At 72.3% G+C, this 57066-nt stretch carries 46 protein-coding genes and 4 pseudogenes (1 of these 50 cut by a window edge); 26 read left to right on the forward strand and 24 right to left on the reverse strand.

Annotated features, from left to right (window positions below; genetic code table 11):
- Positions 1-144: 144 nt before the first annotated feature.
- Both ACZ7HT_RS06880 and ACZ7HT_RS06885 read right to left on the reverse strand, forming a co-directional pair.
- The gene (locus ACZ7HT_RS06880; protein WP_471160786.1) at positions 145-1026 is read right to left on the reverse strand and encodes an alkaline phosphatase family protein; all 882 of its coding nucleotides are present in this window, start codon (positions 1024-1026) and stop codon (positions 145-147) included.
- 287 nt (positions 1027-1313) lie between these two features.
- Complete coding sequence (locus ACZ7HT_RS06885) at positions 1314-1712, reverse strand: NTP pyrophosphohydrolase (protein WP_471160789.1); 399 nt, start codon at positions 1710-1712, stop codon at positions 1314-1316.
- A gap of 1075 nt (positions 1713-2787) precedes the next feature.
- Here ACZ7HT_RS06885 and ACZ7HT_RS06890 point away from each other — a divergent pair.
- Positions 2788-4701, forward strand: coding sequence for a ricin-type beta-trefoil lectin domain protein (locus tag ACZ7HT_RS06890; protein WP_471160791.1), 1914 nt, complete (start codon positions 2788-2790; stop codon positions 4699-4701).
- Positions 4702-4739: 38 nt separating this feature from the next.
- Positions 4740-7826 carry a glycoside hydrolase family 3 protein gene (locus ACZ7HT_RS06895; RefSeq protein ID WP_471160794.1) on the forward strand — a complete coding sequence of 1029 codons (3087 nt, stop codon included), beginning with the start codon at positions 4740-4742 and terminating at the stop codon, positions 7824-7826.
- A gap of 72 nt (positions 7827-7898) precedes the next feature.
- Here the strand turns inward: ACZ7HT_RS06895 and sigJ are convergent.
- Together sigJ and ACZ7HT_RS06905 are read right to left on the reverse strand one after the other, a co-directional pair.
- Positions 7899-8699, reverse strand: a pseudogene (sigJ, locus tag ACZ7HT_RS06900) (RNA polymerase sigma factor SigJ); the annotation flags it as partial.
- 143 nt (positions 8700-8842) lie between these two features.
- Complete coding sequence (locus ACZ7HT_RS06905; protein ID WP_471160797.1) at positions 8843-10021, reverse strand: NAD(P)/FAD-dependent oxidoreductase; 1179 nt, start codon at positions 10019-10021, stop codon at positions 8843-8845.
- A 267-nt stretch (positions 10022-10288) separates the two neighbouring features.
- Here ACZ7HT_RS06905 and ACZ7HT_RS06910 point away from each other — a divergent pair, with 267 nt between their 5' ends.
- Together ACZ7HT_RS06910 and ACZ7HT_RS06915 are read left to right on the forward strand one after the other, a co-directional pair.
- Positions 10289-11767, forward strand: coding sequence for a glutamate-cysteine ligase family protein (locus ACZ7HT_RS06910; protein ID WP_471160800.1), 1479 nt, complete (start codon positions 10289-10291; stop codon positions 11765-11767).
- A 239-nt stretch (positions 11768-12006) separates the two neighbouring features.
- Entirely contained in the window at positions 12007-13161 is a 1155-nt protein-coding gene (locus ACZ7HT_RS06915) for a DUF3103 family protein (RefSeq protein WP_471160803.1), read from the forward strand.
- A gap of 115 nt (positions 13162-13276) precedes the next feature.
- On the opposite strand, the pseudogene ACZ7HT_RS06920 reads toward ACZ7HT_RS06915, so the two are convergent.
- Positions 13277-13970: pseudogene (locus ACZ7HT_RS06920) on the reverse strand (SDR family NAD(P)-dependent oxidoreductase).
- Positions 13971-13985: 15 nt separating this feature from the next.
- Between ACZ7HT_RS06920 and ACZ7HT_RS06925 the strand changes: the two are divergent.
- Positions 13986-16379, forward strand: a complete 2394-nt coding sequence (locus ACZ7HT_RS06925) for a tetratricopeptide repeat protein (protein WP_471160806.1) — start codon at positions 13986-13988, stop codon at positions 16377-16379.
- A gap of 57 nt (positions 16380-16436) precedes the next feature.
- Here ACZ7HT_RS06925 and ACZ7HT_RS06930 read toward each other — a convergent pair whose 3' ends face one another.
- A complete protein-coding gene (locus tag ACZ7HT_RS06930) occupies positions 16437-17090 on the reverse strand; it encodes a LysE family translocator (RefSeq protein WP_471160809.1) in 654 nt (217 codons plus the stop codon).
- A 190-nt stretch (positions 17091-17280) separates the two neighbouring features.
- Here ACZ7HT_RS06930 and ACZ7HT_RS06935 point away from each other — a divergent pair, with 190 nt between their 5' ends.
- The 3 genes from ACZ7HT_RS06935 to ACZ7HT_RS06945 all read left to right on the forward strand — a co-directional run bounded on the left by ACZ7HT_RS06935 (position 17281) and on the right by ACZ7HT_RS06945 (position 20868).
- Positions 17281-18033: an ABC transporter ATP-binding protein gene (locus tag ACZ7HT_RS06935; protein WP_471160811.1), complete on the forward strand. Its 753-nt coding sequence runs from the start codon at positions 17281-17283 to the stop codon at positions 18031-18033.
- Between the two features lie 5 nt (positions 18034-18038).
- Positions 18039-19397, forward strand: coding sequence for an FtsX-like permease family protein (locus ACZ7HT_RS06940; RefSeq protein ID WP_471160814.1), 1359 nt, complete (start codon positions 18039-18041; stop codon positions 19395-19397).
- A 253-nt stretch (positions 19398-19650) separates the two neighbouring features.
- Positions 19651-20868: a sensor histidine kinase gene (locus ACZ7HT_RS06945; protein WP_471161120.1), complete on the forward strand. Its 1218-nt coding sequence runs from the start codon at positions 19651-19653 to the stop codon at positions 20866-20868.
- Between the two features lie 7 nt (positions 20869-20875).
- On the opposite strand, the pseudogene ACZ7HT_RS06950 reads toward ACZ7HT_RS06945, so the two are convergent.
- The 5 genes and pseudogenes from ACZ7HT_RS06950 to ACZ7HT_RS06970 all read right to left on the reverse strand — a co-directional run bounded on the left by ACZ7HT_RS06950 (position 20876) and on the right by ACZ7HT_RS06970 (position 27408).
- A pseudogene (locus tag ACZ7HT_RS06950) lies at positions 20876-21531 on the reverse strand (response regulator transcription factor).
- Positions 21532-21617: 86 nt separating this feature from the next.
- Positions 21618-21998 (reverse strand): FKBP-type peptidyl-prolyl cis-trans isomerase, encoded by a 381-nt coding sequence (locus tag ACZ7HT_RS06955; protein ID WP_471160816.1) that lies wholly within the window; start codon positions 21996-21998, stop codon positions 21618-21620.
- 147 nt (positions 21999-22145) lie between these two features.
- Positions 22146-23582 carry an extracellular catalytic domain type 1 short-chain-length polyhydroxyalkanoate depolymerase gene (locus ACZ7HT_RS06960; protein ID WP_471161123.1) on the reverse strand — a complete coding sequence of 479 codons (1437 nt, stop codon included), beginning with the start codon at positions 23580-23582 and terminating at the stop codon, positions 22146-22148.
- A 323-nt stretch (positions 23583-23905) separates the two neighbouring features.
- Positions 23906-26914 carry an aminotransferase gene (locus ACZ7HT_RS06965; protein ID WP_471160819.1) on the reverse strand — a complete coding sequence of 1003 codons (3009 nt, stop codon included), beginning with the start codon at positions 26912-26914 and terminating at the stop codon, positions 23906-23908.
- Between the two features lie 53 nt (positions 26915-26967).
- A complete protein-coding gene (locus ACZ7HT_RS06970) occupies positions 26968-27408 on the reverse strand; it encodes an Lrp/AsnC family transcriptional regulator (RefSeq protein WP_471160822.1) in 441 nt (146 codons plus the stop codon).
- 163 nt (positions 27409-27571) lie between these two features.
- Here ACZ7HT_RS06970 and ACZ7HT_RS06975 point away from each other — a divergent pair, with 163 nt between their 5' ends.
- Positions 27572-29203: a multicopper oxidase family protein gene (locus tag ACZ7HT_RS06975; protein WP_471160825.1), complete on the forward strand. Its 1632-nt coding sequence runs from the start codon at positions 27572-27574 to the stop codon at positions 29201-29203.
- A gap of 30 nt (positions 29204-29233) precedes the next feature.
- Here the strand turns inward: ACZ7HT_RS06975 and ACZ7HT_RS06980 are convergent, their stop codons facing one another.
- Positions 29234-30571 carry a D-arabinono-1,4-lactone oxidase gene (locus ACZ7HT_RS06980; RefSeq protein ID WP_471160828.1) on the reverse strand — a complete coding sequence of 446 codons (1338 nt, stop codon included), beginning with the start codon at positions 30569-30571 and terminating at the stop codon, positions 29234-29236.
- Between the two features lie 264 nt (positions 30572-30835).
- On the opposite strand from ACZ7HT_RS06980, the gene ACZ7HT_RS06985 reads away from it, so the two are divergent.
- Together ACZ7HT_RS06985 and ACZ7HT_RS06990 are read left to right on the forward strand one after the other, a co-directional pair.
- Positions 30836-32089: an amino acid deaminase/aldolase gene (locus ACZ7HT_RS06985; protein ID WP_471160831.1), complete on the forward strand. Its 1254-nt coding sequence runs from the start codon at positions 30836-30838 to the stop codon at positions 32087-32089.
- A 62-nt stretch (positions 32090-32151) separates the two neighbouring features.
- Positions 32152-32766: a TetR/AcrR family transcriptional regulator gene (locus tag ACZ7HT_RS06990; protein ID WP_471160834.1), complete on the forward strand. Its 615-nt coding sequence runs from the start codon at positions 32152-32154 to the stop codon at positions 32764-32766.
- A 34-nt stretch (positions 32767-32800) separates the two neighbouring features.
- Here the strand turns inward: ACZ7HT_RS06990 and ACZ7HT_RS06995 are convergent, their stop codons facing one another.
- Together ACZ7HT_RS06995 and ACZ7HT_RS07000 are read right to left on the reverse strand one after the other, a co-directional pair.
- A complete protein-coding gene (locus ACZ7HT_RS06995; RefSeq protein WP_471160837.1) occupies positions 32801-33412 on the reverse strand; it encodes a TetR/AcrR family transcriptional regulator in 612 nt (203 codons plus the stop codon).
- On the reverse strand, positions 33409-34905 hold the full coding sequence (locus tag ACZ7HT_RS07000) for an MFS transporter (RefSeq protein WP_471160839.1): 1497 nt from the start codon (positions 34903-34905) through the stop codon (positions 33409-33411). Before ACZ7HT_RS07000 ends, ACZ7HT_RS06995 begins: the two co-directional genes overlap by 4 nt.
- A gap of 207 nt (positions 34906-35112) precedes the next feature.
- Between ACZ7HT_RS07000 and ACZ7HT_RS07005 the strand changes: the two genes are divergently transcribed.
- The 3 genes from ACZ7HT_RS07005 (at position 35113) to ACZ7HT_RS07015 (ending at position 36518) form a co-directional block, all read left to right on the forward strand.
- Entirely contained in the window at positions 35113-35589 is a 477-nt protein-coding gene (locus ACZ7HT_RS07005) for an SRPBCC family protein (RefSeq protein WP_471160841.1), read from the forward strand.
- Positions 35590-35673: 84 nt separating this feature from the next.
- Complete coding sequence (locus ACZ7HT_RS07010; RefSeq protein WP_471160843.1) at positions 35674-36246, forward strand: DUF6434 domain-containing protein; 573 nt, start codon at positions 35674-35676, stop codon at positions 36244-36246.
- A complete protein-coding gene (locus ACZ7HT_RS07015; protein ID WP_471160846.1) occupies positions 36243-36518 on the forward strand; it encodes a hypothetical protein in 276 nt (91 codons plus the stop codon). The genes ACZ7HT_RS07010 and ACZ7HT_RS07015 overlap by 4 nt, the downstream gene beginning before the upstream one ends.
- Positions 36519-36522: 4 nt before the next feature.
- On the opposite strand, the gene ACZ7HT_RS07020 is transcribed toward ACZ7HT_RS07015, so the two are convergent.
- From ACZ7HT_RS07020 to ACZ7HT_RS07040, 5 genes are all read right to left on the reverse strand, one after another.
- Entirely contained in the window at positions 36523-39279 is a 2757-nt protein-coding gene (locus tag ACZ7HT_RS07020; RefSeq protein ID WP_471160848.1) for an AfsR/SARP family transcriptional regulator, read from the reverse strand.
- A gap of 150 nt (positions 39280-39429) precedes the next feature.
- A complete protein-coding gene (locus tag ACZ7HT_RS07025; RefSeq protein WP_471160850.1) occupies positions 39430-39552 on the reverse strand; it encodes a hypothetical protein in 123 nt (40 codons plus the stop codon).
- A gap of 107 nt (positions 39553-39659) precedes the next feature.
- A complete protein-coding gene (locus ACZ7HT_RS07030; RefSeq protein WP_471160853.1) occupies positions 39660-41123 on the reverse strand; it encodes an RICIN domain-containing protein in 1464 nt (487 codons plus the stop codon).
- A gap of 180 nt (positions 41124-41303) precedes the next feature.
- On the reverse strand, positions 41304-41744 hold the full coding sequence (locus tag ACZ7HT_RS07035) for a VOC family protein (RefSeq protein WP_471160855.1): 441 nt from the start codon (positions 41742-41744) through the stop codon (positions 41304-41306).
- 55 nt (positions 41745-41799) lie between these two features.
- Positions 41800-41955 carry a hypothetical protein gene (locus tag ACZ7HT_RS07040; protein WP_471160858.1) on the reverse strand — a complete coding sequence of 52 codons (156 nt, stop codon included), beginning with the start codon at positions 41953-41955 and terminating at the stop codon, positions 41800-41802.
- Positions 41956-42006: 51 nt separating this feature from the next.
- Here ACZ7HT_RS07040 and ACZ7HT_RS07045 point away from each other — a divergent pair, with 51 nt between their 5' ends.
- The 5 genes from ACZ7HT_RS07045 to ACZ7HT_RS07065 all read left to right on the forward strand — a co-directional run bounded on the left by ACZ7HT_RS07045 (position 42007) and on the right by ACZ7HT_RS07065 (position 46663).
- A complete protein-coding gene (locus ACZ7HT_RS07045) occupies positions 42007-42327 on the forward strand; it encodes a hypothetical protein (RefSeq protein ID WP_471160861.1) in 321 nt (106 codons plus the stop codon).
- A 204-nt stretch (positions 42328-42531) separates the two neighbouring features.
- On the forward strand, positions 42532-43248 hold the full coding sequence (cseB, locus tag ACZ7HT_RS07050; protein WP_471160864.1) for a two-component system response regulator CseB: 717 nt from the start codon (positions 42532-42534) through the stop codon (positions 43246-43248).
- A gap of 12 nt (positions 43249-43260) precedes the next feature.
- Positions 43261-44490, forward strand: coding sequence for an ATP-binding protein (locus ACZ7HT_RS07055; RefSeq protein WP_471160867.1), 1230 nt, complete (start codon positions 43261-43263; stop codon positions 44488-44490).
- 184 nt (positions 44491-44674) lie between these two features.
- Complete coding sequence (locus ACZ7HT_RS07060) at positions 44675-45646, forward strand: D-alanyl-D-alanine carboxypeptidase family protein (protein WP_471160870.1); 972 nt, start codon at positions 44675-44677, stop codon at positions 45644-45646.
- A 6-nt stretch (positions 45647-45652) separates the two neighbouring features.
- Positions 45653-46663, forward strand: coding sequence for an endonuclease/exonuclease/phosphatase family protein (locus ACZ7HT_RS07065; RefSeq protein WP_471160872.1), 1011 nt, complete (start codon positions 45653-45655; stop codon positions 46661-46663).
- 63 nt (positions 46664-46726) lie between these two features.
- Here the strand turns inward: ACZ7HT_RS07065 and ACZ7HT_RS07070 are convergent, their stop codons facing one another.
- A complete protein-coding gene (locus ACZ7HT_RS07070; protein ID WP_471160875.1) occupies positions 46727-48130 on the reverse strand; it encodes a DUF7507 domain-containing protein in 1404 nt (467 codons plus the stop codon).
- A gap of 455 nt (positions 48131-48585) precedes the next feature.
- A complete protein-coding gene (locus ACZ7HT_RS07075; RefSeq protein ID WP_471161140.1) occupies positions 48586-48951 on the reverse strand; it encodes a hypothetical protein in 366 nt (121 codons plus the stop codon).
- 52 nt (positions 48952-49003) lie between these two features.
- Between ACZ7HT_RS07075 and ACZ7HT_RS07080 the strand changes: the two genes are divergently transcribed.
- On the forward strand, positions 49004-49357 hold the full coding sequence (locus tag ACZ7HT_RS07080; protein ID WP_471161126.1) for a DUF4232 domain-containing protein: 354 nt from the start codon (positions 49004-49006) through the stop codon (positions 49355-49357).
- A gap of 24 nt (positions 49358-49381) precedes the next feature.
- On the opposite strand, the pseudogene ACZ7HT_RS07085 reads toward ACZ7HT_RS07080, so the two are convergent.
- Positions 49382-49729, reverse strand: a pseudogene (locus ACZ7HT_RS07085) (4-hydroxy-2-oxovalerate aldolase); the annotation flags it as partial.
- A 72-nt stretch (positions 49730-49801) separates the two neighbouring features.
- On the opposite strand from ACZ7HT_RS07085, the gene ACZ7HT_RS07090 reads away from it, so the two are divergent.
- The 5 genes from ACZ7HT_RS07090 (at position 49802) to ACZ7HT_RS07110 (ending at position 53914) form a co-directional block, all read left to right on the forward strand.
- Positions 49802-50131, forward strand: a complete 330-nt coding sequence (locus ACZ7HT_RS07090; RefSeq protein ID WP_471160877.1) for a hypothetical protein — start codon at positions 49802-49804, stop codon at positions 50129-50131.
- Between the two features lie 167 nt (positions 50132-50298).
- On the forward strand, positions 50299-51756 hold the full coding sequence (locus tag ACZ7HT_RS07095) for an RNB domain-containing ribonuclease (protein ID WP_471160880.1): 1458 nt from the start codon (positions 50299-50301) through the stop codon (positions 51754-51756).
- Between the two features lie 189 nt (positions 51757-51945).
- Positions 51946-53184 (forward strand): pyroglutamyl-peptidase I, encoded by a 1239-nt coding sequence (locus ACZ7HT_RS07100; RefSeq protein WP_471160882.1) that lies wholly within the window; start codon positions 51946-51948, stop codon positions 53182-53184.
- 113 nt (positions 53185-53297) lie between these two features.
- On the forward strand, positions 53298-53537 hold the full coding sequence (locus ACZ7HT_RS07105; RefSeq protein ID WP_471160885.1) for a hypothetical protein: 240 nt from the start codon (positions 53298-53300) through the stop codon (positions 53535-53537).
- Positions 53537-53914, forward strand: a complete 378-nt coding sequence (locus ACZ7HT_RS07110) for a fic family toxin-antitoxin system, toxin component (protein WP_471160888.1) — start codon at positions 53537-53539, stop codon at positions 53912-53914. The genes ACZ7HT_RS07105 and ACZ7HT_RS07110 overlap by 1 nt, the downstream gene beginning before the upstream one ends.
- 85 nt (positions 53915-53999) lie before the next feature.
- Here ACZ7HT_RS07110 and ACZ7HT_RS07115 read toward each other — a convergent pair whose 3' ends face one another.
- Positions 54000-55109 (reverse strand): DUF5954 family protein, encoded by a 1110-nt coding sequence (locus ACZ7HT_RS07115; protein ID WP_471160891.1) that lies wholly within the window; start codon positions 55107-55109, stop codon positions 54000-54002.
- Between the two features lie 148 nt (positions 55110-55257).
- Positions 55258-56190 (reverse strand): hypothetical protein, encoded by a 933-nt coding sequence (locus tag ACZ7HT_RS07120; protein ID WP_471160893.1) that lies wholly within the window; start codon positions 56188-56190, stop codon positions 55258-55260.
- Between the two features lie 347 nt (positions 56191-56537).
- Here ACZ7HT_RS07120 and ACZ7HT_RS07125 point away from each other — a divergent pair, with 347 nt between their 5' ends.
- Positions 56538-57066: the start of a M4 family metallopeptidase gene (locus ACZ7HT_RS07125; protein ID WP_471160896.1), read on the forward strand. It continues 1550 nt past the right edge of the window; 529 of the gene's 2079 nt are visible here — the first part of the coding sequence; its start codon is at positions 56538-56540; the stop codon falls past the right edge of the window.

The following is a 57066-nucleotide window of genomic DNA, read 5'->3' on the forward strand; positions in this document are numbered from 1 at the left end:
GGGCGCCTCCGGCCCGCGTTGATAGCTTGGGGCCCGCCGTCCCCATGCCTCGGGGGCGCCCGCCCCCCCCCCCCGGGACCGAGGTCCCGGGCGGCGGCCGTCGCGGCCGTCGCGGGGGTGCTGCGACTGTCCGCTACGTACACGTCACGGAGTCCAGATGCCGGTGATCGGGGTCGCGTTGGCGGCCTGGCCGGCGTGCGTGGTGCCGTACATGTCCTCGATCGTGCGGAGCAGGTTGTAGTGGTTGTACGTGGTCGAGGACGTGGAGCCCGGGACCACCTGCTGGCCGTAGAGGACGGTCGCGATCTTGTTGCCGGCGAGGCGGTTGTCCTCGTCGAAGGTGACGACGAGCAGGCTGTTGTGGGTCTTCGCCCAGGTCGCGTAGGCGCCCAGGTTGTTCTTCAGCCAGGTGTCACCGGTGCCGACGGAACAGTCGTGCATGTCGCTGCACAGGTTCGGGACGACGAACGACACCTGCGGGAGCGTGGTGTAGTCGGTCGGGAACTGCGCCATGGTGTACGCCGACGAGGTCGGGACGTTGTTGAAACCGAACCACGGGTTGTGCTTGCGAGCGTACTTGCCGCTGCTGCAGGTGGTCGAACCCTGGCTCGGCAGCGTCTCGTTGTAGCTCTTCCAGGTCTTGCCCGCGGCGATCAGCTCGGAGGCCAGGTTCGGCGCGGAGGAGAAGCCCGGCGTGTAGCAGGAGTCGTCCGTGATGCCCTGGGTGGAACCCGAGAACATCGCGAAGTAGTTGGGCTGGCTGGGGTGGGTCTCGGCGTACGACGCGGTGAGGTTGGCGCCGCCGGTCTTGAGCGAGTTGATGTACGGGGCGCTGGAGCTGCCGATGATCTGGTTGTAGGCGTGGTTCTCGAAGACGACGACGACCACGTGGTCGGGCGTGGGGACGGTCGCCGCGGCCTGGGCCTGCGACGTGCCGCCGAAGCCGGCCCACAGGCCGATCGACGTGGCCGCCAGGCCGAGGGCGGAAAGAAGAGCGGTGCGGCGATTCCTGGGCGCGCCGGACACGGCTACCTCCGGTTGAGGGTGGGGACTACGGAGCGGTGCAAGCGGCAGGCTAGGAGTGAGCATGTCAACCTGGAAGGTGTTCCGCGTGAAGACCCGGGAAACGTCTCGTGCCACCACCGGCAAGCCGCCCGGAAAGCCGCCCGGAAAGCCGCCCGGAAAGCACCCGAAAACCACCCGGAAACGCCCGCTCGCCTGCCCGATCGTCCCCCTTTCCCGTCCTGTACTCCTCTGTCCCCAGTGTCCTCCCGGCGGGCCTCGGCCGCGGCCGCGAGCAAGCGGCACAAGGCCTATGCGGACGACGGGAGAACGCTGCGCGGCCCAGTACAGCGGGCGCCTTCCCGCTCCACGCGCCGACGGAGCTCGCGGTCGGCCGTGACCACCAGGCAGGGGCGGCCGTGCGCGTCACGGGCCAGCTCGGCGATCAGGTCGTCGCCGCTGCCGGGAGCCTCCTCGACCCACACGCCGGGTACGGAGGCCACGCCCCGGGCGCGCCCCTCGACGACCAGGACGATCTCGTACGGGCCGGGGTACGGGCCGTCGGCCGGGCCGCCGGTCGCGGCGAGCCGGTCACGCAGCCGCTCGGCCGCTCCGCGCCGGTCGCGCCACCAGCCGTCCGGCACCGATCCCACGACGTTGGCGCCGTCCACGACCAGCAGGGGGCGAAGGGGCGGGTCCTCAGAAGTCACGGTTCCAGGATGTCAGGGAAACCGATCGGGAAACACGGTGACGACGACCGAGAGGACCCGGTAGTGTCGTGATCTTCGGTCGGCGGAAGCCGCCCGGAGTCCCCTTGAGGCTGCCGACGACCATGAACCCCGACGACACGTCCGCACGGCTCCGACTCGACCGTGCACTGGACCGCCTGGACGTCACCTTCCGCGGAATGACCGCCCGCAGTGACGAGGTCCAGTGCGACTGCCACTGGGGCAGCGAAGAAGAGCTCGCACGGCTGAAGGTTCCTGACGTGCTGCTCGATCCGGACCTCCTGCACCGCACCTGGGACGCCCCCGACTGGAGCGACCACGGCGCCGTGCTGCGCCGCATCCTGCCCCAATTCGCCAGGGCGCTGGTCAAGGGCGAGGTGGAGCCCATGTTCGGCATGTACAAGGTCGGGTGCTCCTTCGGGCGTGGGCGCTGGCGGCAGTGGCCGACGCACCAGAGCGCGGCGGTGTGGGAGTTCCTGCGCGCCTGGTGGGCCCACACCCTCGCCGAAGAGGATCCCGCCGTCCCCGCGTACGAGCTCCTGGCGCTGTGCGCCGAGGCGTCCGGCACACTCGGCCCGTGGCTCCGGACCTGGGAGACGCTCGACGAATCGCGTCGCCGGTCGGCACCTGGCCGACGCGGTCGACCGCTGGGAGTACGACCTGCTGGGCGATCTACTCCCGTGGAACGCCTGGGACGACGCGGACGCGCTGTGCGCCGAGCTAGCGGCCTGGCTGGTCCGCCACGCCCCCGCGCGGCTTCGAGCCCAGGGTGCTCCCGAGGAACTGCTGCACCGCGTACGGCTCATCGGACTCACCGGCCCCGCCCGCTGGGAGGACCCGCACTGGCCCGACTACCGCTACTGAGCCGGCGCCGCCGCGACTGAGCCCGAACTCGTGCCCCGCGTTCAAGAGTTGACTGCGGGAGGGGTTGACGGGGCGGTACTGCCTCCATAACTTCACACCTTGATAAAAGCCTTGCCGTCTCGCGGCACGCGCAGCGGTCCGGGTTCGCCGGTCCGCCGCGCGGCGTGCCGTCCCCCACCGAAGGGCCCATCAGGTGCATCACAGTTCTTGGTCGCTCGCGCGGCGCGGCCGGTCACGACCCCGCCGCCTCGCCGCCGCCCTCGTGACCGGCGCCCTCCTCGCGAGCGGCCTGGTCATGAGCGGTCCCGGCGTCGCGCAGGCCGCCGGCGAGCGGGTCGACGTCTGGCTGACCACCACCTCCGACGGCGGAGGCCGTACCGTCACCCGGGGACTCGCCCCGCAGGCACCGACGGCCTTCGGCCCGGCCGGCGGCAGCGCGAGCCACACGATCGCCGTCGACGAGTCCACCACCTACCAGCAGTTCGAGGGCGGCGGCGCGTCGATCACCGACACCACCGCCCATCTCCTGCGCGGCGGACCGATCAGCTCCGCGACCCGCGACGACGTGATGCGCAAGCTGTTCTCGCCGACCGACGGCATCGGACTCTCCTTCCTCCGCAACCCCATCGGCGCCTCCGACCTCTCCCGGCCCGGCAACGTCTCCCTCGACGACACCTGCTGCGACCTCGGCGACTTCGGGACCAACGGCTACGACACCAACGTGCGGCTGCTGACCGGCCAGGCCAAGCAGCTCAACCCCTCGCTCCGGGTGATGGCGGTGCCGTGGAGCGCCCCCGGCTGGATGAAGGACAACGGCCGCATGGACCAGATGGGCTGGCTGAAGTGGGAGTACTACCCGCTCTACGCCCAGTACCTGGCCAAGTACATCCAGAGCTACCAGGCGGCCGGGATCAAGGTCGACTACCTCTCCGTACAGAACGAGCCCAACTGCTGCCAGGCCGCCAACCCCACCGCCATGAACTACCCCGGCATGAGCTGGAACCCCTCAGGCCTGGCCGAGTTCACCAAGAACCACGTCTATCCGGCGTTCCGCGCGGCGGGGATCGACACCAAGGTCCTGGTGCACGACTGGAACTACGGCGACTACGCGAACTTCGGCTCCGGCGTCCTGGGCGACGCGGGCGTGCGGAACGACCCGCTGTTCGGCGGGATCGCCTGGCACGGCTACGCCGGTGACCCGGCCGTCGGCAGTCAGGTCCACGACCAGTACCCGTCGGTGCGCCAGTTCAGCACCGAGCACTCCGGGGGCACCTGGATCGGCAACCAGCACAACGAGGACATGAAGGACATCGTCGACTACGCCCGCAACTGGAGCAGCAGCCTGACGAAGTGGAGCCTGGCGCTCAACCAGGACATGGGCCCGCACAACGGCGGTTGCGGCACCTGTACGGGCCTGATCACCGTCCAGGAGGGCGGCGCGCGCGCCGGGCAGGTCGACTACACGATCGAGTACTACACGACCGGCCACCTCACCAAGTTCGTGCGGCCCGGCGCGTACCGGATCGCCTCGACGGCCGACTCCACCGTGCAGAACGTCGCCTGGCGCAATCCCGACGGCTCGAAGGCCCTCATCGCCCACAACGGCGGCGCCTCGGCCCAGTCCCTGCGCGTCGACTGGGGCGGCCAGTCCTTCACGTACACCCTGCCCGCCCGTACCACCGCCACCTTCACCTGGTCCGGTACGACGGCGAGCGCACCCACCGGGCCGATGACCGGCCTCGCCGGCAAGTGCCTCGACGTCGCCGGCGCGGCCACCGCCGACGGCACCCCCGTCCAGCTCTACACCTGCAACGGAACCGCGGCCCAGCGGTGGACGCTCGCCGCCGACGGCACGGTCCGGGCCCTCGGCAAGTGCCTCGACGTCACCGGAGCCGGCACCGCCGACGGCACCAAGGTGCAGCTCTACACCTGCAACGGGACCGGCGCCCAACACTGGTCGTACGACCCCGGAACCCATGACGTCGTCAACACGGCCGCCGACAAGTGTCTGGACGTCACTGGCAACACCCCGGCCGACGGCACTCGCACCCAGATCTGGACCTGCACGGGCGGCGCCAACCAGAAGTGGACCCACCAGCCGTCCTGAACCGGCCACCCCCCGTACCCCTCTCCCGAGGAGCCCGCATGCCGCACCCGCGCCACCGAAGAAGGGCGAGCGCCGCCGCGCTCGCCGCCACCGCCGTCCTCGCCGGACTGCTCGCCGCAGCCGTGCCCAGCGCCGCCGCCCCCGACGAAGACCCGGCGCCCCAGGCCGTCGACCGCTTCGAAGGGGAGGTCCCCTTCGCCGGACCGCCCGCCGAGGGCCTCTTCACCTGGGGCAGCGACACCGACGACCACCCCGCCCTCACCCTCGCCGAGCGCGCCGACGCCCCCGACGGCGGACACGTCCTCGAAGGCCGCTACGACATCAGCGGCTGGGGCGGATTCACCCACGACTTCGCCTTCGGCAAGCCCGCCCAGGACTGGACCGCGCACAAGGGCATCCGCTTCTGGTGGTACGGCCAGAACACCGCGCCCCTGCCGCCCGGCTCAGGAAAGCGGATCAACTTCGAGATCAAGGACGGCGGGGCGAACGGCGAGACGTCCGAACTGTGGACGACCTCCTTCACCGACGACTGGGAGGGCTGGCACCAGGTCGAGATCCCCTTCTCCGACTTCCAGTACCGCGCCGACTACCAGCCCGTCGGCGGCATCGACCAGGTCCTCGGCCTCGACCGGATGTGGGGGTACGCGCTCACCCTGCCGACCGGCGCCCCCGGCCGCTTCGCCCTCGACGGCGTCGAGCTGTACGGCAAGGCGGACCCCGCCCGCACCACCCGGGTCACCACCGGCTCCGTGGTCCACCCCGTCCACGAGGGAGACACCGCCCGGATCGACGTCACGGTCGCCACCACCGGCTCCGCGCCGACCGGCGAGCCCGTCACCGTCACGTACACGACCGACGACAGCGGCCCCGCCGAGCCGGGCGAGGACTACACCCCGGTGACCGGAAGCGTGGAGTTCCCGGCCGGGACGCCGTCCGGGACGACCCGCTCGATCACCGTGCCCACCCTCAAGGACGGGGCCGGCGAGGAGGCCGAGACGATCCCGGTGAAACTGACCGTCGACGGCGCCAAGGCACCCGCCGAGACACCGGTCGTCGTCATCGACGCCCACGGACTGCCCTACCTCGACAGGCGCCTGCCGGTGAAGAAGCGGGTCGCGGACCTCCTCTCCCGGATGACGCTCCGGGAGAAGGCCGGCCAAATGACCCAGGCCGAACGCAACGCCCTGCGCTCACCCGGAGACATCGCCGGCTACGGCCTCGGCTCCCTGCTCTCCGGCGGCGGCTCGGTCCCCAGCCCCAACACGCCGGAGGCGTGGGCCCGCATGGTCGACGCGTACCAGCTGCGCGCCCAGGCCACCCGCCTGCAGATCCCGCTGATCTACGGCGTGGACGCCGTGCACGGGCACAACAACGTCGTCGGCTCCACGATCATGCCGCACAACATCGGCATCGGCGCCGGACGCGACCCCGGCCTCGCCGCCCGGACCGGCGCCGTCACCGCGAAGGAGGTCCGGGCCACCGGCGTCCCCTGGGACTTCGCCCCCTGCCTGTGCGTGACCCGGGACGAACGCTGGGGCCGCTCCTACGAGTCCTTCGGCGAGGACCCGGCGCTCGTCACCGCGATGGAGACCGTGATCGACGGCATGCAGGGCGCGCCCGACGGCCGGGACCTCGACCGCGACGACAAGGTGCTGACCACCGCCAAGCACTTCGTCGGCGACGGCGGTACGGCCTTCGGCTCGTCGACGACCGGCTCGTACACGATCGACCAGGGCGTCACCCGCGTCACCCGGGAGGAGCTGGAGGCCGTCCACCTCGCGCCGTTCGCCGGGGCCGTGAAGCACGGCGTGGGCACGGTCATGCCCTCGTACTCCTCGCTCGACATCCTCGGCGACGACCAGGGCCCCGTGAAGATGCACGCGAACGCCGAGATGATCAACGGCGTCCTGAAGGGCCGGATGGGCTTCGAGGGCTTCGTCATCAGCGACTGGCAGGCCATCGACCAGATCCCCGGCGACTACCCGAGCGACGTGCGGACCTCCGTCAACGCCGGCCTGGACATGATCATGGTGCCGACGAACTACCAGGACTTCACCCGCACCCTGATCGCGGAGACGGAGGCCGGCCGCATCCCCACCGCACGGATCGACGACGCCGTCGCCCGCATCCTCACCCAGAAGTTCCGCCTCGGCCTCTTCGAGAAGCCGTACGCGGACACCACGAACCTGGCCACCGTCGGCTCGGCCGAGCACCGCGCGGTCGCGCGGGCGGCGGCGGCGGCCTCGCAGGTGCTGCTGAAGAACGAAGGCGGCGTCCTGCCGCTCAAGCCGACCCAGAACGTGTACGTCGCCGGCTCCAACGCCGACGACCTCGGCAACCAGGCCGGCGGCTGGACCGTCACCTGGCAGGGCGCCTCGGGCCGCACGACCACCGGCACCACGATCCTGGAGGCGCTGCGGAAGTCCGCCGACCCCGGCACCACGCTCACCTACTCCAAGGACGCCTCCGCGCCCACCGCCGGACACGACGTCGGTGTCGTGGTGGTCGGCGAGAAGCCCTACGCCGAGGGCATGGGCGACGTCGGCAACGGCCACGACCTGGAGCTGAGCGCGGCCGACAAGGCGGCCGTCGACCGGGTCTGCGCCGCGATGCCGTGCGCGGTCCTCGTCGTCTCCGGCCGCCCCCAGCTCATCGGCGACCGGCTGCCCGCGATCGACGCCCTGGTGGCCTCGTGGCTGCCCGGCACCGAGGGCGACGGCGTGGCGGACGTCCTCTACGGCCGTCGGCCCTTCACCGGGCAGCTCCCGGTGAGCTGGCCGAGGTCGGAGGACCAGCTGCCGCTGAACGTCGGCGACACGCGCTACGACCCGCAGTTCCCGTACGGCTGGGGCCTGACCACACTCCGCGGCACCCCGCAGGGAGGCGAACCGGCCCTGCGGGCGATCGGCCTCGCCGCCCGGGCCCTCCAGACGGCCGGACACGGGGACTCCGCCGCGGCCCGGCAGCTCGTCGCCCGGGCCCGGCTGATCGTCCAGAGCCGCATCGGGCAGAACATCACGGAGCCGGTGGCGAAACCGTTCGCCGAGGCGGACCACCTGCTGCTCGGCGGTGATCCGGTGGGCGCCGTGGCCAAGCTGACCGCGGCCTTCCGCGCGGCCGGCTGACCGACCCACCCGGCCCCGCCGCCCGCACGGGTGGCGGGGCCGTCGGCACGGGCACACGCCCTCAGGGAGCCTGTCGGGAGTCAGGCCGCCGAGCCTGTCGGGATTGGCCTGAAAGTGCAGGCGGTGGATGCGGCCGTCGGCGATGTCGAAGGAGAGCGCGCCGACCGTGTGTCCCTCGATGGCCGCGAGGACGCCGAGTTCGCCGTTGATGACGGCCGGCGCCATGGTCAGGGCGGCCAGCTCCGGCTTGGCAAGGAAGCCCAGCAGCCAGCGCGCGACGTGGTCGATGCCGTGCAGCGGACGACGGGCGGCGGTGACCTTGCCGCCGCCGTCGGACCAGGCGACCACGTCCGGGGCGAGCAGTTCCATCATGGAGTTCAGGTCGCCGCCCGCGCAGGCCGTCAGGAACCGGTCGGTGACCTGCCGCCGCATGCCCGGGTCCGCGTCGAAGCGGGGGCGGCGGGCCTGGACGTGCGCACGAGCGCGATGGGCGATCTGACGGACCGTCGCCTCCGGTCGCTCCAGGGTCTCGGCGATCTCCGCGTGGGAGTAGCCGAAGACCTCGCGCAGCAGGAAGACGGCGCGCTCGACGGGGCTGAGGGTCTCCAGGACCACCAGCATGGCGGTGGAGACCGAGTCGGCCGATTCGGCCTCCGAGGCGATGTCCGGGGACGTCAGCAGGGGTTCGGGCAGCCACGGGCCGACGTACGTCTCGCGGGTGGCCCGCGCCGAGGTCAGGCGGTTGAGCGAGAGGTTGGTGACCGTGCGCACCAGGTACGCCTTCGGATGCAGGACCTTGTCGCGGTCCGTGGTGCTCCACTTCAGCCAGGCGTCCTGCAGGACGTCCTCCGCGTCGGTGACGCTGCCCAGCATGCGGTACGCGGTGGCGAACAGCAGCCTGCGGTGCTCGAGGTACGGGTCCTGTCCGGTGCCGGTGGAGATCACCGGATCATGCTGCCGGCGGCGTGAACGCGGCGGCAAGGAACGGAGCGCGACGCCGGCAGCCGGCGTGCCGTTCATGCCGCGGGCTCGCGGGTGGCACGGCCACCCTTGGACACGATCGTGGAGACGTTCACGCGCTTGCTGTACCGGTACGTCATCAGCGGGCTCCCGCTGACGAACTCCTTGTACCAGACGGCGCCGCGCCCGGTCAGGCGCATGCCGACGGGGGTGAAGTCGGCCTTCGTGAACTGGATGACCGCGTCTCGCCGGCCGAGGCTGACGGGCTGGTGGAAGTAGCCGAAGCGGAACGGCTTCACGGACTTGCCGCGCACCAGCCGTGCGATCGTGTCGGCGGTGTACTGGGCGGTGGGCAGCCCGCTCTGGCAGGAGCCGTGGAGCCGGCCGTACGCGAGCCGGACGGCGGCGGCGTCACCGACCGCGTGGATCCGGGGGTGGGACACCGAGCGCAGCGTGGCGTCGGTCAGGATCAGGCCGCGCTCGTCGGTGGCGATCCCGGCGTCGGCGGCCAGCGACGGCACCTTGACCCCGGCGGTCCAGAGGCAGGCGTCGGAGCGGAGGGTCCGCCCGTCGGCGAGCTCCACCGCGTCGGGCAGCACCTTCGCCACCCGGACTCCGGTCACGAGCATGACGCCGAGGCGGTCGAGAGCGCGGTGCAAATACGCGCGGGCCTTGCCGCCCATCATGGAGCCGGGCTCTTCCGTGCTGATCAGGGTGACGTCGAGACCAGGGTGGGCCTCCGCGATCTCCGCGGCCGCCTCGATGCCGGTCAGGCCGCCGCCGCAGACGGTGACCGTGCCGCCGGCCGCGGCGATCTCGGCGAGGCGCGCGGCGAAATGCCCGGCGGCCTCCGGGCCGTTCAGCGTGAACGCGTGGGTGCCGGCGCCGGGGACCGTGCCGGTGTCGGTCGAGCTGCCCAGCGCGTACACGAGCGTGTCGTACGAGAGGGACGTGCCGTCGTCGACGGTGACGCGCCGGGCCTCGGGGTCGATGGCGGTGGCGGCGCCCCGTACGAACGTGACGCCCGTACCGTCGAGAAGATCGGTGATCCGGTGGTCGGGCAGCTCCTGACCGGCGGCGATCTGGTGCATCCGCAGCCGCTCGACGAACCAGCCCGACGGGTTGACCAGGGTGATCTCCACGCCGGTCCGGCGCGTGCGGTGAGCCAGCCGGATGGCGCTGAACATGCCCGTGTAGCCGGCGCCGAGAACGACGATGCGGTGGCTGCTGGTCATCTCGATCTCCCTGGATCGGGCACCGGCCTCGGTGCCGGTGACGCCCATGGGACAAGCGGCCCCCGCCGGACGTGACAGGCCGCCGGTGTGAACCAGGTCATAAGGGGAAGGTGCCGCGGTCCGCCCTACCCTCGGTCACTCCGGCCCACCCTGCGTACACGGCGCGCCCTGGTCAGGGGACAGGGACGGCCCGCGCCGGGCGGGGCCCGCCTGCTGGTGGCACGCTGAAAGAGAAGGATCCGCGCCGCAGAGCCCCGGGAGGATCCGATGGGTCGTGACGTCCCGGCACTGACGTTCACACGCGACGACCGTCGCCGTTTCCGCGACAGGACGCACGCCTCCCTCGACGTCCTCGCCCGCATGCTCCGCGAAGCCCGCTTCGACGTCGAGCGGCCACGGGTGGGCCTCGAGATCGAGCTGAACCTCGTCGACGAGACCTCCAGACCCGCCATGCGCAGCACCGAGGTCCTGGAGGCCATCGCCGATCCGGCCTGGTCGAGCGAGCTGGGCCGGTTCAACTTGGAGATCAACATCCCGCCCCGCCGTCTCACCGCGGGCGGCCCCGACACCTGGGAAGGAGAGATCCGCGACGCCCTGAACCACGCCGAGGAGAAGGCCACCGCCATCGGCGCGCACCTGGTGATGATCGGGACGCTCCCGACCCTCGAGCGCGACGACGTGAACCGCGAAGCGCTGTCCGAGAATCCGCGCTACCACCTCCTGAACGACCAGATCTTCGCGGCACGCGGCGAGGACCTCCTCATCGAGGTCGACGGAGTGGAACGCCTGCGCACGTACGCGGACACCATCACGCCCGAAGCGGCCTGTACGAGCACCCAGTTCCATCTCCAGGTCGCACCCGAGCAGTTCGCCGCGCACTGGAACGCCGCGCAGGCCGTCGCCGGCGTGCAGGTCGCGCTCGCCGCGAACTCGCCGTTCCTCTTCGGCAAGGAACTGTGGAGCGAGACCCGCATCCCGCTGTTCGAGCAGACCACGGACACCCGGCCGGACGAGATCAAGATCCAGGGGGTGCGGCCCCGCGTGTGGTTCGGCGAACGCTGGATCACCAGCGTCTTCGACCTCTTCGAGGAGAACACCCGCTACTTCCCGGCGCTCCTGCCGCTCTGCGACGACGAGGATCCCGTGGAGACCCTCGACCGCGGCGAGATCCCGCATCTGGCCGAACTCACCCTGCACAACGGCACGGTCTACCGCTGGAACCGACCCGTCTACGCGGTCGTCGACGGCGTCCCGCACCTCCGCGTCGAGAACCGGGTGCTGCCCGCAGGCCCGACCGTCGCGGACGTGATGTCGAACGGCGCCTTCTACTACGGCCTCGTCCGCGCCCTGGTCGACGAGGACCGACCGGTGTGGAGCCGGATGTCCTTCGCGGCCGCCGAGGACAACCTGCACGCGGCGGCACGCCGCGGCATCGACGCCGAACTCTACTGGCCGGGCACAGGACAGGTGCCCGCGACCGAACTGGTCCTGCGCCGCCTCCTGCCGCTCGCCCACCGGGGCCTGAACGCCCTGGGCCTGGACGCGCAGTGGCGTGAACCGCTGCTCGGCATCGTCGAACAGCGCTGCGTCTCCGCCCGCAACGGAGCGGTGTGGCAGGCCGAGATGTTCCACCACCTCCACGACGTCGCCCACCTCGACCGGCCCGCGGCACTGCGCCGGATGACCAGCCAGTACATCGATTTCATGCACCTCAACGCCCCGGCGCACACCTGGCCGGTGGAGTAGTCCGAGCCGTCCTGGGAGCCCTGCGGCGCATTCCCGCAAGAACATTTCCGGCAGTCCCTCCCCACCGCCCATGAATGGCCGAGAGGCCGTCTATCCGCGTAGACGGCCTCTCGGCCAGACTGTCGTCGCACTCGAACACGCACGCGCACGACCGTCATGCGACGACGCACGGCGGTATTCCGGCACGCCCGAACCGGGGAACCCGGGCACCTGGGCAACGCCATCGTCTGGAGGACACCTTGTTCGCAGGAAGACAGCTCCGCGCGGCACTCACCGGTCTCGCGCTGGGAGCCCTGACCCTGACCACCCTTCAGGGTACGGCCACGGCGGCGACCGGCACTCCCGCCGCGACGACCGCGCACGGCGCCAAGACCTCCCCGGTCGCCGCGATCGAAGCCAGGACGGCACGGGCGCTCGCCCGCTCGCTCGCCGAACCCGCATGGCAGCGCAAGATGGCCGAAGCGGCCCTGGCGGACAAGGACGTGGACCTGCTGGCGCTGACCGCGAAGTCCGGCGCCAAGCCGGTCAAGGACTTCCGGACGACTCTGGCCAAGGCGGAGGCGGACGTCGCCGCGGCGAAGGGGCTCGGCAAGGGCGCGCCGGCCCTGCTGCGGGTGAGCCTCGCCGGACGGAAGGTGAGCGAATCCGCCCTCGCCACGACCGCACCCCTGGTCGCCTCGGCGCCCACTGACGACGACGCCAGGACGATCGTCGCGTACGACAGCGCGGGCAAGGCGCACGAGCTGGACGCGGCGACCGCTCCGAACCGGCCGGTCTACCTGGTCGGCGTCGACGGGCAGAAGGCGCTCGCGGCCGGACTCAAGGTGATCGACAGGGAGCTTGCCGCGAAGGGGCTCCACACCCCGACCGCCGACAAGGTTAATTCACTGTCCGCCGCCGACTCGGGCTTCTGGACGACGCGGATCCAGTCCATCAGCGTGGCGGACGTCCAGGAACCCTGGTTCAAGGGCGACGCCGAGATCTTCACCCTCGTCACCGGCTTCGGCACGGACGGCAAGGTCCGCGTCGACACCGTCACGATGCCGTACCTCGACGACGAGAACACGACGTACTACCCGAACCAGATCCTGGTCAACTGGTCGAACTACAAGTACAACCTGGCCGACGCCGTCATGATGGAGGACGACGGCGACACGAACTACTCCTCGCTCGCCAAGGCCCTCGCGGCGGTCCTTCTGACGATTACCGACCAGGGTGCGTACATCCCGCTCGTCGGCGCGATCATCGACGCCATGCCCACGTCGTGGTGGACCGACGACCCGGACTACGTGGACTCCTTCTACACCCTGGCCAGGGAGACGACGGGAAGCCGTGTCGGCGCCGGGGCCAACGCCCGTATGACGGTCGACCGTTACTACGTCTCGGCACTCTGACCCCGAGCCGGGGCACGACGGCCGGAGTGGAGGGTCGGCCGCGCTGTCCGCCCTGCAGGTGACGCAGGGCGGACAGCACGGCGCCGCGTGAGGACGAGCCCACTCTCACGCGTCGTCAACTCCGCAGATGCGAAGCCCCGTTGAGGTCGATGATCGTGCCGGAGGACCATTCGGCGGCGGGGGAGGAGAGCCAGAGCACCGCCGCCGCGATCTCCTCGGCCGTACCCACCCGGCCGAACGGGCTCTGCTGCCGGATCGACTCGCCTTCGGGCCCCTCCAGGCGCGGCGCGACGCGCTCGGTGGCGAAGAAACCGGGGGGCGACCGAGGCGACGCCGATCCCGTACGGGGCGAGCGAGACCGCGAGCGACTGGCCCAGCGCGTGCACGGCGGCCTTCGTCGCCCCGTACGCCGGATGGTCGGGCTCGCCCCGGAAGGCGCCCCGGGAGCCGATGTTCACGATCCGGCCGCCCGTGCCCTGCTCGATCATGAGCCGGCCGGCGAGATGACTCAGGTTCGCCGTGGCGAGCAGGTTCACCGCCACGTGCTGCTGCCACACCGCCACCCACTCCTCGTACGGCGTCTCCGCCAGAGGGTGGCGGATGTTCACCGCCGCGTTGTTCACCAGCACGTCGACCCCGCCGAGGGCCTCCGCGGCCATGTCCGCCACGGCAGCCGCCCCGGTCGGGTCCGCGAGATCGCCGCCGACCAGGACACGCTCGCCGACCACCCGGTCCGGTTTCTCGCGGCGACTCCCTCCGGAGCCGCCGCCCCTGCTGCCAGACTGGGGCGCATGGCCGCTGCCCCGCATACCCCGAGACCGTCCATGCGCGAGCTGATCCAGCGCCGCAGGCGCGCCGCGTTTCTCGGCCGGGCGGCGGAACTCGACGCCTACCGCAGGAACTTCGCCCTGGGAACCGACGACCCGGAGTACCGTTTCCTGTTCCACGTACGGGGCAACGCCGGCATCGGCAAGTCGTCCCTGTTGCGCGAGCTGGAGCGGATCGCGCGCGAGCACCGTGCGCTGACCGTGCGCACCGACGACTCGGTGAGCGGCGCCGTGGAGGTCATCGCGGCGGTCAGCGCCCGGTCGGGTGAGCTCGGGCATCCGTTCAAGGCGGTCGACCGGCTCCTGAACACCTACCGGCAGCGCCGGCACGAGGCCGAGTCCGCCCTCGGCACGCCCGGCGGTGACGCGACGGACCCGGGTGCCCCGTCCTCGGCCGCGCGCGCCACCGCCCAGGCGGCGCTCACCGGTCTGGGCATGCTCCCGGTCGTCGGAGCGTTCACCGGCGCCCTCGATCCCGCTCAGGTCGCCGAGGGCGCCGACCGGCTGCGCACCGTGCTGAGTGCCCGGCTGCGCAGCCACGACGACGTCCAGCTGGTCCTCGACCCCGTGTCGGTCCTCACCCCGGTGTTCGTGGCGGAGGCGAACCGGGTCGCCGAGCAGGTCCCGTGGGTGGCGCTGTTCCTCGACACGTACGAACGGACCGCGCCGTTCCTGGACCGCTGGCTGTGCGACCTGCTGGCCGGCGAGCGGTACGGGGCGCTGCCCGGCAACGTCGTCGTGACCCTCGCGGGCCAACGCTCCCTCGACCCGGCGTACTGGGCGGACTGGGCCGACCTCGTGGTCGACCTGCCCCTGGCCCCGTTCTCCGAGTCCGAGACCCGCGCCTTCCTCAGCGGGCGCGGCGTGCAGAGCGAGTCCGTGGTACGGGACGTGCTCCGGCTCTCCCACGGCCTGCCCGTCCTGGTCTCCACCCTGGCGGAGAGCGCGGCGCAGGCCGGCGCCGTCGACGACCCGAGCACCACGGCGGTCGAACGGTTCCTGAGATGGGAGAGCGACCCGGTGCGCAGGGCGGCCGCCCTCGCCGGGGCGCTCCCGCGCCGCCTGGACGAGGACGTCTTCCGGGCCGTGGCCGACGAGCCCGCCGCCCACCTCTTCGGCTGGCTGCGCGCCCTTCCGTTCGTCGACGTCCGCGGCGGCCAGGCGCACTACCACGACGTCGTACGGGCCCCGATGCTGCGCCTGCAGCGCACCACCTCCGCCGACCGCTGGCGCGCCGCGCACGAACGGCTCGCGCAGTCCTACTCCGGCCGCCGGGAGACCGAGGGCCAGGGCCTCGCCCCCCACCTGCGCTGGGCCGAGGAGGGCTGGCGGGCGGCGCGTCTGGAGGAGACGTACCACCTCATGTGCGCCAACCCGCGCGAGGTGCTGCCCGAGGTCCTGCGCGACGGCATCGACGCCTGTGACGAGGGAACCGAGGTGGCCCGCCGCTGGGCGGCCACCGTCGCGGCGGCGGGCGACGACAGTGACGCGGCCTTACTGCGCGAGTGGGGGACCGGGCTCCTCACCGCGCTGCGGGACGAGGAACGCGGCACGATCACGGTCCTCGACATGCTCCTCCGTCAGGCGGGACTCGCCGCCTACGAGCGGGCCAAGGCGCTGTGGGTACGAGGCCACGCACACCGGCGGCGCAGGCAGTACGCGGAGGCGTTGGCCGACTACGACCGGGCGATCGAGCTGGCGCCGCGGTCTCCCCGGCCGTACACGGGGCGCGCGGTGGTCCATCGCGATCTGGGAGCGTTCGACAGGGCCCTGGAGGACCACGACCGGGCCTGCGCGCTGGCCTCCGACGGAGAGCGGGCCCTAGGTCACCGCGGGGAGACGTACCGACTGGCCGGCCGGCTCGACGAAGCCCTCGCGGACTTCGACCGGGCCCTCGACATCGCACCCACGACGACCTGGGCTCTGGCCAGCCGGGCCGACGTCCTGCGCCGCCTCGGCCGCCCGCACGAGGCGCTCACGGATCTCGACCGCGCACTGGCCCTGGAACCGGACTACATATGGGCACTCGTACGCCGCTCACGGCTCCGGCGCGCGCTGGGCGACACCGCCGGCGGACTCGTGGACCTGGACCGGGCACAGGACCTCTCCCCGGACGATCCCTGGCTGATGGGCGAGCGCGGCGAGACCCTGCGGGAACGAGGACGGTACGCGGAGGCCGTCGCCCAGTACGACCGTGCCCTGGAACTCGACCCCGCCTACACCTGGGCGCTCGGCAGCCGCGCCCTCGCCCAGCACGCCCTGGGCCGCAGCGACCTGGCGCTCGCCGACCTGGACCGTGCACTCGCCATGGACCCGGACTACGCCTGGGCCGGGGCACGCCGGGCCGAGATCGTCGCGGCGAGCGCCGGAACCCAGGAGGACCCCAGGTGAACCACGGCCACGGCAGGATCGGCTCCGTCTGCCGCTCCTGCGGGCCGGTCCCCTCGGTCAGTTGTCCCCGAGCGCCAGCTTGATGCCGAAGCCGACGAGGACCGCACCGGTGACCGAGTCGATGACCCGCTGAACGGAGGCGCGGTTCAGCCACCGGCGGACGAGCTGGGTGCCGAAGATCAGCGCGCTGAACCAGACCAGCCCCTCCAGGTCGTGCACCGCCGCCAGGACGACGCCCATCAGCAGATGCGGGGCGCCGGTGGGGATGAACTGGGGCAGCATCGCCATGTAGAACACGCCGTTCTTCGGATTGAGCAGGCTCGTGCCGAGCCCGCGCGCCCAGGCCCGCGCCCACGTCGCCTCCGCGGCCGTGGCCCCCGCTCCGTCAGCCGGTTCCGCCGCCGCGGGCCGGCCGCGCTCCTTGAGCGTCCGGCGGATCATGCCGATCCCCAGCCAGGCCAGATACACGGCACCGGCCACGCGCAGCGCGTCGTACAGCAGGTGGGACGCCGTGAGCACCGCCGAGGCGCCGACGGCGGCGGCCACGCCCCACACGAGTACGCCGGAGAGGATCCCCAGCGCCGTCGCGAACGCCCGGCGCCGGCCCAGGGTGATGGCGGATCGCAGCACCAGAGCGGTGTCGAGGCCCGGCATGATGGTCAGCATGCCGGCCACGACGGCGAAGGAAGCGATGGCAGAGGAAACGGTCATGCGGTCATCCTGGAGCCGCGGCCGCGATCACGTCCAATGAGGTCTGCTGCACGGCGCATCAGCGGGACTGATACCCCTGCTCGCCCGGTGCTTCGCCCGGATTCTCACCCAGGGGGTTCGGTTTCCCGAACCTCGGGTTCGGGGGCGGGCACCATCGCCCGCCGACCCCCGGTCCGCCGAGGATGAGTACATGATCGAAACGGCGAGGGACATCGGGACGGGAACCGTCGCGCGGGCGGAGGATCTGCACCGCGTGTACGGGCGGGGCGGGGCGGCCGTGCGGGCGCTGAACGGGGTGTCGGTGGCGCTCGCGCCCGGCACGTTCACGGCGGTGATGGGACCGTCGGGATCCGGGAAGACCACGTTGCTGCACTGCCTCGCGGGGATGGACCGCCCCACCGGCGGCTCCGTCTGGTGGGGCACCACCGAGATCTCCCGGCTGCCCGAACGGCGGCTCGCGGAACTGCGGCGCAGCCGGGTCGGGTTCGTGTTCCAGGCGTTCAACCTGATGCCGGCGATGACCGTCGCCCAGAACGTCGAGCTCCCCGGCCGGTTGGCCGGCGAACGCCCCGACCCGGGCCGGGTGCTCGACGCGCTCGCCCGGGTCGGTCTTGCCGGGCGCGAACGGCACCGGCCCGGGCAGCTCTCGGGCGGCCAGCAGCAGCGCGTGGCCATCGCCCGGGCGCTGGTCTCCCGCCCGCGGGTGCTCTTCGCCGACGAGCCGACCGGCGCGCTCGACCGGGCCACCGGCCACGAGATCCTCGCCCTGCTGCGCGCCGGGGTGGACCAGGAAGGGCAGACCTGCGTGATGGTGACCCATGATCCGGTCGCCGCCGGGTACGCGGACCGGGTACTGCTGCTCGCCGACGGCGTACTGGTCGACGAGCTCGACCGGCCCTCCGCCGCCCAGGTGGGCGAACGCCTGAGCCGGCTGGGCGGGTGAGCCAGATGATCACGCTCGCTCTCGGGCCGCTGCGGCGGCGTCCGACCTCCTTCGTCGGCCTCGCCGTCGCGCTCTTCCTGGCCATCACCACCGTGACGATGTTCGGCTTGCTGTTCGCCGCCGATCTCACCGCCGGCAACGACCTTCACAGAGCGGACGCAGGGCCCGGACTGATGGTGATCGCGGGCGCGTTCGGGGAGATCGCCGTCCTCGTCGCCTTCTTCGTCGTGGTGAACGCGCTCGGCTTCGCCCTCCGGCAGCAGCACCGTGAACTCGCCCTGTTGCGCACCATCGCGGCGACACCCCGCCAGACACGGCGCCTGGTCCGCGTCCAGGTCGTCGCGACGACGCTGGTGGTCGCCGCGCCCGGGTGGGCCGCCGGCACGGCCGCGGCGGGCCGCTTCCTCGCCGAGCTCCAGCGGCGGGGCATGGCCGCGCCGGGTCTGCGCGTGCCGGAGACCCTCCTGCCGCTGCTCGTGGCCCTCGCCGCCGCCCTCGCCGCCTCGGCCGTCGCCGCCCGCCGGATCTCCCGGATCGCCCCCGCGGCCGCCCTCACCGCGAGCGCGACCGAGCACGGCCGGACGGGGGCGCCGCGCCTGCTCGCCGGCGTCGGTGCGCTGGTGGGCGGCGGCCTGCTGCTGCGGCTCGCGGCGACGCGGCCCGTGGAGCAGGCGGACAAGGCGGGGCAGGCGGCGCTGCTCGGTTCCCTGGTGCTGCTCGTCGCGGTCGCCCTGCTCGGGCCGCTCGCCGCGCGTCTCCTGGCGGCCGTGTCGGGCGCGCCGGTCCGGCTCCTCGCGCCCGGCACGGGGTGGCTGGCCGACGCCAACCTGCGCGGTTACGCGCGGAGGCTGTCGTCCGCCGTGGTGCCCGTCGCGCTGCTCGTGGGCCTGTCGGGCACCATGTCGATCATGACAAGTACCGCCGGGAACGCTCCGGGCACGACGGCGACCAGCGCCACCTCGGCCACCGACGTCTGGCTGCGCCAGAGCGAGCTGGCGCTGCTGGTCTGCTTCGCGGCCGTGTCCACGGTGAACACCCTGGTCGCCGTGACCGCCGGCCGGCGCCGTGAGTTCGCCATGCTGCGACTGGTCGGCGCGACCTCGTCGCAGCTGCTGCGCATGCTGACCGTGGAGGCGGTCCTGACCGCGGTGGTGGGCGTGCTGCTCGGCGCCACGGTCGCCGGGGCCGCGTCCGCCGCGTTCAGTACGGCGGTGACCGGCTCGGCGGTACCGACCGTCCCGATGGCCGCCTGCGGGTGGATCGTTGCGGGCGCGGCGGCGCTGACGGTCCCCGTCATCCTGGCCACCGGGATCCGGGCGGTCCGCGGCCCGGCGGCGGAACGGGTGGGTGGTGACGGTGACTGAGCACAGCGGAGCTTCCGCGCACGGCGGGGGATTCGCTCCCGGGGACGCGGGGGAGGACGGGGCCCGTGCGGCGACGTCGGCGGCTGAGCAGAGGTCCCCGCGATCTGCCAGGGGCCGCGAACGGCACTCCGTAGGGGGCGGAGAGCGGCGCTCCGTACGGGGCGGTGAGCAGCCCTCCGCACGGGGCGGTGAGCGGCCTTTCGCACGGGGTGGTGAACGGCCCTCCCTACGGGGCGGTGAACGGCCCTCCGTACTGCGCGGTGCATGGCTCTCCGTACAGGCCGGCGAATGGTTCTTCGCCGTCGTCGGGCTGCCCCTCGCGCTGCTCTGCGGCATCTACGCGATCGCCGTCCTGTACGCGGGAGTGCTGCTGTCGCTCACGGTCCTCGGCCTGCCCTTCGTGGTCGCCGCCCTGCTCGGCGCGCGTGGTCTCGGCGCCCTGCACCGACGGCTCGTCGGCAGACTCCTCGGGGAGCCGATCGAGGCGCCGACCGGGCTGCCCCGCCCCACGAGCCTGATCGCCCGCGGCCGTGCCGTGCTGACCGACCCGGTCGGCTGGCGGACCCTGCTCTACCTGGTCCTGCGGCTGCCGCTCGGCGTCCTGGGGTTCGTCGCGGCGGTGGCGCTCCCGCTCGGCTCCGGCTGGCTGATCGGATTCCCGCTCTGGGTCCGGCTCCTGGAGCCGGAGCCGCGGCCGTTCGACTGGACGGACGCCGTCTCCGTACCCCTGGGTCTGCTGCTGCTCGTCGCGGTGCCTGGCGCGATCAGGGCGCTGAGCGGCGCGAACCGGCGACTCGCGGGACTCCTGCTGGGCCCCGCTCCGGCACAGCAGCGGGTCAGGAGGCTGGAGACGGCCCGTGCCGTCCTGCTCGCGGAGAACACCGACCGGCTGCACCGCCTGGAGCGCGACCTGCACGACGGGACCCAGGCCCGTCTCGTCGCCCTGGCCATCACCCTCTCGCTGGCCGACGACGCGCTCGCCGCCGACGCGGGCCCGGAACTGGAGCGGACGCGCGGCCTGGTGGAGCGAGCCCGCGGCCAGACCGACGACACGATCGCCGAACTGCGCGGGCTCACCCGGGGCATCCGGCCGGTCGCGCTCGACGGCGGCCTCGCCCAGGCACTGCCCGGCCTGACCGCCACCTTGCCGGTGCCGGTCGCCGTCCACCTCGACCTGCGGGAACGCCCGGAACCTGCGGTAGAGAGGGCCGTCTACTTCTGCGCCGCCGAACTGCTCACCAATGTCGCCAAGCACAGCGGTGCGCGCTCGGCGGAGCTCGGGGCGAGCGCCGCCCGCGGGCGGGTGCGGCTGACCGTGCGCGACGACGGGCGCGGCGGTGCGGCGCCCGGCGGCGGGACCGGCCTGAGCGGTCTGGCCGAGCGGCTGGCGGCGGTGGACGGCGTCCTGACCGTGGACAGTCCGCCCGGCGGGCCCACCACGGTCACCGCCGAACTGCCGTCGTGCCTGTGAGCGGTGCTCAGCCCGCGTCGCGCCCGCTGTCGCGTCGCCGGGCGGGCCCGGCGGGGGCTGGGCCCGCGCTCTCCGCCAGGTACGCAAGGACGGCCTTCACCCGCCGGTTGTCGGTGTCCGTCGCCCGCAGGCCGAACTTCAGGAAGACGGCGGCGACGTGCTTCTCCACGGCCCGCTCCGACACCACCAGCGAGGCGGCGATGGCACGGTTGGAACGGCCCTGGGCCACCAGCTCCAGCACCTCGCGCTCGCGCGCCGTCAGCGCGTCCACCCGGCCGCGCCGCCCACCCCGCATCAGCCCGGTGACCACCTCCGGGTCGAGCGCCGTGCCCCGTCGGCGACCTGGTGCAGCGCCTCCACGAATTCATCGGTGCGGGCGACGCGTTCCTTCAGCAGGTACCCGACGCCCGCCGCACCGTCCGCCAGCAGCCGGGAGGCCCAGACGGTCTCGATGTGCTGCGAGAAGACCAGGATGCCGACCTCGGGCGTCCGCGCCCGGATCTCGACGGCGGCGCGGATGCCCTCGTCGGTGTGGGTGGGCGGCATGCGGATGTCCACCACGGCCACGTCGGGCCGGTGCTCGTCGACCGAGGCGACCAGTTCCGGGGCCGTCCCGGCGGTGGCCACCACCCGTCAGCCACGGGCGCCGAGCAACTCGACCATGCCGTCCCGCAGGATCACCGAGTCCTCGGCCAGCACGACACGCAGCTGTCTGTCGGTCACGACGCCCTCCCTCGCCCTCGGCCGCCTCAGGCGGCGACGGAGAGCAGGTCCACCACGAAGACGAGCGTCGAGCCCGGCGGGATCAGCGGCGTGGGCGACTGGTTGCCGTAGCCGAGGCGCGGGGGAACGATGATCTCGCGCCGACCGCCGACCTTCATCCCCCTGATCCCGCGGTCCCAGCCCTTGATGACCCTGCCACCGCCCACGGCGAACTTGAACGGCTGCCCCCGGTCCCAGGAGGCGTCGAACTCCTTGCCGGACGCGAAGGTGACCCCGACGTAGTGAACCTGGACCACGTTGCCCGGCTTCGCCTCGGGCCCGTCGCCGACGACGAGGTCGCGGACGGTCAGCTCGGTGGGAGCGTCGCCCCGCGGAAGGCCGATCTCGGGCTTCGTCGGTTCACTCATCGCAGTCTCGTTTCTCTCCGCCGGCAACCCTCGTGCAGGCCGGCCGGGCGCATGGTCACCCTACGCGGTAGCCACACGCGCCTCGGCTGGAGCGTCGTGGAGATTCCGCAGTCCGGTTCAGTCCGGTTCAGTTCGGTTCAGTCCGGTTCAGGCCGAGCAGCCGGAGTCCGCGAGGACGTAGTAGCCGGGTGCCGTCTGCTTGAGGGTGTGGGTGATGAACGTGTTGTACAGCCCCATGGCCTGGCCGGAACCGGTGGCGTACGTGTAGCCGCCGCTCTGGTACGCACGCCCGGCGGTCGTGTGCTGGTAGTTGTTCGCCGTGAAGCAGGTCGGCGTGTACCCGGTGGTCGTCGCGGTCACCGGCGAGGAGACCGCCCCCACCGCCCCGGCCGCGTCCACGGCCGCCACCGTGTAGGCGTACGTGGTGCCGGTGGCCAGACCCGTGTCGGTGTAGGTGCTCGACGTCGTGGTACCCACCTTCGCACCGCCCCGGTAGACCGCGTAGGAGGAGGCTCCGTCGACCGGGTTCCAGTTCAGGGAGGCCGTGCTGTCGGTGGTCCCCCCGACCGTCAGACCCGCGGGCGCGGGCAGGGTGCCCGGGTTCTGCCCGCCGTCGCCACCGTCGAGCCCCCAGAAGCGGGCGGTGTGGTAGCTGGAGCAGATGGTGTCGAGGTAGTAGGTGCCGGTGGTCCCGCACTGCTCGGCGCCGCTGCCCGGGTCGACCGCCAGGCCGTGCGCCATGCCGGAGATCGAGTAGACCGACACGGCGGGCCTGCCGGAGGCGTCGTCGTACTCGCTCAGCGTGGTGCCGCCGGAGAGACTGTCGGTGCGGGAGGGCGTCTGGCCGATGCCCCACACGTTCGTCCACTGGTCGCGCAGCTCGGTGGCGTTGGCCGGTGCGACGGTGGTGTCCGAGGTGCCCTGCCAGATCGCCACGCGGGGCCAGGAGGCGGTGCCCGCGGGTGCGGCGGAGCGCACGAGGTCGCCCCACTGCGCGGGCGTCTTGTTCGGCGGGCTGTACATGCAGGTGTACGCGGCGGACACGCTGGTCGCGCAGTACGCGGGCAGCCCCGAGCCGATGGAGCCGCCCGCGAAGACGTCAGGGTAGGCGGCGAGCATGTCCGCGGTCATGCCGGCACCCGCGGACAGACCGGTGATGTACACCCGCCGGGTGTCGCTGCCGTAGCGGGCGACGGCGGTGTCGACCATCTGCCTGATGGACAGCGCCTCGCCCTGACCGCGCGTGGTGTCACCCGAATCGAACCAGTTGAAGCAGGAGTTGGCGTTGTTCGCGCTGCTCGTCTGGGGGAAGACGAGGGCGAACCCGTACTGGTCGGCGAACTTCGGCCAGCCGGAATGCGCGTAGTAGTCGCTCGCGCTCTGCGTGCAGCCGTGCAGGGCGACGACGAGCGGTGCACCCGCGGCGAGCCCGTCCGGCACGTACGTGTGCATGGTCAGGTTGCCCGGGTTGGAGCCGAATCCGGTGACCTGGGTCAGTCCGGCGGCCGAGGCCTGGGGGCTCGCGGCCACGAGACCCGCGGTCAGGACGAGGGCTCCCGCCGCGGCGGTGAGCCAACGACGTATGCCGCCGGACACACGGTCTCGTATGCCGCCGGGCACACGCGCCCGTACGGGGCGGAACGGAGGGTGGGGAGGGTACGGCTGTCCCATGGCTCATGCCTTCCGAGGGGGGATGGGGCCCACCGGCGGCCTGCGCGGCCCGCGCCGCCGGTGTGGCGTGCATCATCCGAGACGGCCGGCCGGCGTGGACATGGGCGGGACAGCCAGCCTTGGCGGAGGCGAAGTGTGACGGCCAAACACATGTCCCGCTCCTCAGACGCCGCCGGGCGCGGCGCTCGACCGGAGCGCCGTACCCCGGTGCGGCCCGCGAGGGCGCGACGGAGACGTCACCGCGCGCGGCCGTGGCCGAGTTGGGTGAGGGCCAGGTCGAGCATGGCGGTGAAGAAGTCCGCCGCGGCGGTGTCGATGCACAACGGCGGTTTGATCTTGAGGATGTTGAGGTGGTCCCCGGTGGGCTGGACGATCACGCCGAGGTCGAGCATGCGGTCGCAGAGCTCGGCGGTCTCCTCCGTGGCGGGTTCCAGGGTGATCCGGTCCCTGACGAGTTCGAGGCCGAGGTAGAGGCCCGAGCCGTGGACGGCGCCGATGATGCCGTACCGGTCGGCCAGTGCCTCCATCCGGCGTTTCAGATGGCTGCCGACGCGCACCGCGTTGCCCTGGAGGTCCTCGTCGCGCAGGGCGTCCAGGACGGTGAGGCCCACGACGCTGGAGACCGGGCTGCCACCGGTGGAGGAGAAGAAGTAGCCCTGCTCCCGGTACCGTTCCGCGACCGACCTGGACGTGATGACGGCGCCCAGGGGGTGCCCGTTGCCCATCGCCTTGGCCACGCACACGATGTCCGGGACGACCTGCTGCTGTTCGAAGCCCCAGAACCAGTGCCCCAGGCGGCCGTAACCCACCTGGACCTCGTCGGCGACGGCGAGTCCGCCGTGACGGCGGACCGCCGCGTACACCTGGGCGAGATAGCCGTCGGGGAGCGCGACCCCTCCGGCGTTGCCGTAGAACGTCTCGCCGATGAACGCCCCCGCCGGGCGGCCGGCGGCGGCCAGCTCGTCGATCACCGCGACGGCCTCGGGCCCGTAGCGCACGGCATCGTCCCCGCGGTGAAGGCCGCGGTAGGAGTTGGGCGAGTCCACGGTGTGCACCCAGCTCGGGCGGGTGGCGAGGGCGTTCGGGTTGTCCTGGAGCGAGGTCGACACCGCGTCGGAGGCGTACGTCCAGCCGTGGTACGCCTCGCGCAGCGCGACGACGTCGTCGTGTCCGGAGGCGCCGATGGCCAGCCGGAGACCCAGATCCACCGCCTCGGAACCGGAGTTGACCAGGAACACGGTGTCCAGGGGCTCAGGGAGGAGGGCGGCGAGGCGCTCGGTGAACTCCACCACGGAGGCGTAGTGGAAGCGCGAGTTGGTGTTGAGCCGTCGCAGCTGGCGGGAGACGGCCTGCTCGACCCGGGGATGGGAGTGTCCGAGCGGAGTGACGTTGTTGACGATGTCGAGGTACGCGCGGCCGTCGGTGGACAGCAGGTGATGGCGCCAACCTCGTTCGATACGGGGAGGGGCGGCGTAGTAGTGACCCTGGACGGTCGCGAACACGGCGTCGCGTCGATCCAGCAGGTCCGTGCGCGGGGCACGCCCGACCGCCGGGAGGCCGAGGAGCGGGCCGGGGTCGGCGGTGAGCGCGAGCCAGCCGGCGGCGTACTCGGGGCGGACCAGGGGAGGGACGGCCGGGCCGGCGGCGGCGCGCAGCGCGACGTGGACGGAGGTTCCGGAGGGGAGGTGGGCGAGGTCCGCGCCCGCCCGGAGCGTCGCACCATGGCCGACGACCGGGGCGATCGAGCGCGGGAAGGAAAGTTCCAGTACGTGGGGACCGTACGTCATCTCGACTCGGCCCGGCGCGGCGGCCAGGACCTTTCCCGCGGCGGGAGCCTGCACCACGGTGTCGCGGCCGAGCCACAGGTCGACACCCGTGGGCACCGTGGCGGGAGACGCGCCTGCCAGCGCCGGTGCCTGGCTCAGTCGCGCCTGGCCGTACCGCGTGGCGACCGCGGCCGCCCCGTCCGCGAGCGCGGCGGCCGCGAGGCGGGCCTCGGTTCCGGCGTCGCTCCAGGCTCCGTCGTCCATGGCGTCGGCGTCGGTGGACAGGTCGACGACGGCGATGTCGTCGGCGGGCAGGTCCCGGAGGAGAGGCTGTGGCGGCACATCCGCCCGTGCGGGCAGGTCCCGGAGGAGCGGCTGCGGCGGCACATCGGCCCGAGCGGGCAGGTCCGCCAGGCCGATCGCGTCCTTGACGAGGCGGATCATCACCGGAAGGGGCAGGAGGGTGGCCTGCTCGAATATCCGCCACTCGCGGTCGAGGGCCGCCTCGGCGTAGGCGTTGTCCTCGTCGACGGCGGTCTGATGGCGCCCGCTGACGACCAGACAGGCGGCGCGCAGCACCACGAGCGGCCACAGCGCCTCCGCCTCCTCCGGGGAGAGCGGCCGGACGGCGTGGAAGGCGCGGACGGCCGGCAGGACGTGGTGGGGCTCGACCCCGTCGTGGTGGAGCATCGAGGAGACCGAAACGGCGAGCTCGCCGACCGCCCAGCTGGTGGTCACGTCACCGAAGTCGATGACGCCGTCCGGCAGGGGAGGACGACTGCCGGGACGGCGGATCAGGTTGTCGTCGGTGAGATCCAGGTGCACGGCCTGCGACGGAAGTGCGTCGGCGAGCCGCTCGACGCGCGCCCAGGCCCCGGCGGTCGCGGCGTGGACGGCGGCGCGCCGGTCGGGCTCGCCGATGTGCCCGGCGAGCCTGGCGACGACGCGGTCGGCGTACCGCGGATCCCACTGGAGTACACGATCGAGGCCCGGGTGCCGGAAGTCCCGCAGCGCGCTGCTGACCTTTCCGGCGATCGTGCCCATGGCCGCGACGGTGCCGGGGGAGAGGTGCCGGGGTCCCGAGAGCGTCCCGCCGGGCAGATGCCGCAGCAGCCGCGCGACGGCCGGCCCGCTCTCGGTCTCCACCGCCGTCCGGCGCGGGGAGCCGTCGGGACGCCGCAGGACGGTGGCGACGCGCAGCTCCGGGTGGGCCGAGGAGACCAGGTCGGCGGCGGCGTCCTGGGCTTCGATCTCCACGGCGCCGAAGGCGGGGTTGGCGATCTTCAGAACGGCCGCGGCCGCCCCGTTCTCGTCGCGCAGCAGGAAGTTGGCGTCCTGCTGGCTTCCCAGCGCCTCCGCCCGCGCGCCGGTCCCCAGGTGCTCGGCGGCGATGCGTTCGGCGTCGGCGGGTGTGACCCGCGGGGCGGGAAGGGCGTCCTCGGTGAAGAAGTCGACGGTGCGGTGTTCGTCGTGCGGCATACGGGGTTCCTCGGCTGGTACGGGCGGGCTGGGCTCGGACGGTTCCGGTGCCCTCAGTCGACGTGCCACAGGAAGCGGTGGGTGTGGATCCCGAAGTAGGGGAAGTTGTCCACGCCGACGACACCCTCGACGGGCCGCACGACGTCATTGATGAAGTCCAGAAGATCACGGGGCTGAGGGCACACGACCTCCGCGAAGAGGTCGAATCCGCCGGACGTCAGGACCGTGTACACGACCTCGTCATGCCGGGACAGCTCATCGGCCACCGCCCGGGGATCGCCGTCGACCCGCAGGCCGAGCAGTGCCATCGCCTGCTGGCCCATGGTCATCGGATCGGTCACCCCGACGACCTGGACGGCCTTGGCGTCGATCATCCGCTGCAAGCGGAGCCTCGCGGCCGAGGGCGACAACCCCACCTTCGGCCCCAGCTCGGCATAGGGAATCCGCCCGTCGACCTGTAGCTCCCGCAGGATGGCCCGATCGATCTCGTCCATGAGACCCCTCTCGCCGCTGCCCGAACGGCAGACACTGTGCTTGTTTCCATCACATTGAAGTACTTGCTCGCTCGAATCAAGAGCCCAGCCGCTCGAATCGCGCGTACCGCGCGCGGTGTGCCATCAGGACCGCCTCGGCCGAGTTGATCTAGATTGCCCGGATATGGGAGAAAGCAGCGGAATCAGCCGTCGATCCGTACTCAAGGCCGTCCCCGTCGCAGGTCTCGCGGCCGCGCCCGCCGGAATCCTGGCCGGGCGGCGTGCCGCCGCTGCGACGGCGCCCTTTCCGCTGCCCTTTCCGCTGCGCTTTCCTCAGCCCGCCGTGTCGGCCGCACGCCTCGTGCCCGGCTCCCCGTCGCCGGTGCTGGAGGAGACGCTCGACGTACGGTTCACGGACGTCTCCGTGCCGGGCTACGGGCGGATCACCACCCGCACCTACAACGGGACGATCCCGGGCCCGACCCTGCGCGTACGCGGCGGGCAGACCCTGCGGCTGACGCACGTCAACGGCCTTCCGCCCAACCCGCCCCACACCGGCGGCCACAACACGCCACACCACCCCAACAGCTTCAACCTGCACACCCACGGGATGCACGTCTCCCCGTCAGGGAGCGCCGACAACGTGCTGCGCGCGTTCGCGCCGCGCACCGCGGACGAGGCCGCCGCCGGTGCCGCGGAGCCGCGGTACGTGTCGACCGTCCACGTGCCGGCCGACCACCCCGCCGGGACCTACTGGTACCACCCACACCTGCACGGATCCATCGCGGAACAGATCGTCGGCGGTATGGCCGGAGTGATCGTCGTCGAGGGCGACGTCGACGAGGTCCCGGAGATCAGGGCGGCCGCCGATGTCGTCGTGTGCGTCAACGAACTCAAGGTCAAGGACGGCAAGGTCCCCGCCTTCACCTCGGGCGGCTGGGTGACCGGCGTCCCCTCCGTCTTCACCGTCAACGGGACGGTCGACCCCACCCTCCGGCTGCGCCCCGGCGAGGTGCAGCGCTGGCGCCTGGTCGCGGCGACCGCGTTCACCGCCCTGCGGCTCCGGGTCGTCGGAGAGCGGGGAAGTCTGCCGATGCACCAGATCGCACAGGACGGCGTCACCTTCGGGAGACCCGTCGCCCTCGACCTCCTCGACCTGGCCATGGGCAACCGCGCCGACGTCCTGATCCGGGGCGGCGCACCCGGCCGGTACGCACTACGGGCCGACGGGGTGACCGGCCCGCTGATGACGATCGAGGTCGCGGGAGAGCCCGTCGATCCGCCGATGGAACTGCCGGCGTCGCTGCCGCAGGGCAGGCCCTTCCTCGACGAGAAGGACATCGCCGACCCCGGCGCCGACCGCGAGGTGGTCTTCCACGCCGACGCGGGCGTCTTCCCCGGGCCGTTTCCCAACGCCTTCCGCGTCCTGGGCGCCAACGCGACCCCCGCGGCCGACCCCCACGGCGACCTCACCCGCGACCCCGCCTACGGCCTGTTCGACCCCGAGTTCACCAACCACACCCTGCGCCTCGGCACCGTCGAACGGTGGACCGTCCGCACCGACGAAACCCTGCCGGCGCACCGCCACCCCTTCCATCTGCACACCAACCAGGTCCTCCTCACCCACCGGAACGGCCAACGGCTCGACCCGCCGATCTGGCACGACACCATCGGCCTGGCCGGCGGCAGACCCGGAGAGAGCGCCACCTTCCTCGTCGCGTACGAGGACTTCACCGGCCGCACCATCGCCCACTGCCACCAGCTGCACCACGAAGACCTCGGCATGATGCAGGCCGTCGAGTACGTCGGACCCTGAGTCGGCACCCTGCACCTTGAGCGGAAAGGGTCAGTGCACTTCGGGGGCGACGGGTACGGCCTCGGGGGCGAGCCCCAGGACCCGGTCGAGGTACGGGTTGGCGAAGAGGCCGGTCGGATCGAGCGCGTCGCGCAGGGCGACGAACTCGTCGAAGCGCTCGTAGCGTGACCGCAGGGTCCCGGCGTCCAGCGTGTGCATCTTGCCCCAGTGCGGGCGGCCGCCGTAGGAGCCGAGGATCTCCCCGCACGCGTCGAAGTAACGGCGGTACGGCATCCGGTGGTACTGGTGGAAGGCGATGTAGCAGCTCTCCCGCCCGTACGCGGTGGACAGCGGGATGTCGTCGGGGGCCGCGAACCGTACCTCCAGCGGGAAGGACACCCGCTCGCCGGTCGTGTCGATCCACCGCTTGAGCTCGCGGAGCGCGTCGACGGCGTGCTTGCGCGGGATCGCGAACTCGCCTTCGTGGAACCGTACGTCGCGGGGCGAGGCGAAGACCCGCGGGGAGAGGTCCGTGAACTCCCGTGCCGACATCGCCCGCGCGGCGAAGCGGGCGATCGGCGGCACCAGGACCGGGACCGCGGTGCCGAGCCGGCACAGGCCCTCGAAGCCGAGCCCGCTGACGGTCTCGTCGATACGGCGGGTCAGGGCGCCGATCGGCTTGAGCGGCGTGGTCGCCGGCAGCCGGCGGAAGCGCCGGGTCAGGGCGGTCTCGCTGTGTGGGAACCAGAAGAACTCGAAGTGGTCGTTGTCCTTGGTCAGTTCGTCGATCCGGTCGAGGACCTCGGCGATCGGCATCGCCGCGTCGCGGGCGTGCAGGGCGAACTGCTCGACGCACTGGAGCGTGACCTCGGTGACGACGCCGAGCGCCCCGATGCCGACACGGGCGGCCCGGAACAGCTCGGGCCGCTCCTCGGCCGAGCAGCGCACGACCGACCCGTCGGCGAGGACCAGCTTCAGTGCCCTGACCTGGGTGGCGATGCCGCCGAAGCGCAGCCCCGAGCCGTGCGTCCCGGTCGAGATCGCCCCGGAGACGGTCTGCCGGTCGATGTCGCCCATGATCTCCATGGCAAGCCCGTGGGAGGCGAGCAGCGGGCCCAGCTTCCACAGCGGCATCCCGGCGTCGACCGTGACGAGCCCGCTCTCGGCGTCCACGGAGCGTAGACCGGCCAGGCGGTCGAGCCGCAGCTGGACGCCGGAGGCGACGGCGGCGCCGCTGAACGAGTGCCCGGAGCCGATGGCCTTGACCCTCAGCCCGTCCCGGGCCGCCCCTTCGACGGCGGAGACCACCTCCGCCGTACTTTCCGGCCGCAGGACCCGGACGGGGCGGGCCGTTTCGTTGCCCGACCAGTTGCGCCACACCTCGGTCATGCCGGACGTCCTCTCGACGGAATCAACGGAATCAACGCTCGAATCGACGGAATCGACGGAATCGACGGAATCGACGGAATCGACGGAATCGACGGAATCGGCTGAGTAGCGGGCGCGGCGCTCGTCGAGGCCGCGCGGTCCCCGGAAGAGTGAACTTGGACCGCTGACCAAGTCAAGAGGTCGGGACGCTTGACCTGGACATGCGACCAAGAGAGGGTGAGCGCCACCCGAGCAGGTTCCGGCACCGAGAAAGGCACGTACGTCATGGGACGTCCCACCCTCGCCACGGACACGAGCCACGCCACGGCCCCAGGCACGCACCCCGCGCCCCGGCCTGCGAGCTTCCCGGACCTCCAGCGCGCCACGGCCGGTCTCCAGCCGCCGTTCGCCGTCGTCGACCTCGGGGCGCTGCGGGCCAACGCCGCGCAGATGGTCCGCCGCGCCGGCGGCAAACCGATCCGCCTGGCCAGCAAGTCGCTCCGCTGCCGCCGCCTGATCGACGACGTCCTGAACCTGCCCGGCTACGCCGGAATCCTCGCCTTCACCCTCCCCGAGGCCCTGTGGCTGGCGGAGGACCACGACGACGTCCTCGTCGGTTACCCGACGGCGGACCTGCCCGCCCTGCACCGCCTGGCGGGCGACGAGCGGCTCGCGGCGCGCGTGACGCTCATGGTCGACTCGGTGGAGCACCTGGAATTCATCGCCGCCGCCGTCGGCCCGGACGGCCCGCAGCTGCGCGTCTGCCTCGACCTGGACGCCTCCCTGCGCCTGGCCGGCGGCCGACTCCACCTCGGGATGCGCCGCTCGCCGCTGCACGCGCCCCGGCAGGCCCGCGACCTCGCCCTCGCCGTACTGGCCCGGCCGCGGTTCCGGCTCGTGGGCGTCATGGCGTACGAGGGGCAGATCGCCGGCGTCGGGGACGCCCAGCCCGGCCCGGCCCTGGCCCGCGCGGCCGTCCGGCTGATGCAGCGCGCCTCCGTACGCGAACTGCGCGAGCGTCGAGCCGGGGCGGTCAGAGCCGTACGGGCCCTCGCCCCGCTGGAGTTCGTCAACGGCGGCGGAACGGGCAGCCTGGAGACCACCTCCGCCGAACCGGCCGTGACCGAACTCGGGGCCGGCTCCGGCCTGTACGCCCCCGGGCTCTTCGACCACTACCGCCGCTTCAGCCCCCTGCCCGCCGCCCACTTCGTCCTGGACGTCGTCCGCAGGCCCGCGCCCGGCCACGTGACCGTACTCGGCGGCGGCTGGACGGCCTCCGGCCCGACCGGTCCCGACCGGCTGCCCGTGCCGACCCGGCCGGCCGGGCTGCGGCTGCTGCCCCGCGAAGGGGCGGGCGAGGTCCAGACCCCGCTCACCGGCGCCGCCGCCGACGACCTGCGCATCGGCGACCGCGTGTGGTTCCGGCACGCCAAGGCCGGCGAACTGTGCGAGCGGGTGAACGAGCTGCACCTCGTCGAAGGCGACCGGATCGTCGACGCCGTCCCGACCTACCGGGGCGAAGGCCACGCCTTCCTGTAGCCGCCTGCCACCGAGGTACGTTGACCGGGCCCGCCGCACCCGACCTCACCCAGGGAGAACACATGGCCCGCCAGTCGGCCGACGAACGCCGCGAACAGCTGGTCGAGGCGGCCATCCGCGTCATGATCCGCGACGGCGTCGCCAAGGCCACCACCCGGGCCATCGTCGGCGAGGCCGGCGCCCCCCTGGGGGCCTTCCACTACTGCTTCCGCTCGAAGCAGGAACTCCTGCACAGCGTGATCGAGCGGATCATGCTCCGCTCGCTGGCCTTCCCTCCCGCGCCGCTCGCCGACGGCGCCCCCGCGCCCGAGGTCATCCGGGCCACCCTGCACGCCTACTGGGACCGGATCCGCGAGCGCCCCGACGAGCACCAGCTCACCTACGAACTCACCCAGTACGCGCTGCGCGAGCCGGGCCTCGCGGACGTCGCCCGCCGCCAGTACCAGCACTACCTCCAGGCCAACATCGACCACCTCCAGTCCGTCGCCCGCCTCGCCGGCATCCGCTGGACCACCGAGATCCCCGTCCTCGCCCGCTACGGCCTCAACCTCCTGGACGGCCTCACCCTCAACTGGCTGATCGACCGCGACGACGCCCAGGCGCTCGCAGCCCTCGACGCCTACGCCGCACACCTGTCCACACTCGCCGTCCCCGAGCCGTCCGACGCCGTGGGCTGACCGGCCGCCCCCTCGGGGCTGCTGGGCTCCCGTCTCAGCTCCCGTCGACGAGGTGCTGGATGCCGGGGGCGTAGAGGTCCGCGAGCCGTTCGGCGGTGGTGTGGGCGGTGGCGCCGTCGGGGCGATGGAGGCTCAGGGTGGCGCCCAGGCCCAGAAGCTGGCCGGCGACGAGTTCGGCGCGCAGCCGGGCCTCGGGGCCGGTGAGGACTTCGGCGAGGCGATCGGTGATCTGCTCGCGGAAACGGGCGCGCAAAAGCGTGCGTTCGTCCTCGATGCCGAGGGAGAAGACCACGCGCAGGAGGGGGTCGCCGCGGAGCCGGTCGCGGAGGTCGACCATGGTCAGGACGAGGTGCCGGCCGAGGCCGGGCAGCGGGGCGCCGAAGAGTTCGTCGGCGGCCGAGCGGAAGTCGACGACCGTGTTGAACAGCGCTTCCTTGCTGCCGAAGCGCTTGACGATCAAGGACGGGCTCACTCCGGCCGCCGCGGCGATGCCGCGCATGGTGACCTCGGCGTACGGCCTGAGGGTGAACGCCCGCCGTGCCGCGCGGATGATGGCCTCGCGTCCGGTCTCAGGACCCGCTTCCCCTCCGTCCGTGGGGGAGTTCCCGGCCGTGGGCAGGGGGGTGGGCTCTTCGGCGGTGCTCATGCGTTCCCTCGGGCGGCGCTGGTGGGCGGTGACGCCGCGACCGTACCCCCCGACCGTGCCCCGTCGCTCGCGCCGTCCCGGCCCGGTCGGTCGGAGGGCAGGAACAGGGTGGCGACGAGGGCTGCGAGAGCCGCTCCGGCGGCGATCAGGAAGACCAGCAGATAGGCGTGGAGCGTCGGCGCGGTGCGGCCGTCGACCACGAAGGTGATCCGGGCCAGTACGGCGATCACCACGGCGCTGCAGCAGGCCTGGCCCACCGAACGCATCAGGGTGTTGAGACCGTTGGCCGACGCGGTCTCGCTCACCGGCACGGCCCGCATGACGAGGGCGGGCAGCGCGGAGTACGCGATGGCCGTGCCGCAGGAGACCACGGTGGCGCCGGCGACGATGAGCCAGAGGCTGTGACTGGTGAAGAAGCGCACCACGTAACCCAGGGCCATGACGACCGCCGCGACGGCGAGCGCGGTGCGGGGGCCGTACGTGGCGGATATCCGCGCCGAGAGCGGAGAGAGGGCCACCATCGAGAGCCCGCCGGGCAGCAGACAGAGACCGCTGACGACGATGGACGCGCCGAGGCCGTAACCGGTGCTCGTGGGCTCCTGTACGAGCTGGGCGGTGACCAGGGAGTTGGCGTAGAACGAGAAGCCGATGAGCAGAGCCGCGACATTCGCCAGCAGCACGGCGGGCCGGGCGGACACCCTCAGGTCCATGATCGGGGACGGCGTACGCAGCTCGTACCAGCCCCAGAGCAGACCGACGGCCACCGAACCGCCGAGCAGGCCGAGCGTCAGCGCGGACGTCCAGCCCCAGTCGGCACCCTGGGTGATCGTCAGGAGCAGACCGACCAGCACGACGGCGAGGCCCAGCGTCCCCGGTACGTCGAAGCGCCCCCGGGAGCGCACGGCCGACTCCGGCACGATCCACAGCACGAGCAGGAGATCGAGCGCGCCGAGTGCGGCGGACGCCCAGAACATGGTGTGCCAGTCGAAGTTCTCCGTCACGACGGCGGCCAGGGGCAGTCCGATCGCCGCGCCGATGCCGAGCGAGGAGCTCATGAGCGCGATCGACGGCAGTACGCGCTCGGCGGGGAGCTCGTCGCGGATGATGCTGATGCCGAGCGGGATCACCGCGAGAGCCGCTCCCTGGAGGGCCCGGCCGGTGATCAGCACGCCGATGTCGGAGCTGACCGCGCACAGCAGGGAACCGAGGGTGAGCACCCCGAGCGACGCCAGGAGGACCCGCCGCTTGCCGTACAGATCGCCGACCCGGCCGAGCACCGGAGTGAACACCGCGCCGGTGAGGAGGGTGACGGTCACGAGCCAGCCCGCCGCGCCCACGCTCGCCCCGGTCAGCTCGGGCACGTGCGGCAGCAGCGGTACGACGAGGGTCTGCATGACGGCGACGACCGTGCCGCAGAAGGCGAGGACGGGCACGACGAGCCGGGAACGGGAGGGTCCGGATGTCGTGCCGGACAGGGGTTCGACGGAGGTCATCGTGCTCCAGGGACGGCGCGGGAAGCGGAAAGGGCAGGGGTGCACACTTGTTCACCCCCCTCTCAGGGTAAACAAGCGTGCACCCCGTGCCAAGAGAGGGGGTGGCCCGCATACGGCCCGCTGCGCGTGCAGGTGGGACGGGGTGCGATTAGCGTCGGCTTGGACCACGGACACCGCTCCCCACGAGAAGCAAGGAAGGCGGTCGCAGTGTCCCGTAATCGCCGTTTGATCCTCAGCCCGCCGTCCAAAGTGTGGAGCCTGCTGTCCGACGGCTACCGCTACGGAGAGTGGGTCTCGGGAACGCAGCAGGTCATCGCCGCCGACCCGCACTGGCCCGAGGTGGGAGCCCGGCTCAGGGTCCGGGTGGGCGTCGGTCCACTCACCCTCGACGACACGTGCGTCGTCCGCATCTGCGAGCCCGAGCGCCGCCTGGAACTGGAGGCGAAGGCGGATCCCTTCGGCGCGGCCCGCATCGCCATGAACCTGATCCCCTGGGGCGAGCACACCCTCTTCCTTCTCGAATGGCATCCCCTGCGGGGCCCCGGCACCCGCATGCACGGACTCCCCGTCGACTACGTCGTCTCCATCCGCAACGGCATGATGCTGACGAAACTCGCCCGGATCGCCGTCCGAGAGCAGCAGAGGAGCTCCGCCGAGGTCCCGTCAGGGACCGCCGCCCGGTGACGCGTCGAGCACAACTCGCGACGAGGCCCCGCAGAGAGAGCCCCGGACGAAAGCCGGCCGCACCGCCGCTCCTATCCTGGGCACATGAGTGCGCATGCCGGTACTGAGCGGCGACCGGAGCCGACCGCGGCGCTGACCGGGGACGAGTTGGCCCGCTGGTACTGGACGCTGGCCGAGCTGACCGTGCTCGCCCGGGAGCTCGGTGTACCGCGAGGCGGCGGCAAGGCCGCCCTGACGGAACGGCTCCGGGCCGCCTTGGACGGCGTTGCCCCGCCGGCCGAGCCGCCCCGGAAGCGCAGCACCGGACGACAGCTCGCCGCGCCGGTGGACGGGTCCACCGTGATTCCCGACGGCCAGCGGTGCAGCCAGGTGCTCCGCGCGTACTTCCACCGCGAGATCGGGCCGGCCTTCCACTTCGACGCCCCCATGAGGGCGTTCGTCGCCGAAGGGGCAGGGCGCACCCTGGCCGACGCCGTCGCCCACTGGCACGCCACGCGCCAGGCCGCTGCGCAGCCGCAGGAGATCGGCTCACAGTTCGAGCTCAACCGCTTCCTGCGTGACTGGAACGCCGAGCATCCGGGTGGCGGCCGCGCCGAAGCGCTCGCCGCCTGGCGCGCCCACCGCGACCGGCCCCGTGACCCCGCCGGTGACTCATGACCTGGAACGAAGCAGAGTACGTCGACTGCCTGGAGGCCGAACGGCGTGGCTACGCATGGGTCATGCGGCACCACGGCGGACTGACTCCGGAGGAGGCCGAACAGGCCGCCCTGGAGTGGTACCCGTACGAGCCGGCCGAGGCCCCCCACCGCGGACTGGTCTTTCACGATGAGGCGTGGCACTGGGCGATGGAGGCGATCCACGGCGATCGCTACGTAGTGGAGCACCCCGAACTGGCTGATCCGTCACCCGACTACCGAGCCCTCGACTAGCCGGTCAACGCCCCACCCACGACCCGTCGCCGGACCCACCCAGCCCGTTCAGCGCGGCCCCCAGGCGGACCACACCCTGTGCGTCGACCAGCGACGTCCCCTGGGCGTCCACTCGGCGCATCAGCGGTGTCATCAGAGGCAGCCCGGAAGGCGGCCGGTCCGCGCCCACGGCGACGTGCAGGCGGGCTACGAACCGGGCGAAGCCGGCAGGGCTCGACGGGTCGTCCGGGTCGCCCGCGAAACGCTCGGCCCTGGCCATCGCGGCCTCCGACTCCCCGACGCGCCCCGTGGCGCGCAGGACGAGCGCGAGCAGTACCCCCGACATGTGAAGGCGCCGGGCGCTGCCGGTCTCCTCCGCCCAGGCGAGCGCCTCGCGCAGGTCCGCCTCCGCCGCCGCGTACGCACCGACCAGACTCGAAAGCCAGGCCCGCGTGTGCAGCGCCCGGGCGCGGTACTCGGGTTCACCGGCCTCCGCCGCCCGCCGAGCGGCCGCCCCGGCGAGCCGGCAGGCGTCCTCGTAATGGCCACGGCTCGGGAACAGGCTGCAGACCGCGATCAGCGTCAGCAGGTCCACGGCCGTCCGCAGGGCGTCGGGGACCGACGCCAGCGACTGCTCCACGGCCGAGGTCAGCACGGCGTGCTCCGCGCGGAACCAGGCACGGGCCTGCTCGGTGTCCTCGAAGGCGATGCCCGCATGGCCCGCCGGGTGGAGCCAGGGGGGTGAGGGCACGTCGCCGGGCAGCGCCGTCCGTGCCACACGCACCGCGCTGCCGTAGAGGAGGGCCAGGACCCGGCGCAGCGCCGCCGCCCGGTCCTCGGCGCGCTCGGCGGACTCGGCACGGCGCCGGCCGTAGAGCCGGAGCAGGTCGTGCAGGCGATAGCGACCCGGAGCGGGAGACTCCAGCATTCCGGCGTCGACCAGCCCCTCCGCGAGGTCCTCGGCAGCGTTCTCCTCGATGCCGAGCAGGGCGGCGGCGACGGGCAGCGGCACGTCGGGGGCGTCGAGGAGGGACAGCAGACGAAAAGCCCTGGCCTGATCGGGCGTCAGGGCCCGGTAGCCGAGCCGGAACGCCGACTCCACCGCGTGGTCGCCGTGGCTCAGCTCGCCGAGCAGGGTGCGGGCGTCCGCCAGACGCTCCCCGAAGGCGCGCAGGCTGTGGCGCGGCAGGGCGGCGAGGCGGGCACCGACGACGCGTACGGCGAGCGGCAGACGGCCGCAGGAGTCGGCCAGGGCCCGGGCGGCCTCCGGCTCCGCGGCCACGCGTGCCGAGCCCGCGAGGGTGCCGAGCAGCGTCACCGCCTCCGTCTCGGCGAAGACGTCCACGGCGAAGGAACGGGCGCCGGGGACCGCGAGATGAGGAGCGCGGGTGGTGATGAGCACCGCGGAGCCGGCCGTTCCGGGCAGGAGGGGACGGACCTGGGCGGCGTCCCGGGCGTCATCCAGGACCAGCAGCACACGACGGTCGGCGAGCAGGGTGCGCAGCAGCGCGGACCGCTCCTCCAGGTCCAGCGGCAACCGCTCGGGCGGCGTGCCGAGCACGGAGAGGAGATCGGCGAGCACACCGGCCGGGTCCGCGGGAGTGGCGCCGGCACGCAGGCCGACGTACAACTGCCCGTCGGGGAAGGCCGCACGCAGGCCATGCGACACGTGGACGGCGAGCGCGGTCTTGCCGACGCCGCCGATGCCGGTGACGGTCGCGACGGACATCGCCGGGCCGTGCTGCCCGGGGCGGGCCCGGAGCAGGTGATCCCTTATCTCGCCGATGAGCCGGCTGCGCCCGGTGAAGTACCCGATGTCGGTGGGGAGCGGTGCCGCGGACCTCCTCGCGCGGCCCTGCTCGCTGTCCATGTCCGGAGGTGTTCCGGGCCGCCGGTGCACGGGGAGGTGCGGGACCGCCGAACCGCGGGGATCGCCGGCGGTGCCGACCGCGCGGGACGAGGACACCGGACGGACGACGGTGCCGCCACACCGCGCGAGGGGCTGCGCTCTTCCGGTACGGAGTGCACGACGGAGGTCCCGCAGCTCCGCCGACGGCTGCGTCCCCAGTTCCCGGGCCAGCACCTCGCACGCCTCGTCGTACACCCGGGCGGCCTCCACCTGGCGCCCGGTGCGCTGCAGGGCCAGCATCAGCAGCCCGTGCGAACGCTCCCGCAACGGAAACTCCCGGACCATCGAGCGCAGTTCGGTGACCACCTCCCCGTATCGCCCCAGCTCGACGGCCGTGGCGTACAGGTCTTCGCGTGCCGCCGCCAGGGACTCGGTCAGCTGTTCACGACGGCGCTCGGCCCAGGGCCCGGGCACCCCCGCCAGGGGGACGCCCTGCCAGCGCCCGACCGCACGCGTCAGCCGCTCGTACACGGCCTCGGCGGAACCGCCCCGGTCCGCGGTCTCGTGCGCGAACACCTCGGCGTCCACGACGACCGAGGGCTTCGGGAACCGGTACCCGCCCTCCGTGCTGACGATCATCCCGCTGCCGGACCGCGGCGGCCGGTCCGGCTCCAGGGCCGCGCGCAACTGCGAGACGTACGTGCGGACGGCCGAGGACGCACTGCGCGGCGCGGCAACCGATCCCCACACCCCCTCCACCAACTGCCCGACCCCGACGACGTGGCCACGCCGCGACACCAGCATCGCGAACACCGCCCGCTGCTGCGGAGGCCCGAGCGCGACCCACTCCCCACCCCGCCGGGCCCCGACCGGCCCGAGAAGCCGCACGGCCAGATCCCCCGCTCGTGCCGGTGACTCCGTCAACCTCTGCATGACCACTCTCCCCCTGACCTCGCGCCGCAGTCCGTCGCGGCTCGTTCCGCTCGACCGGCGCCGGTACGTTCATCGGACGTTGAGCCCGGCGGATCCCTCCCGTCGAAGGCCGTGGTCTTCGACGGGAGGGCGCCGTGCACGAGACGAGGGCTACGCCTCGAGCTCCTCCGAGTCGTCCGACTCATCCGGACGACCCGGCGCGTCCGCGGCGTCGACGCCGATCTCGCTCTCGTCGATCGGCGCGATACGGTCACCCGGGCGGGCTCCGTCCATGCTGTCCTCCTGTGGTCAACGCGCGTGAGTGCTAGGTGATCGCCGGGAACCCGGCTGGTTCCCGGCGCGTTCATGAGGGGCGGAGCAGTGGGCCGCAGGGCGGGGCCCTACTGGAGCTTCCACTGCATGGAGTCGAGACCGTCCGTCGTGGCGCAGGAGGAGACCGTCAGCTGGCCCTCACCCGTGGGCGCGCTGAGGCACAGGTCGCCCTGTTTGGTTCGCACGGTGTACCAGCCGGGGCGGTTGGGCGTGGCACGGAACCGCCAGAGCTGGTTGTCGCTTCCACCGCCGTTCACCTGGTGCGACCAGGTCGTGCCGTTGGCGAAGTTGTAGTCCAGGACGCGGGCGTCGGCTCCGGTGAGCCCGCTGCGTTCGGTGTAGCGGTTCTCGATGAGGAAGTAGCCGCCGCCCTTGTCCCACAGATGCCACTGCTGGTTCTCGGTTCCGGTCGCGTGATAGCCGTAGACGGCGGCGCCGTTGTCGGTCCGGTACGCGTAGAGGTCCGCGAGGTCGCCGTTCCAGTTGGCCAGGGTGGTGACCTTGTCGTGCGCGGGCTGGCCGGCGGCGCCCTGCAGGGTGCGGAAGACGGCGAAGGCGGCGTCGCGCCAGGCTGCGGCAGCGGGGTCGTTCCCGAGGCTCCCCGAGAAGTTGCCGATCTGGGTGGGTCCGCTGTCGAAGGTGTCCCCGTTGAGGAGGGGGCCGCCGCTCGCGCCGCCGGAGAGGTCACTGTCTCCGGTGCAGGGGCCGCCGACGCCCAGGATCTGCGGCGGGCTGTCCGGCCCTGAGTAGGGCTGCTTCACGCACGTGTGGAACTGGTTGCTGTTGGCGGGTATGCCCGCGAACACGACCTGCGCCGGCAGTGAGCCGATGCTGAACTGGTAGCCGGAGGAGCCGACGGCATCCTGGACGTGCGTACCGTTCCGGGTGTTGAGCGCCAGGAAGGCGGTGTCGTCCGTCTGGTGGCCGTCCGCGAAACTCCCGACGACGCCGACGCTGCGGAAGGTCCACGTGCCGTAGGGGGCGCGTTCGACGTCGCCGTCCTTGGAGTAGCCGGGGGTGAACTCGTACACGGCCTTGGGATTGATCCCGCCCCTGCCGTCGTCGATGATGCAGTGCCGTGCGGTGGCGACCATGTCCTTGCTGTCGCTGGTGATCACATTGCCGGTGCACACATTGACGAACCACCAGCCGGGGTTGTTCTCGTCCGGCCACGCCATGCGGATGCGGCCGGTCGTGGCCCGGAGCCTGGTGTCGCCCGGAGACCCGGGAGTGAGCATGCTCTTCGCCTTCTCCGTAGGAGAGGTCGCGGGCGCCTTTGCGGCGGACCGCCCGGCGCCGAGTGCCCTGGCCTTCGGGCGAACGGCGTTCGGCTTCCAGTCCGGCCGTTCGCCCTTGAACGGGCGGAGGGTGCCCTTGGCGTCGTGCCGGCCCCAGAAGGCCCGCTGCTGGGCATCGCTGCCGGCGGCCGTCCTGTAGACGCCACCGTCCGCGCCCCGCGGCGCGGGGGTCGCCGGGCCGTCGGCGTACGCCGAGACGCTCGGTAAGGCCGCGGTGAGACTCGCGGCGGCCAAGGCGAGAGTGAGCGCATGTCTGCGCAACGGATTCTCCATTCGATGCGTGGCTGATCGAGTTGCATGGAGAGAGTCGAACGCGCGCGTCCATGGGAGATTGACAGAAGATAAACGGGCCCGGCCCACCGAGCACGGATGGGCGAGGGTGTGCCTGCCGGCGGCCCGGCAACCTCCACCCGCTCAGCGCAGTTCTTCGGCCAGTCCGACGATGATGCCCTCCGGGCCGCGGACGTAGCAGAGCAGATAGATGTCCTCGAACCGGGCGATCTCGCCGAGGAGTTCGCCGCCGTGAGGGCGCAGGCGGTCGACCGTGTCCTCGATGTCGTCGACGGCGAACATGACGCGGTGTGTGCCCAGGATGTTGTGCGGCCGGTCGCGCGGCCCGGCGCCGATCGCCGCGGGGTGGCGGTACTTCGCCAGTTCCAGCCGACTGTGACCGTCCGGGGTCCGTAGCATCGCGATGTCACAGCGGACGCCGTCGAGCCCGGTGCACTGGTCGGCGAACAGCCCCTCGACCTGCGCCCTGCCTTCGAGCTCCATGCCGAGCTCCACGAAGAACGCGACGGCGGCGTCCATGTCGTCGACGACGATGCCGACGTTGTCCATCCGCTGAATCGCCATGCTGGTCTCGCCTTCTGTCCCGTGCGGTCGGGGTGGCCGCTCCCCATGAAGACGATCAGCCGTCGGGGGAGTTCCCCGTGGGAGCCGCGCCGGGCGTGTCGGGACGGGTCCGTGACGGATCCGCTGTGGCCAGGAGCGGCATGATCACGCCGGCGGTCACCAGGGCGCCGAGGACGACGCAGGCCACCGCCAGGAACGGCGCGGCGATCACCGACCTCTGCACACCTTGTGCACGTCGCCCCCAGCGCCGGATCATCTCCGGATGAGACCGGAAGCACAGGCGTTCGTCGACGCCGGACCCCTCCCCGACTGGGAGGGCGACGAGGTGGAGATCGACCGGCGATGCGAGCAGCTCGAAGCCATCGCCGCGCCCGTCACGCCGGATGAGGCACAGGCCCTGGCCGGCTGTTTCGGCCCCGACGACTGCTACGGCGTCGCCTGGTCACTGCTGCATCTGATCGAGACCAGTCCAGGCTCGGTGCCGCCGGTGACCCGGCCCGGCGCCGATGCCGACGTGTGGCACCAGGTCCTCTGGCGTCGCTGGGGAACCCCTGAACTCCCCGGCCAGGACGCGACTGGCTAGACCCCTGATACGTCTCGCGCGGTCGTGCGCTCGGGGGGAAGACGAGGACGTCAGAGGCGTCGCCTCGGATGGCGTGCCCGTGCATTCGTGCCCGAGGGGCGTCATGTCCGCGCAGGTCTGGTCCGCTCAAGGCCCTGCCGCCGTGCCCAGGCGTGTGCGGCATGATGGGAGGTCCGCCGATCATGACCCCGATGGATGCGATGCATGCACATGCCTGAGTCCGAACCCGTGCCCGTGACGATCCTGCTCGTCGAGGACGACGAGGTGATCCGCAAGTCCGTCGCGATGGCGTTGGAACGCTACGGCTACCGCATGACCGTCGCGGGCGACGGACTCACCGGGCTCGAACTCTTCCGCGAGGGGCGGCACGACCTGCTGCTCCTCGACGTCATGCTGCCGGCCCTGGACGGCATCGGGCTGTGCCGCCGGATCAGGGAGACCAGCACGGCCCCGATCCTCATGATGTCCGCCCGCGGTGACGCCCTCGACGTCGTCTCCGGCCTCGAGGCCGGAGCGGACGACTACGTGGTCAAGCCCGTCGACACCTCCGTCCTCGTGGCCCGGATCCGGTCCCTGCTGCGCCGCGCCTCCGCCGTGCCCCCGCGGTCCGGACGCTCCGACGCCCCGGAGACGGCCGGAACGCTCGTCTTCGGCGACCTGACCATCGACCCCGCGGCCCTGGAAGTACGCCGGGACGGACGGCGGCTCGCCCTGGCCCCGACCGAACTGCGGCTGCTCCTCGAGTTCTCCGCCCACCCCGGGATCGTGCTGGACCGCCAGACCCTGCTGCGCAACGTCTGGGACTACGGCTGGGACGGCGACACCCGCGTCGTCGACCTGTGCGTCCAGCGACTGCGCAAGAAGATCGGCGCCGACCGCATCGAGACGGTCCGGGGCTTCGGCTACAAGCTGCGCCGCTGAGAAGGGCCCGTGATGACCTTCGTACGCGCTCTGCTCAACCTCCGGTCGCTGCGCTGGAAGATCGTTCTGCTGGTGGGACTCGCCTGCACCGCGATGGCCCTCACCGTCGGCGTACTCGTCCACGAGTCCACCCTGCGGCGCTCCCTGCACGAGGGCGCCGGCAAGGCCGAGGCCGCCCTCGACCGCGCTGTGCGGGACGGGACCGCGGTGGATCCGGGCGAACTCCCCGACGCCCTGTTGCGACAGGTCGAACGCGAGGGCAGGGGCACCCTGTACGAGAACCGGCCACCGGCCCCCTTCTACTGGGCCGCGCGGAAGCAGGACGGGCACCTGTACGCGGCCGAGGTCGACATGACCGCCGATCTGCTCACCCGGCAGGCCCTCGACCGGCACATGTGGAAGTACTCGCTGCTCACCCTCGGCATCGTCGTCCCCGTCACCGTCCTCGCGACCGAACTGCCGGCGCGACGGCTGCGCCGCGTGGCCCGCACCGCGCGCCGCATCACCGCGGGCGACCTGGACGCCCGCACGGAGACGAGCCGCGGCGGCGTCGACGAGATCGGGGAGATCGGGGCCGTCGTCGACTCGATGGCCGACAGCCTGCAGCAGCGCATCGCGAGCGAGCAGCGCTTCACCGCCGACGTAGCGCACGAACTGCGCACCCCGCTGATGGGCCTGGTCACCTCGGCCGGCCTGCTGCCCGAGGGCGAGGCCACCGACATGGTCAGGGACCGGATCGGGGTGCTGCGCGACCTCGTCGAGGACCTGCTGGAGATCTCCCGGCTCGACGCCGGTGCGGAGGAGCCCCGGTTCCGGCCGGTGGTTCTGGCGGAGCTCGTACGGGAGTCGGTGGCGCGGACCGGTACGGCCGCCCAGGTGACCGCTGACGGGGCGGCGGTGGCCGACACGGATCCGCGGCGCCTGGACCGGATCGTCGCCAACCTCGTCGTCAACGCCCAGCGCCACGGCGCCGACCCGGTGGAGATCACGGTCGCCGACCGGACGATCACGGTACGGGACCACGGCCCCGGCTTCCCCGCCGACCTCCTGGCCCGTGGTCCCCAGCGGTTCCGGACGGGCACGGCCGAGCGGGGGCGCGGTCACGGGCTTGGGCTGACGATCGCGTGCGGCCAGGCGGCGGTCATCGACGCGACGCTGGAGTTCGCGAACCATCCCGAGGACGGCGGGGCCGTGGCGACGCTGCACCTGCCGGACGAGGGCCCCGTCGCGGTCCGCTCGTAACCGGCACTCTTACCGGCGGACGACCACGCCTGCCGGTCCGCGCTGCGCGGACCCTGATACACGGTCGATACACGACCGATGGGTTCCCGCGTCCCGGTGAAGCCCTCACCTCAGCTGTCCGGACACACCGGCCCCGCAGCCTGGTCGTCGTACCGATCCCGTACGGCAGCCCCGGAGGTGGCCCGTGTCCCTTTCCCCCTTTTCCGCCGCGCACCGCAACCGCGTCGCAGGGGGCGCGCTGGCCTTGGGCCTCGTCACGGTCCTGGGGGTCTCCGTGTACGGGACGGTGGACGGCCACGGATCCGGACCGGCTGTCGTGTCGCCCGCCGGACCGGCCGGGGGTCTGCGGGCGATCGTCGACGACGGCGCGGTTCCGTGGCCGGAGGGCGGTCAGACCGCCGTCGCGCTCGAAGGCTCCGGACCCGTCGGCACGCGGGGTGACCAGCGGCCCGTTCCCATCGCGAGCCTCACGAAGGTGATGACCGCGCACGTCATTCTCGAAGAGCATCCGCTGCGGGCCGGCGAGCCGGGCCCGATGATCGAAGTGGATCGCCAGACCGCGTACGAGGTGGGTGTCGGCGGCGAGTCCACGGTGCCGCTCCAGGCGGGGCAGCGCTACTCCCAACGCCAGTTGCTCGACATGTTGTTGATTCCCTCCGGGAACAACGTCGCGCGGCTGCTGGCCCGCTGGGACTCCGGCAGCCAGGAGGCCTTCGCCGAGAAGATGGGGCGCGCCGCCGCCCGGCTCGGCATGAGGCACTCGACGTACACCGGGGCGAGCGGGATCGAAGCCACCACCACCAGTACCGCGACCGACCAGCTCGCCCTGGCCCGGACGGCGATGAAGAACCCCGTCTTCCGCGACATCGTGGGCACGCGGACGATGACCGTTCCCGGCGTCGGCCCGATCACCAACACCAACCCCCTTCTGGACACGCCGGGCGTCGTCGGCATCAAGACCGGCTCCAGCACTCCGGCCGGCGGAAACCTGCTGTGGGCCTGCGAGGTACGTGTCGGAGACACGACCCGCCTGCTCATCGGTGCGGTCCTCCACCAGCGGGCGAACACCACTCCCGGCGAGGGTCTCCGGGCGGCCGTCGACGGCAGCCGCCGCCTGATCGCGGGGCTCCGCGACAGCCTGACCCGGGAAGGCTGAACCGGGATGACGACGACGACCGATCCGGTGAACGCCGCGGAGACGGAGACGGAGACGGAGCGCAGCTCGGAGAGCCGCCCACCATCGGCGCGGGCGAGGCGACAGGGGACGGCGACCGCGCTCTGCGCGGCCCTTCTCGCCCTCGCCATCGTCCTCGCCGGCCATGGACGTCTCCCCGACCTCCCCGGTCACCTCGACAGCCTTGCCGAGACCCTTCTGCCGTGGACGGCACTCGCCATTCCCGCGCTCGGAGTCCTGGCGCTGCTCCGCCGGTCACGGGCGGCGACGGCGGCGCTGGTCCTGCCGGTGATCGCCTGGCTGTCGGTCTTCGCCGGCACCCTGACCGACAAGTCGTCTCCCGGCGGGGACCTCACCGTCGTCAGCCACAACGTCAACCAGGCGAACCCCGACCCGCAGGGCACCGCACGGAGCCTGATCGCCTCCGGGGCCGACATCGTGGCCCTGGAGGAACTGTCCCCGGACACCGCGCCCGCCTACGAACGGGCCCTGGCCGCCTCCTACCCCCACCACTTCACCCAGGGCACGGTCGGCCTCTGGAGCACCCGTCCCCTACGGGACGCCCGGGCCGTGCCGATCATGCCGTGGACCCGGGCCATGCGCGCGACGGTGGACACCCCCGAAGGCCCGCTGGCCGTGTACGTCGTCCACCTCCCGTCCGTCCGCGTCGGACCGACCGGCTTCACCTCGGGCACGCGCGACGACGTCGCCGGAGTCCTGGCGGGCATCCTGCGCGCCGAACGTGCCACACGCACCCTCGTCATGGGCGACTTCAACGGCTCCACCGACGACCGTGCGCTGCGCCCGCTCACCGCCGGGATGGTCTCGGCCCAGTCCACGTCCGGCGATGGCTTCGGCTTCACCTGGCCTTCGCGCTTCCCGATCGTGCGGATCGACCAGATCCTGTTGAGGGGAGCGAAGGCCACCGCGTCGTGGACCCTCCCCGCGACGGCGAGCGATCATCTCCCGGTCGCGGCCCGCATCGACCTCACACCCTGATCCGACACCGCCCGCCGAGCGAAGGGGCCGGAGCCGACGCCGGTGGCTCCGGCCCCCTCCCGTTCAGCTACGGGGTACGCACGGGGCGCAGCAGGCCGGTGCGGGTTCGACGCAGATGGTGACGGAGTCGGTGTTGTCGGCCGGGTCGGGGTCCTTCTCGACGGCGGTGACGGTGGCCGTGTTGGTGAGGCGCGCGGGCCTGGTGGCCTTCGCCCGCAGGGTGAGCGTCGCGCGGGCCCCGACGGCCAGCGCGCCGACCGACCACTGCCCGGTCTCCGCGACATAGGCACCGGCGTCGGCGTCGGCGGACAGGAAGGCGAGCCCGTTCGGGAGCCGGTCGGCGACCGTGACGCCGGTCGCCGGGCTGGGACCGGCGTTGTGGACGGTCACGCGGTAGGTCACGGTCTGCCCGACGGTCACGGTGGTGGCGTCGGCCGCCTTGGTCACGTCCAGGTCGGCGGCCGGCCTGACCTCGGTCACGGCTTCGTCGGACGTGGACGTCAGCGGCTCCGGGGTGGGCCCGAGCCGGTTCTCGTACGTGGCGACAGCGGTGTTGGTCACGCGGGTGCCAGCCGTCCGCAGACCGAGGGTGACCCGGTACTCGACGGTGGTGCCCTGCGGCAGCGCGGCCGTGTTGGCCAGGCTGCCGCCCTGGGAGGCGGAGGCGCCGGTCCCGAGCCGGAAGGTCACGGTGTCGCTTCCCGGGTCGTACGCGGCCTGGTCGTCCCCCGCCTGATCGGTCTTCACGCCCGCGTTCGGGCCGTCGATGACCCGCAGCGAACCGGGCACGTACGTCGTCCCAGGCGGCAGGACGTCGGTGAGGGTGAGCCGTTCGGCCGCCCCACCGCCCTCGTTCCTGGCGGTGATCCGGTAGGTGACGACGTCGCCGACGTCCAACGGGCCCGCCGGTACGGCGGTCTTGGTGAGCACCACGTACGGGGCGGTACCGAAGAACACACCGTCGAGGAAGTTGCCGATCCCGCGGTTGCCGCCGGCCGCCGAGACGGAGCGGAAGGCGAAACGGGTGGTGGTCTGCCCGGCCGGGACGGTGTAGGTGCCGGTGTAGTACCCCCACGCCGTGTTGCCGTCGGTGAAGGTGCGCTGCTCCACCACGCCGCCCGGGGCGCCGATGTCCAGGGCCATGGTGTCCTGTCCCTGCCGGCCGCGGTGGTAGAGCCGCCAGTACAGCTTGCTGCCGGGGGTGGTCGGCAGGTCCTGGTAGAGGGTGGAGACCTCGTTGGCGTTGAGCTCGGCGAACTGCTCGCCCTCCGCGGAGGGGACGCCGTTGAAGCCGGAGTGCCACAGCTCGACCATGTGGTCGGTGGCGGTGGTGTGCCAGCCCGGGACGTGCCGCGGAGCCTGGGTCTGGGAGGCGTCCGGCAGGAACGCCATGTCGGTGACGGACGGCTCCTCGAAGCTTCCGTTGACGAGGGCGACGCGGAGCGGGACGGAAGGGGGTGTGCTCATGGTGACGTCTCCGATCGATCGGTCGGCAGTGCGGGAGGGGTGGCCCCGGGCCCAGGAGGTGGGAGGGGCCGGAACGCTCCGTAGCTCAGCGCCTCGGCGGCGCCGCGTACAGCCGAGGCGATGAGGTCCCGGCCAGCACCGACCGGTGGGTTTACCCGCACGGACATCACGGGTGACGGCGCTGCCGCTCCTCTCCGCCACTTCCCGGTGACCCCGTCGGCCACCCCTTGAACACCGCACGCACGCGTCCCCGTCGTGCTGACCGGATGGCACTGCTCTCTGGCGTTCACACGCCACCAGAAAGGATGAATTGACGGCTCTTGAGTTGACGCACATATGTTCCAGGCGTGGCGTCTCGACGATGGTTCGACGCCTCGTCTGCCGCGTACGCCCGAACTGTGGTGCTGAGCACCGGAGCGGGCGTACGGTGAAGGCATGGTCGTGGCCAGGTCAAGTCAGCCCGGAAGCACGGGGGGCGAAGTGGACCCGCGTGGGCGGGGGCTGTGCGGGAGGCCGCCTTGGGCGGCCCGCAAGGCGCGGAAGCACAGGGTCGCGCTTCCGGTCGCCGTCCTTTCCCTCGCCTCGCTGGCGATGACGGCCTGTTCGTCCTCCACCACCGCGCCCCCGGCCGCGTCCGCGCCCACGAGCGCCGTCAGCTCCCCGTCGGCCACGTCCGCGCCCTCCACGTCCGACGGTGGCAGGCCCCCGTCGGCCACGTCCGCTCCCTCCCCGTCCCACAGCGGGAGTGCTCCTTCGACCACGCCCTCACCGGGCGGGAGCACCCACTCGACCGGGGCGAGCCGTCCGGCCGGGGCGTGCACGACCGGCCGGCTCTCGGTCGCCCTGACGAGTCCCGAACCCGCGGCGGGTTCGATCTACGCGACCCTGGTGTTCACCAACAAATCCACCGTCCCGTGCACGATGACCGGCTACCCGGGCGTCTCCTACGTGGCGCAGAAGGGCGTGCAGTCCGGCAACGCCGCCGTGCGCGAGCCGGGGACGAAAGCCACCGTCACCCTTCCGCCCGGCGGACGCGCGAAAGCCCAACTCCACGATGCGAACGGCATCAGCGGTTACGACCCGGCGCAGTGCATGCTCTCGCCCGCCGAGGGCCTGCGGATCTACCCGCCGGATCAGACGGCCGCGCTCTTCGTCCCGTGGAAGACCGAGCACTGCGCGGGCCCGACCGTCCACTCGCTGACCATCGGGCCCGTCCAACCGGCGTGACCCCCTTGCGCAGGCCGGCGGTCCTCAGCGGGCCGCCGCGAGGCCGAGGGCGATGTCCACGATCATGTCCTCCTGGCCGCCGACCAGGCGGCGCCGCCCGCATTCCATCAGGATGTCGCGCACGTCGACCTCGTACCGCTGCGCGGCCGTCTCCGCGTGCCGCAGGAAGCTGGAGTAGACGCCCGCGTACCCGAGCGTGAGGGTCTCGCGGTCGACCCGGACCGGCCGGTCCTGCAAGGGGCGGACGATGTCGTCGGCGGCGTCCTGGAGGCGGAAGAGATCGCAGTGGTGCTCGAAGCCCGACAGGTTCGCGACGGCGATGAACGCCTCGATGGGGCAGTTGCCCGCGCCCGCGCCGTGGCCGGCGAGGGAGGGTGCAATCCCCCCGAGGGCGGCACCCCCCACGAGCGGCTCCGCTGGTACCTGCGGCGGACCGGCGACGTCATGGAGAACGGCGAGGAGTTCCTGCGTCTGCTGCTCGTACTCGTGATGAGCCGCGAGGCGGCAGAGGCGCCCGAGGCCCTGCAGACCGTGATCGCGGTCCGCGAGGAAGGGCGCGCCCACATGGCACACATGATCCGCTCGTCCTTCGAGAGCGCGGGGGAGGAGACCGCCGACAAGATCGGGCAGGCCCTCGCCCCCTTCGGCATGGCCGGCTACGACGGCGCCTTCGTCGCCCTGCAGTCCGAAGGCGGCAAGCCCGTCGTGGAGTGGATGGACCAGCTCGCCGAGTCCCTCGCGGCACTCGGCGAGGCGATCATGGCCACGGGCTGACGGGACCGCGAGGCGCTCCGGTCAGGGGAGACGTCAAGCCCGGACCGGCCGGCCCCGGATCGCTGCCGGTCCCGGCCGCTGCTCCGTCCCCCGCCGTTTCCCCGCCTGTTCCCCCGCCCGGACCCGCTCACGGCGCCGCTCCGTGGTCGTCGGCCTACGCTCGGTACATGCGACGCCGTCAGATGCACATGTCCCGCGAAGCCCAGGACGCCCTGCTCAAGGCACTGCAGCAGCTCCGGGCAGAGCTGAAGGCCACCGCCGAGTTTCCCGCGCACGTGCTCGGAGCGGCCGAGACCGCCAAAACCGAGGTCAGGCTGCCCGAAAAGGACGCCACCGACCTGCCTTTGTTCACGATCGACCCCGCCACCTCGAAGGACCTCGACCAGGCCATGTACCTGGAGCGGCGGCCAGGGGGCGGCTACCGCGTGCACTACGCCATCGCCGACGTGGCGGCCTTCGTCAAGCCGGGCGGTTTTCTGGACGCCGAGTCCCACGACCGGATCGAGACGCTGTACTTCCCCGACCTCAAGGCGCCCCTGTACCCGACCTCGATCTCCGAGGGGCCGGCCAGCCTGCTTCCGGACCAGGTCGTCCCCGCTCTGCTGTGGCAGCACGACCTCGACGCCGACGGCAACGTGACCCACTCGACCGTGAGCCGGGCGAAGGTCCGCAGCCGGGCCAAGCTCAACTACGCGGCGGTCCAACAGGACATCGAGGCCGGCACGGCCGAGGAGCCCGTCGCCCTGCTGCGCGAGATCGGCAAGCTGCGGGAAGCCGTCGAGGCCGTGCGCGGCGGGATCTCGGTGAACCTGCCGGACCAGGAGGTCACCCTGGAGGACGGAGCGTTCCGGCTGAGCTACGTGGCGGCACTGCCCGTGGAGGGCTGGAACGAGCAGATCTCCCTCATGACCGGAATGGCCGCGGCCCGGATCATGCTGGACAGCGGCACCGGGATCCTGCGGACCCAGCAGGAGCAGCCCGACGAGCACGTCGTCCAGCGCGTGCACGACATCGCGAAGGTCCTGGGCATCGAGTGGAAGCCCGGCGTCTCTTACGCCGCGCTGGTCAACTCCCTCGACCCGGCCGACCAGAAGCACATGGCCTTCCTCAGCGAGGCCACCGCCATGCTGCTCAGGGCCGAGTACACCACCTTCCGCGACCACCACAACCCGGAGCACCCGGTCCACGCGGCCATCGCGGCCCCGTACACCCACTGCACGGCCCCGCTGCGGCGCCTGATCGACCGGTACGCGGGTGAGCTGTGCGTCGCCGCGTGCGCCGGCGAGGCCCCGCCGAAGTGGGTGCTCGAAGCGATGCAGTGCCTGCCGTGCGACATGGCGCGGGGGAAGGGGAAGACGGCGGACCGGCGCGCGGTGGACCTCGTGGAGGCCGCGGTGCTCAAGGACCGGGTCAACGAGGTCTTCAGCGGCACGGTCATCAACACCGACGCGGAGGAGGAGCCTCCGAGTCCGAAGGAGGGCACGGTGCACCTGGCGGAACCCGCCGTGATGGGCAAGATCTCGTCCGGTGCCGACCTCGTGCTCGGCGCGAGCGTCCAGGCCAAGCTCACGCGGGCCGACCCCCTCTTCTCCGGCAAGAACAAGATCCTCTTCCGTACGGTGTAGCGGCGGGCCCGCGCCGCGGCGAGGCGACCGTCATGAGGTGCGCCTGCCCGCGGCGCCGGAGCCGGAGATCACGTGACGAGGGTGGCGTCTGAGGGAACGCCGGGCGCGCGGGACGAGCGCGCCCTAGCATGGATTCCTTTGTGACGGTCCACTTCTGACGGAACGCCATGTTCGTGCGAAAGGACTCCGGTGCCCTCCATACGTACCGCACTCGCCCTCCCCCTCGCCGCCGTCTCCCTGGCCCTGGCCGGCCCGCCCGCCTCGGCGGCCGGGACGACCGCCGTCTCCGTCGAGGAGGCCCGGCTCGACCGGGCCGCGACCCAGGAGATCCTGAGGCGCAGCGGCTTCGCCTCCCTGGCACCGGAGTTCGCCGACTCCCTCGCCGGCGCCGACTCCCTCGCCGCGGCCGAGCGGACGGTCGTCCGGTACGGGGCGGGGCTCTGGCGGCGGGCGGTGGACAGGGCGCAGGGCCGTGGGGACTCCGGCGGCGACCTGTCGCGGGACGACGACCGGCCGCTGTACTGGTCGCGACTCGCGCTCACCCGTGAGCTCCGCGCCTGGCAGCCCGGATTCACGATCACCGAGGAGGGCCGGACCCGGCTGCTCGACCGCCTCGAACGCTCCTCACGAGGACAGGACTCCCTCCGCTACCCGGCCGGGAAGGGCGTGAAGCGGATCCTGCTGACCGGCTTCGACCCGTTCACGCTCGACCGGGACACCCGTATCAGCAACCCCTCCGGAGCCACCGCTCTCGCCCTGGACGGCACCTGGCTGCGCACCTCCGACGGCACCCTCGCCCGGGTCGAGACGGCGGTCTTCCCCGTCCGCTGGCAGGACTTCGCCGACGGCACCGTCGAGCGGACCCTGCGCCCGCACCTTCCGGAGGTGGATCTCTTCACCACGGTGAGCCAGGGCCGCCCCGGCCGGTTCGACATCGAACGGACCAACGGCGCCTGGCGCGGCGGCTTCCCCGACAACGAGAACGCGTCCCGTACGGAGACCGTGCCCGTCGCCGATCCGGTCACGCAGCCGCAGTGGACGTCGACCACCCTTCCGTACGCGGCGATCACGGCCGCGTCCACCGGCCGCTTCCCGGTGTACGACAACACGTCGGTGACCGAGCTGCCGGCCGGCGCCGACACCCCTGTGGTCCGCCCCGGCGGGCCGACGCCCGGTTCCGTGGCCCGGGCGGGCGGCGGCGGGAACTATCTGTCCAACGAGATCGCCTACCGGGCCACCCTGTTGCGCGACCGCCTCGGCCTCACGCGGCTGCCGGGCGGTCATGTGCACACACCCGTCCTCGAGTTCGGCGCGGGCAACACCGACCCGGCGACGGGCACGATCACGGATGCGGAGTTCGTACGGAACCGGCTCGCCATCATCGCCCAGGTACGGGCGATCCTCGCCGTGGCTGTCGATTCCCGGTGATCAGGCGGCTCGGCGCCGTGCCCCTCGTCCGCAGAGGGGCACGGGGCCGGGTCCGATGCCCCGAGGTGAAGGGTGGGCTTCCCCCGCTTGGTAACACTTGTTACCATCCGGCCATGGGTAAGACACAACTGGGCGCACGCGTCGACGACGACATCGCGGAACTGGCCAGGGCCCGGGCCAAGGACCGCGGCCTGAGCCTGGGTGACTACATCGCCTCCCTCGTACGGGACGACGCGGACGGCATGCGCAGGCGTGGCCTCGACGCGGCACGCCGCTTTCTGGATGACCACCAGGCCCTCTTCGACGAGGCCGAAGACACGGCGCGGCGCAGCGCGGGGGCACAGGCCGCTTGATGGAGCTCCACATCGACGTCCCCTGGATCCTCCAGGTCGCCGAGCTCGCGGGTGCCGACGACCCGGCGCCCGACGACTACGGGGTACCGGTGGCGGCCGTCGCCTGCCACCGCGCCGAAATCCTGGACCAGCCGGTCTACGACGGCCCCTACGCCCGCGCCGCCGCCCTCGTGCACGTCCTCGGACGGTGCCGCTGGCTGGATCGCTCCAACATGGCCGTGGCAGCGGCGACGGGCGTCATGTACCTGGAGGCGTCCGGTATCCCGGTCAAGCCCACCAGGGAGGACGCGATCGCCCTGCGAGACCTCCTACGCGACCCCACCTGCAGCGCAGGCGCGATCGCCGCGCTCCTGCGCACCTGGTCACAGCGCGCCTGAAACCATCAGGCAGACGAGGTCGCGCGGTGCCGGCGGCCGTTGTGTTCCTCGACCACCCGCACCGTCACCGTCCGCTGCACCGCCGCTACGGCGCCTCCTCCGCAGGCTCTTCCACACACACGTTGCCGTCCTCGTCGAGGGGCAGGTGGAGGACGCTGGGGGCGTGGTTGTTGACATCGGACGGGCGTGGGCCTTCGGGCCCGTCGGGGCCCCAGCGCAGCAGGCGGCGGGTGCGGGCGATCCGGTAGACCGTGCCGTGGGCCTCGACCTGGTTGAGTCGTTCCGCACGGAGCCGGTCCGCTGCGTCGGCGAGTACGGCCAGCTCCGCGACCGCGGGGTCGGTGCCCTCGGCCACGACGGTGCGTGCGTCTGCGCGCAGGTGGATGTCTTCCGTGACGTCCCAGGGGATCAGGCCGCGCTCGCGCGGTCTCCACCAGACCAGGGAGAAGTCCAGCGTCCGGCGCACGTCGTGGGCGGTGGCGTGCAGGCCGCTCCCCGGTGTCCAGTTCTCACTGCCGGACCGCTCCGCGACCCTGAAGACCGCGGGCATGAGCAGGACGTCGGGGTGGCTCTCCACGGCCCGCGCGGAGTCGCGCAGTACGGAGCCGGGGAACCTGGCCCCGCCGTAGGCCAGGGAACGCAGCGCGAGACGCTCCGCGGCCTGGACGGGGGAGAGGGGCGCGTCAGGGTCCAGAACCAGGCCGTCGTCGACCTTCGGGCCACGAGCGCCGCGGGTCCAGTCGGGGTGGGGCGGTTCGGGGTCGGTGGGCCGCGGCATCTCGATGTCGCCGTGGACGTCCATGCCCGAGTACTCCTCGGCCCTGACCACCCGGTAGCGGGTGTCGAGCACGGACAGTTCGTCGACGTATTCGCTCTCAAGCCGTGCGACCGCCTTCAGCAACGCACGCCGCTCGTCCCGGTCCTGGGCCTCGTCCTTGGCCCGGAACCACAGCAGGGAGTTCAACGCGTCGCGGGCCTGCTGCGGACAGCTGTGGGTGACCTCGACGACCACGCGCCACCGCCGGCCGTCGTCCTCGCACTGCGAGGCCACCCCGAACAACGGACCTCGTACGGCCAACGTGCTGGCGCGCACCGCCGCATCCCGGGCATCGGCCTCCACGGCGGCCTCCACCGGCTCCACCGGAACCCTCACAGCCACCGGCCACTCGCGGGGCCCCGCACTCTCTTGGCTCATGCCTCCATCCTGGCGCCGACCGCGTGCCCGCATCACGGTTTCACCGCATCGTCCCCCGAACGCGGTGCCCCGAGCCGAAGGCACCGCGGGACCTTCTCGGAAGCCGCCGGGGCGCGGCACCACTCGTAGCCGGCACCGGCGGATGACGTCAGTGCCACTCCCAGCGCAGAGACCGGAAGCCGGGCCCCGGGTTCTCGAAGACGGCGTGTATCCGGCCGCCGGCACTGATCCACACCGGTTCCCCCGTCACCGGCTCCCCGGTGACCGCGGTACTGAAGCAGGACCGGCAGCGCACCGGCACGGCGTCCGGGTGAAAGGCGACCTCCAGGGTGTAGAGGAGGGCGGGGGCGTGGAACCCCCGCCCGCACTCCTCGGCGCGCCGTCCGGTCTCGGGGAACCGCACGGTGTACTCGATCAGCGTCGTCTCACCCTCGGACAGCGTGCGATCCAGGAACAGTTCGGCGACCACCAACGGCACGCTGCGATCCGAGCGCAGCCGCCCGAGACGGGCGTTGCGCACGTCGGCGAACCCGGGCAGCGCTCCGTCCGGGTCTTCGCCGCGGAGGACCACCACACAGCGATCCACTCGATCCCGGGTCGCCTTGAGCGTCAGGCGGGTGGTCAGCCGGGCCCCGGCGCCGTGCGCGTCGAGCGCGTAGCTGTCGTGGGCGGCGACGCGCAACAGGCCGTCGTCCGTGCTGCCCAGCTCCGCCAGCAGCTCGGGGAGGCTGTCGAATTCCCGCCACAGGTGCGCGGTCTCCAGTACCTCGGGGTCCCGGTTGACCCAGCGGCCGCGAGGGCGGCGCGGGCCGAGCAGGGAGACCAGGCCGTCGGTGGGAACTCCCAGCAGCTCTTCCAGGAGCCTCACCGCCTGCCGGGACTGGGGTCGTTCGGGGCGGCTGCGGCCGCGTCGCCAGTAGCTGAGCGTGGTGACGCTGACCTCGACGCCGCGCAGGGCAAGCCGGTGCTGGATGCGCTCAAGGCTGAGCCCGCTGGCCCGTACGGCGCAGTCCAGGGCGGCCTCGAAGGGGCCGGTGCGGAGCAGATCGAGGAGATCCGCTGCTCGTTCTCGCTGTTGCACGGTCTGAAGCTCCAGTGGGGGTGGGACCTGGGCCGTCTGCCCGACCGTGCTGTGCCACTGGTGTCCACCAGTCTCTGGCCTCCTGCACCTGCGTAGCGTGCCTGGGGATGGAGGCACGGTCTGCGGCAGCGCCCTCGTGGGGGGATGAATCGGCGCCAGGCTAGCCACGGTCAGGCCGGATATCGACGAGACGTTAGACACTCTGTGAACAGTTTTGACCAAAGCTCAGGGTGCGACGGAGCCGTGGCCGAGGAAGATCCGGTCACCGGCCTCTTCACAGAGCCCGCAATTAAACAGAGTTGGCCCCCGTTGACCCGGGTTCCCGACGGCGGCCACGATCCCGGCCCATGAAGAGAACTGTTCTCGCCGCATCGATCTCGCTGGCCGTCGGCGGCCTGCTGATAGCCGGCGTGGGATCCCCCGCCGTCGCTGCCGACGCCGCTCGCCCCCACCCGCCCAAGGCCGACAAGGGCCAGGCCATTCAGGACGCCCGCGACTCGATCGCCGCCCACCCCGCGGCAGTTCGCGCGAGCTCGGACGACACCTTCACGTCCGCCTCGGTCCTGGTCGACAGGGACGGCACTCGGCACGTGCACATGACACGTGCGTACCGCGGCCTGCCCGTCCTGGGCGGTGACGTCATCGTGCACTCCGCACCCAGCGGGGCGTTCCGCGAGAGCACGCTGACCCTCAAGAACAGCCTCTCCCTTCCCGTGACTCCCAAGGTCAGCGCCGCGCGCGCCGAGACCCTGGCGCAGAAGAAGTTCCAGGGCAAGCGCGCCAGGACCACCAGCAAGCTGGTGGTGGACGCGCTCTCCGGCACCCCGCGGCTGGCATGGCAGGTGACCGTCGACGGCGTGGCCCCCGACCAGTCGC

It is taken from the genome of Streptomyces sp. NPDC037410 (genome assembly GCF_055602235.1).

What these genes read in the sequence shown, in the direction of transcription:
- ACZ7HT_RS06895 (WP_471160794.1), top strand. Translation starts at nt 4,740, where the DNA reads ATGCCGCACCCGCGCCACCGAAGAAGGGCGAGCGCCGCCGCGCTCGCC.
- ACZ7HT_RS06905 (WP_471160797.1), bottom strand. Translation starts at nt 10,021, where the DNA reads ATGACCAGCAGCCACCGCATCGTCGTTCTCGGCGCCGGCTACACGGGC.
- ACZ7HT_RS06910 (WP_471160800.1), top strand. Translation starts at nt 10,289, where the DNA reads ATGGGTCGTGACGTCCCGGCACTGACGTTCACACGCGACGACCGTCGC.
- ACZ7HT_RS06925 (WP_471160806.1), top strand. Translation starts at nt 13,986, where the DNA reads ATGCGCGAGCTGATCCAGCGCCGCAGGCGCGCCGCGTTTCTCGGCCGG.
- ACZ7HT_RS06930 (WP_471160809.1), bottom strand. Translation starts at nt 17,090, where the DNA reads ATGACCGTTTCCTCTGCCATCGCTTCCTTCGCCGTCGTGGCCGGCATG.
- ACZ7HT_RS06935 (WP_471160811.1), top strand. Translation starts at nt 17,281, where the DNA reads ATGATCGAAACGGCGAGGGACATCGGGACGGGAACCGTCGCGCGGGCG.
- ACZ7HT_RS06940 (WP_471160814.1), top strand. Translation starts at nt 18,039, where the DNA reads ATGATCACGCTCGCTCTCGGGCCGCTGCGGCGGCGTCCGACCTCCTTC.
- ACZ7HT_RS06955 (WP_471160816.1), bottom strand. Translation starts at nt 21,998, where the DNA reads ATGAGTGAACCGACGAAGCCCGAGATCGGCCTTCCGCGGGGCGACGCT.
- ACZ7HT_RS06965 (WP_471160819.1), bottom strand. Translation starts at nt 26,914, where the DNA reads ATGCCGCACGACGAACACCGCACCGTCGACTTCTTCACCGAGGACGCC.
- ACZ7HT_RS06970 (WP_471160822.1), bottom strand. Translation starts at nt 27,408, where the DNA reads ATGGACGAGATCGATCGGGCCATCCTGCGGGAGCTACAGGTCGACGGG.
- ACZ7HT_RS06975 (WP_471160825.1), top strand. Translation starts at nt 27,572, where the DNA reads ATGGGAGAAAGCAGCGGAATCAGCCGTCGATCCGTACTCAAGGCCGTC.
- ACZ7HT_RS06980 (WP_471160828.1), bottom strand. Translation starts at nt 30,571, where the DNA reads ATGACCGAGGTGTGGCGCAACTGGTCGGGCAACGAAACGGCCCGCCCC.
- ACZ7HT_RS06985 (WP_471160831.1), top strand. Translation starts at nt 30,836, where the DNA reads ATGGGACGTCCCACCCTCGCCACGGACACGAGCCACGCCACGGCCCCA.
- ACZ7HT_RS06990 (WP_471160834.1), top strand. Translation starts at nt 32,152, where the DNA reads ATGGCCCGCCAGTCGGCCGACGAACGCCGCGAACAGCTGGTCGAGGCG.
- ACZ7HT_RS06995 (WP_471160837.1), bottom strand. Translation starts at nt 33,412, where the DNA reads ATGAGCACCGCCGAAGAGCCCACCCCCCTGCCCACGGCCGGGAACTCC.
- ACZ7HT_RS07000 (WP_471160839.1), bottom strand. Translation starts at nt 34,905, where the DNA reads ATGACCTCCGTCGAACCCCTGTCCGGCACGACATCCGGACCCTCCCGT.
- ACZ7HT_RS07010 (WP_471160843.1), top strand. Translation starts at nt 35,674, where the DNA reads ATGAGTGCGCATGCCGGTACTGAGCGGCGACCGGAGCCGACCGCGGCG.
- ACZ7HT_RS07015 (WP_471160846.1), top strand. Translation starts at nt 36,243, where the DNA reads ATGACCTGGAACGAAGCAGAGTACGTCGACTGCCTGGAGGCCGAACGG.
- ACZ7HT_RS07020 (WP_471160848.1), bottom strand. Translation starts at nt 39,279, where the DNA reads ATGCAGAGGTTGACGGAGTCACCGGCACGAGCGGGGGATCTGGCCGTG.
- ACZ7HT_RS07025 (WP_471160850.1), bottom strand. Translation starts at nt 39,552, where the DNA reads ATGGACGGAGCCCGCCCGGGTGACCGTATCGCGCCGATCGACGAGAGC.
- ACZ7HT_RS07035 (WP_471160855.1), bottom strand. Translation starts at nt 41,744, where the DNA reads ATGGCGATTCAGCGGATGGACAACGTCGGCATCGTCGTCGACGACATG.
- ACZ7HT_RS07045 (WP_471160861.1), top strand. Translation starts at nt 42,007, where the DNA reads ATGAGACCGGAAGCACAGGCGTTCGTCGACGCCGGACCCCTCCCCGAC.
- cseB (WP_471160864.1), top strand. Translation starts at nt 42,532, where the DNA reads ATGCACATGCCTGAGTCCGAACCCGTGCCCGTGACGATCCTGCTCGTC.
- ACZ7HT_RS07055 (WP_471160867.1), top strand. Translation starts at nt 43,261, where the DNA reads ATGACCTTCGTACGCGCTCTGCTCAACCTCCGGTCGCTGCGCTGGAAG.
- ACZ7HT_RS07065 (WP_471160872.1), top strand. Translation starts at nt 45,653, where the DNA reads ATGACGACGACGACCGATCCGGTGAACGCCGCGGAGACGGAGACGGAG.
- ACZ7HT_RS07070 (WP_471160875.1), bottom strand. Translation starts at nt 48,130, where the DNA reads ATGAGCACACCCCCTTCCGTCCCGCTCCGCGTCGCCCTCGTCAACGGA.
- ACZ7HT_RS07090 (WP_471160877.1), top strand. Translation starts at nt 49,802, where the DNA reads ATGGAGAACGGCGAGGAGTTCCTGCGTCTGCTGCTCGTACTCGTGATG.
- ACZ7HT_RS07095 (WP_471160880.1), top strand. Translation starts at nt 50,299, where the DNA reads ATGCGACGCCGTCAGATGCACATGTCCCGCGAAGCCCAGGACGCCCTG.
- ACZ7HT_RS07105 (WP_471160885.1), top strand. Translation starts at nt 53,298, where the DNA reads ATGGGTAAGACACAACTGGGCGCACGCGTCGACGACGACATCGCGGAA.
- ACZ7HT_RS07110 (WP_471160888.1), top strand. Translation starts at nt 53,537, where the DNA reads ATGGAGCTCCACATCGACGTCCCCTGGATCCTCCAGGTCGCCGAGCTC.
- ACZ7HT_RS07115 (WP_471160891.1), bottom strand. Translation starts at nt 55,109, where the DNA reads ATGAGCCAAGAGAGTGCGGGGCCCCGCGAGTGGCCGGTGGCTGTGAGG.